At 67.2% G+C, this 56,152-nt stretch carries 55 protein-coding genes and 1 tRNA gene (2 of these 56 running past the window's edge); 27 read left to right on the top strand and 29 right to left on the bottom strand.

Annotated features, from left to right (window positions below):
* Nucleotides 1–807, bottom strand: the 5' portion of a protein-coding gene (locus AB4059_RS01475; protein WP_498975946.1) for a LysR family transcriptional regulator. 201 nt of this gene lie to the left of the window's left edge; the window shows 807 of its 1,008 coding nt (coding positions 1–807); it begins with the start codon at nt 805–807; its stop codon lies beyond the left edge, outside the window.
* Nucleotides 808–934: 127 nt separating this feature from the next.
* Here AB4059_RS01475 and AB4059_RS01470 point away from each other — a divergent pair, with 127 nt between their 5' ends.
* Complete coding sequence (locus AB4059_RS01470) at nt 935–1,516, top strand: FMN-dependent NADH-azoreductase (protein ID WP_498975944.1); 582 nt, start codon at nt 935–937, stop codon at nt 1,514–1,516.
* A 13-nt stretch (nt 1,517–1,529) separates the two neighbouring features.
* Here AB4059_RS01470 and serS read toward each other — a convergent pair whose 3' ends face one another.
* Complete coding sequence (gene serS, locus AB4059_RS01465) at nt 1,530–2,819, bottom strand: serine--tRNA ligase (RefSeq protein ID WP_498975942.1); 1,290 nt, start codon at nt 2,817–2,819, stop codon at nt 1,530–1,532.
* Nucleotides 2,820–2,913: 94 nt separating this feature from the next.
* Between serS and AB4059_RS01460 the strand changes: the two genes are divergently transcribed.
* Nucleotides 2,914–3,540 (top strand): energy transducer TonB, encoded by a 627-nt coding sequence (locus AB4059_RS01460; protein WP_498975940.1) that lies wholly within the window; start codon nt 2,914–2,916, stop codon nt 3,538–3,540.
* Nucleotides 3,541–3,543: 3 nt separating this feature from the next.
* Here AB4059_RS01460 and aroA read toward each other — a convergent pair whose 3' ends face one another.
* The 4 genes from aroA to serC are packed head-to-tail and all read right to left on the bottom strand — an operon-like array spanning nt 3,544 to nt 8,165.
* Complete coding sequence (gene aroA, locus AB4059_RS01455; protein WP_498975938.1) at nt 3,544–4,863, bottom strand: 3-phosphoshikimate 1-carboxyvinyltransferase; 1,320 nt, start codon at nt 4,861–4,863, stop codon at nt 3,544–3,546.
* On the bottom strand, nt 4,860–5,963 hold the full coding sequence (hisC, locus tag AB4059_RS01450) for a histidinol-phosphate transaminase (RefSeq protein WP_498975936.1): 1,104 nt from the start codon (nt 5,961–5,963) through the stop codon (nt 4,860–4,862). Before hisC ends, aroA begins: the two co-directional genes overlap by 4 nt.
* Nucleotides 5,960–7,186: a prephenate dehydratase gene (gene pheA / locus AB4059_RS01445; RefSeq protein ID WP_498977792.1), complete on the bottom strand. Its 1,227-nt coding sequence runs from the start codon at nt 7,184–7,186 to the stop codon at nt 5,960–5,962. The genes hisC and pheA overlap by 4 nt, the downstream gene beginning before the upstream one ends.
* Nucleotides 7,080–8,165, bottom strand: coding sequence for a 3-phosphoserine/phosphohydroxythreonine transaminase (gene serC, locus AB4059_RS01440; protein ID WP_498975934.1), 1,086 nt, complete (start codon nt 8,163–8,165; stop codon nt 7,080–7,082). Before serC ends, pheA begins: the two co-directional genes overlap by 107 nt.
* 124 nt (nt 8,166–8,289) lie before the next feature.
* On the opposite strand from serC, the gene msrP reads away from it, so the two are divergent.
* Both msrP and msrQ read left to right on the top strand, forming a co-directional pair.
* Nucleotides 8,290–9,261 carry a protein-methionine-sulfoxide reductase catalytic subunit MsrP gene (msrP, locus tag AB4059_RS01435; RefSeq protein WP_498975932.1) on the top strand — a complete coding sequence of 324 codons (972 nt, stop codon included), beginning with the start codon at nt 8,290–8,292 and terminating at the stop codon, nt 9,259–9,261.
* Nucleotides 9,252–9,908 carry a protein-methionine-sulfoxide reductase heme-binding subunit MsrQ gene (gene msrQ / locus AB4059_RS01430; protein ID WP_498975930.1) on the top strand — a complete coding sequence of 219 codons (657 nt, stop codon included), beginning with the start codon at nt 9,252–9,254 and terminating at the stop codon, nt 9,906–9,908. Before msrP ends, msrQ begins: the two co-directional genes overlap by 10 nt.
* Here the strand turns inward: msrQ and AB4059_RS01425 are convergent.
* Entirely contained in the window at nt 9,874–10,671 is a 798-nt protein-coding gene (locus tag AB4059_RS01425) for an FHA domain-containing protein (protein ID WP_498975928.1), read from the bottom strand. The two genes, msrQ and AB4059_RS01425, sit on opposite strands and share 35 nt — an antisense overlap.
* Before the next feature lie 71 nt (nt 10,672–10,742).
* Between AB4059_RS01425 and AB4059_RS01420 the strand changes: the two genes are divergently transcribed.
* On the top strand, nt 10,743–11,018 hold the full coding sequence (locus AB4059_RS01420; protein ID WP_498965138.1) for a polyhydroxyalkanoic acid system family protein: 276 nt from the start codon (nt 10,743–10,745) through the stop codon (nt 11,016–11,018).
* Here AB4059_RS01420 and AB4059_RS01415 read toward each other — a convergent pair.
* Nucleotides 11,015–11,752 (bottom strand): DUF8198 family protein, encoded by a 738-nt coding sequence (locus AB4059_RS01415; protein WP_498975926.1) that lies wholly within the window; start codon nt 11,750–11,752, stop codon nt 11,015–11,017. The genes AB4059_RS01420 and AB4059_RS01415 overlap by 4 nt on opposite strands.
* 94 nt (nt 11,753–11,846) lie before the next feature.
* Between AB4059_RS01415 and AB4059_RS01410 the strand changes: the two genes are divergently transcribed.
* The 3 genes from AB4059_RS01410 (at nt 11,847) to AB4059_RS01400 (ending at nt 14,804) form a co-directional block, all read left to right on the top strand.
* The gene (locus AB4059_RS01410) at nt 11,847–13,076 is read left to right on the top strand and encodes a patatin-like phospholipase family protein (RefSeq protein WP_498975924.1); all 1,230 of its coding nucleotides are present in this window, start codon (nt 11,847–11,849) and stop codon (nt 13,074–13,076) included.
* A gap of 73 nt (nt 13,077–13,149) precedes the next feature.
* Complete coding sequence (locus tag AB4059_RS01405; protein ID WP_498975922.1) at nt 13,150–13,683, top strand: phasin family protein; 534 nt, start codon at nt 13,150–13,152, stop codon at nt 13,681–13,683.
* Between the two features lie 149 nt (nt 13,684–13,832).
* The gene (locus AB4059_RS01400) at nt 13,833–14,804 is read left to right on the top strand and encodes a restriction endonuclease (protein WP_498975920.1); all 972 of its coding nucleotides are present in this window, start codon (nt 13,833–13,835) and stop codon (nt 14,802–14,804) included.
* Nucleotides 14,805–14,814: 10 nt separating this feature from the next.
* Here the strand turns inward: AB4059_RS01400 and AB4059_RS01395 are convergent, their stop codons facing one another.
* Nucleotides 14,815–16,806, bottom strand: a complete 1,992-nt coding sequence (locus AB4059_RS01395) for an SDR family oxidoreductase (protein ID WP_498975918.1) — start codon at nt 16,804–16,806, stop codon at nt 14,815–14,817.
* A gap of 130 nt (nt 16,807–16,936) precedes the next feature.
* Here AB4059_RS01395 and AB4059_RS01390 point away from each other — a divergent pair, with 130 nt between their 5' ends.
* Nucleotides 16,937–17,194, top strand: a complete 258-nt coding sequence (locus AB4059_RS01390) for an acyl-CoA-binding protein (protein ID WP_498965148.1) — start codon at nt 16,937–16,939, stop codon at nt 17,192–17,194.
* Nucleotide 17,195: 1 nt separating this feature from the next.
* Nucleotides 17,196–17,822, top strand: a complete 627-nt coding sequence (locus AB4059_RS01385) for a TetR/AcrR family transcriptional regulator (protein WP_498965150.1) — start codon at nt 17,196–17,198, stop codon at nt 17,820–17,822.
* Nucleotides 17,823–17,897: 75 nt separating this feature from the next.
* Here AB4059_RS01385 and AB4059_RS01380 read toward each other — a convergent pair whose 3' ends face one another.
* Entirely contained in the window at nt 17,898–18,131 is a 234-nt protein-coding gene (locus AB4059_RS01380) for a hypothetical protein (RefSeq protein WP_498975916.1), read from the bottom strand.
* Nucleotides 18,132–18,262: 131 nt separating this feature from the next.
* Between AB4059_RS01380 and AB4059_RS01375 the strand changes: the two genes are divergently transcribed.
* The 3 genes from AB4059_RS01375 to AB4059_RS01365 all read left to right on the top strand — a co-directional run bounded on the left by AB4059_RS01375 (nt 18,263) and on the right by AB4059_RS01365 (nt 21,241).
* Complete coding sequence (locus AB4059_RS01375) at nt 18,263–19,111, top strand: hypothetical protein (protein WP_498975914.1); 849 nt, start codon at nt 18,263–18,265, stop codon at nt 19,109–19,111.
* A gap of 71 nt (nt 19,112–19,182) precedes the next feature.
* Nucleotides 19,183–19,257, top strand: a tRNA-Val gene (locus AB4059_RS01370).
* A gap of 76 nt (nt 19,258–19,333) precedes the next feature.
* A complete protein-coding gene (locus AB4059_RS01365) occupies nt 19,334–21,241 on the top strand; it encodes an acyltransferase family protein (protein WP_498975912.1) in 1,908 nt (635 codons plus the stop codon).
* A 60-nt stretch (nt 21,242–21,301) separates the two neighbouring features.
* Here AB4059_RS01365 and AB4059_RS01360 read toward each other — a convergent pair whose 3' ends face one another.
* The 11 genes from AB4059_RS01360 to AB4059_RS01310 all read right to left on the bottom strand — a co-directional run bounded on the left by AB4059_RS01360 (nt 21,302) and on the right by AB4059_RS01310 (nt 36,757).
* Nucleotides 21,302–22,393 carry a TIGR03118 family protein gene (locus AB4059_RS01360; protein WP_498975910.1) on the bottom strand — a complete coding sequence of 364 codons (1,092 nt, stop codon included), beginning with the start codon at nt 22,391–22,393 and terminating at the stop codon, nt 21,302–21,304.
* Between the two features lie 97 nt (nt 22,394–22,490).
* A complete protein-coding gene (locus AB4059_RS01355) occupies nt 22,491–23,039 on the bottom strand; it encodes a dihydrofolate reductase family protein (RefSeq protein WP_498975908.1) in 549 nt (182 codons plus the stop codon).
* A gap of 19 nt (nt 23,040–23,058) precedes the next feature.
* Complete coding sequence (locus AB4059_RS01350; RefSeq protein ID WP_498975906.1) at nt 23,059–25,953, bottom strand: FG-GAP-like repeat-containing protein; 2,895 nt, start codon at nt 25,951–25,953, stop codon at nt 23,059–23,061.
* A gap of 105 nt (nt 25,954–26,058) precedes the next feature.
* Nucleotides 26,059–27,912 carry a carboxypeptidase regulatory-like domain-containing protein gene (locus AB4059_RS01345; RefSeq protein WP_498975904.1) on the bottom strand — a complete coding sequence of 618 codons (1,854 nt, stop codon included), beginning with the start codon at nt 27,910–27,912 and terminating at the stop codon, nt 26,059–26,061.
* Nucleotides 27,909–29,993: a hypothetical protein gene (locus AB4059_RS01340; protein ID WP_498975902.1), complete on the bottom strand. Its 2,085-nt coding sequence runs from the start codon at nt 29,991–29,993 to the stop codon at nt 27,909–27,911. Before AB4059_RS01340 ends, AB4059_RS01345 begins: the two co-directional genes overlap by 4 nt.
* Nucleotides 29,990–31,144, bottom strand: coding sequence for a BatA domain-containing protein (locus AB4059_RS01335; RefSeq protein ID WP_498975900.1), 1,155 nt, complete (start codon nt 31,142–31,144; stop codon nt 29,990–29,992). Before AB4059_RS01335 ends, AB4059_RS01340 begins: the two co-directional genes overlap by 4 nt.
* A complete protein-coding gene (locus tag AB4059_RS01330) occupies nt 31,141–32,052 on the bottom strand; it encodes a DUF58 domain-containing protein (protein WP_498975898.1) in 912 nt (303 codons plus the stop codon). Before AB4059_RS01330 ends, AB4059_RS01335 begins: the two co-directional genes overlap by 4 nt.
* A gap of 12 nt (nt 32,053–32,064) precedes the next feature.
* Entirely contained in the window at nt 32,065–33,060 is a 996-nt protein-coding gene (locus AB4059_RS01325) for an AAA family ATPase (RefSeq protein WP_498975896.1), read from the bottom strand.
* 9 nt (nt 33,061–33,069) lie between these two features.
* A complete protein-coding gene (locus AB4059_RS01320; RefSeq protein WP_498975894.1) occupies nt 33,070–33,771 on the bottom strand; it encodes a DUF4159 domain-containing protein in 702 nt (233 codons plus the stop codon).
* A 4-nt stretch (nt 33,772–33,775) separates the two neighbouring features.
* Nucleotides 33,776–35,110: a TldD/PmbA family protein gene (locus AB4059_RS01315; RefSeq protein ID WP_498975892.1), complete on the bottom strand. Its 1,335-nt coding sequence runs from the start codon at nt 35,108–35,110 to the stop codon at nt 33,776–33,778.
* An 18-nt stretch (nt 35,111–35,128) separates the two neighbouring features.
* The gene (locus AB4059_RS01310; RefSeq protein WP_498975890.1) at nt 35,129–36,757 is read right to left on the bottom strand and encodes a TldD/PmbA family protein; all 1,629 of its coding nucleotides are present in this window, start codon (nt 36,755–36,757) and stop codon (nt 35,129–35,131) included.
* 174 nt (nt 36,758–36,931) lie between these two features.
* Here AB4059_RS01310 and AB4059_RS01305 point away from each other — a divergent pair, with 174 nt between their 5' ends.
* The 4 genes from AB4059_RS01305 (at nt 36,932) to AB4059_RS01290 (ending at nt 39,454) form a co-directional block, all read left to right on the top strand.
* The gene (locus tag AB4059_RS01305) at nt 36,932–37,855 is read left to right on the top strand and encodes a M14 family metallopeptidase (protein ID WP_498975887.1); all 924 of its coding nucleotides are present in this window, start codon (nt 36,932–36,934) and stop codon (nt 37,853–37,855) included.
* A gap of 19 nt (nt 37,856–37,874) precedes the next feature.
* On the top strand, nt 37,875–38,708 hold the full coding sequence (locus AB4059_RS01300) for a helix-turn-helix transcriptional regulator (protein ID WP_498975885.1): 834 nt from the start codon (nt 37,875–37,877) through the stop codon (nt 38,706–38,708).
* Between the two features lie 78 nt (nt 38,709–38,786).
* Nucleotides 38,787–38,936 (top strand): hypothetical protein, encoded by a 150-nt coding sequence (locus AB4059_RS01295; RefSeq protein ID WP_498975883.1) that lies wholly within the window; start codon nt 38,787–38,789, stop codon nt 38,934–38,936.
* A gap of 53 nt (nt 38,937–38,989) precedes the next feature.
* A complete protein-coding gene (locus AB4059_RS01290) occupies nt 38,990–39,454 on the top strand; it encodes a GNAT family N-acetyltransferase (RefSeq protein WP_498975881.1) in 465 nt (154 codons plus the stop codon).
* On the opposite strand, the gene AB4059_RS01285 is transcribed toward AB4059_RS01290, so the two are convergent.
* From AB4059_RS01285 to AB4059_RS01270, 4 genes are all read right to left on the bottom strand, one after another.
* Nucleotides 39,411–40,106, bottom strand: a complete 696-nt coding sequence (locus AB4059_RS01285) for an ATPase (RefSeq protein WP_498975879.1) — start codon at nt 40,104–40,106, stop codon at nt 39,411–39,413. The two genes, AB4059_RS01290 and AB4059_RS01285, sit on opposite strands and share 44 nt — an antisense overlap.
* The gene (locus AB4059_RS01280) at nt 40,106–40,462 is read right to left on the bottom strand and encodes a type II toxin-antitoxin system Phd/YefM family antitoxin (RefSeq protein WP_498975877.1); all 357 of its coding nucleotides are present in this window, start codon (nt 40,460–40,462) and stop codon (nt 40,106–40,108) included. The genes AB4059_RS01285 and AB4059_RS01280 overlap by 1 nt, the downstream gene beginning before the upstream one ends.
* An 86-nt stretch (nt 40,463–40,548) precedes the next feature.
* Nucleotides 40,549–40,884, bottom strand: coding sequence for a zinc ribbon domain-containing protein YjdM (locus tag AB4059_RS01275; protein ID WP_498975875.1), 336 nt, complete (start codon nt 40,882–40,884; stop codon nt 40,549–40,551).
* A 39-nt stretch (nt 40,885–40,923) separates the two neighbouring features.
* Nucleotides 40,924–41,499, bottom strand: a complete 576-nt coding sequence (locus AB4059_RS01270; protein WP_498975873.1) for a hypothetical protein — start codon at nt 41,497–41,499, stop codon at nt 40,924–40,926.
* A 151-nt stretch (nt 41,500–41,650) separates the two neighbouring features.
* Here AB4059_RS01270 and arsC point away from each other — a divergent pair, with 151 nt between their 5' ends.
* The 3 genes from arsC to AB4059_RS01255 are packed head-to-tail and all read left to right on the top strand — an operon-like array spanning nt 41,651 to nt 43,450.
* Nucleotides 41,651–41,995, top strand: coding sequence for an arsenate reductase (glutaredoxin) (gene arsC / locus AB4059_RS01265; protein ID WP_498975871.1), 345 nt, complete (start codon nt 41,651–41,653; stop codon nt 41,993–41,995).
* Between the two features lie 19 nt (nt 41,996–42,014).
* Nucleotides 42,015–42,770 (top strand): bestrophin-like domain, encoded by a 756-nt coding sequence (locus AB4059_RS01260; protein ID WP_498975869.1) that lies wholly within the window; start codon nt 42,015–42,017, stop codon nt 42,768–42,770.
* A 5-nt stretch (nt 42,771–42,775) separates the two neighbouring features.
* Nucleotides 42,776–43,450, top strand: a complete 675-nt coding sequence (locus tag AB4059_RS01255; protein WP_498975867.1) for a GNAT family N-acetyltransferase — start codon at nt 42,776–42,778, stop codon at nt 43,448–43,450.
* A gap of 11 nt (nt 43,451–43,461) precedes the next feature.
* Here AB4059_RS01255 and AB4059_RS01250 read toward each other — a convergent pair whose 3' ends face one another.
* The 4 genes from AB4059_RS01250 to AB4059_RS01235 form a co-directional block, all read right to left on the bottom strand.
* Complete coding sequence (locus AB4059_RS01250; RefSeq protein ID WP_498975865.1) at nt 43,462–45,090, bottom strand: FMN-binding glutamate synthase family protein; 1,629 nt, start codon at nt 45,088–45,090, stop codon at nt 43,462–43,464.
* Between the two features lie 34 nt (nt 45,091–45,124).
* Nucleotides 45,125–46,405 (bottom strand): nucleotide sugar dehydrogenase, encoded by a 1,281-nt coding sequence (locus AB4059_RS01245; protein WP_498975863.1) that lies wholly within the window; start codon nt 46,403–46,405, stop codon nt 45,125–45,127.
* 71 nt (nt 46,406–46,476) lie between these two features.
* On the bottom strand, nt 46,477–47,169 hold the full coding sequence (locus AB4059_RS01240; RefSeq protein WP_498975860.1) for an SOS response-associated peptidase: 693 nt from the start codon (nt 47,167–47,169) through the stop codon (nt 46,477–46,479).
* Nucleotides 47,170–47,199: 30 nt separating this feature from the next.
* On the bottom strand, nt 47,200–47,382 hold the full coding sequence (locus AB4059_RS01235) for a hypothetical protein (protein WP_498975857.1): 183 nt from the start codon (nt 47,380–47,382) through the stop codon (nt 47,200–47,202).
* A gap of 69 nt (nt 47,383–47,451) precedes the next feature.
* On the opposite strand from AB4059_RS01235, the gene ligD reads away from it, so the two are divergent.
* The 7 genes from ligD to AB4059_RS01200 all read left to right on the top strand — a co-directional run.
* Nucleotides 47,452–49,974, top strand: a complete 2,523-nt coding sequence (ligD, locus tag AB4059_RS01230) for a DNA ligase D (protein ID WP_498975855.1) — start codon at nt 47,452–47,454, stop codon at nt 49,972–49,974.
* A gap of 916 nt (nt 49,975–50,890) precedes the next feature.
* On the top strand, nt 50,891–51,511 hold the full coding sequence (locus AB4059_RS01225; protein ID WP_498975853.1) for a Calx-beta domain-containing protein: 621 nt from the start codon (nt 50,891–50,893) through the stop codon (nt 51,509–51,511).
* A gap of 298 nt (nt 51,512–51,809) precedes the next feature.
* On the top strand, nt 51,810–52,331 hold the full coding sequence (locus AB4059_RS01220) for a Csu type fimbrial protein (RefSeq protein ID WP_498964884.1): 522 nt from the start codon (nt 51,810–51,812) through the stop codon (nt 52,329–52,331).
* Nucleotides 52,332–52,377: 46 nt separating this feature from the next.
* The gene (locus tag AB4059_RS01215; protein ID WP_498975851.1) at nt 52,378–53,124 is read left to right on the top strand and encodes a fimbrial biogenesis chaperone; all 747 of its coding nucleotides are present in this window, start codon (nt 52,378–52,380) and stop codon (nt 53,122–53,124) included.
* Nucleotides 53,112–55,424 carry a fimbria/pilus outer membrane usher protein gene (locus AB4059_RS01210; RefSeq protein WP_498975849.1) on the top strand — a complete coding sequence of 771 codons (2,313 nt, stop codon included), beginning with the start codon at nt 53,112–53,114 and terminating at the stop codon, nt 55,422–55,424. The genes AB4059_RS01215 and AB4059_RS01210 overlap by 13 nt, the downstream gene beginning before the upstream one ends.
* Nucleotides 55,421–55,921, top strand: a complete 501-nt coding sequence (locus AB4059_RS01205; protein ID WP_498975846.1) for a spore coat protein U domain-containing protein — start codon at nt 55,421–55,423, stop codon at nt 55,919–55,921. Before AB4059_RS01210 ends, AB4059_RS01205 begins: the two co-directional genes overlap by 4 nt.
* 4 nt (nt 55,922–55,925) lie before the next feature.
* A protein-coding gene (locus AB4059_RS01200) for a spore coat protein U domain-containing protein (RefSeq protein ID WP_498975844.1) crosses the window boundary here: on the top strand, nt 55,926–56,152 show its 5' portion. Its footprint extends 274 nt past the window's final position; only the first 227 of its 501 coding nucleotides appear in the window; it begins with the start codon at nt 55,926–55,928; its stop codon lies beyond the right edge, outside the window.

The following is a 56,152-nucleotide window of genomic DNA, read 5'->3' as shown; positions in this document are numbered from 1 at the left end:
GATGCCCTGCGGCAAACGCCATTGCGGCAGCACGACTTCCAGTTCGCCATTGCGGATGGCTTCGGCGCAGACGGTTTCGGGCAGCATCGTGATGCCGATGCCCTGCCGCGCGAGCGCCATCAGCATCGGGAAATCGAAGCCGGCCAGGCGCGGCTTGAGCTCGACGCGGCGCATCTCGCCGTTGGCGTCCTGCAGGTCCCAGCGCTGGCGCGCTTCGTCTTCGCTCATGCTCAGCGTGACGTGGTCCTTCAACTCATCCGGATCCGTCGGACGGCCCATGCGATCGAGGTAACCGGGGCTGGCGACGAGCAGCTCCTGGATCTGGCCGAAGGAACGCATCACCAGGCTGCCGTCGTCGTCGAGCTTGTTGCGCACGCGCATGGCCAGGTCGAAGCCTTCGTTGATCACGTCGACGCGGCGATTGCTCACGTGCAGCTGCACGCGCACCTGCGGGTACTTGGCGAGGAACTCGGGCATCAGCCGCGGCACCATTTCCTGCGCGAAGCTCACCGGCACGCTGAGGCGGATGGTGCCGCGCGGCTCCGAACTCAGGCGATCGACGACTTCGCGCGCGGCCTTGGCTTCTTCGAGCATCGTCTGCGCGTGGCGGTGCACGGCGCTGCCGACGTCGGTGACCGCGAAGCGGCGCGTGGAACGCTGCAACAGGCGCACGCCCAATTCGTTCTCCAGCGCGCTGATGCGCCGGCTCAGGCGGGACTTGGGGATGCCAAGGGCGCGCTCGGCGGCCGCGAAGCCGCCGTTGTCGACCACGGCGGAGAAGTAATAGAGATCGTTCAGGTCTTGCATGACCGGCTCCGAACCATTGTCGCTAATGCAACGATGCGTGGCATTTCACCATCTTTATCCCACCGATGCAACGGCCTAGAGTCCCCTCCAACGCAGCAGACCCGCTGCCCGAATTCGAGGCTCTGCCATGAAACTCCTGCATCTGGATACCAGCGCCCTGGGCGCAAACTCCGTGACCCGCGAACTGAGTGCGGCGATTGTCGCGCGTTGGCAGGCCGCCGTGCCGGGTTTGACCGTGGAATATCGCGATCTGGACAGCAATCCGCTGCCCCACCTCACCGGCCCGGTGCTGACCGGCGCCGATACGGCCGCCAAGGCCGAAGGCGACGCGATCATGGACCAGTTCCTGGCCAGCGATGTCATCGTGATCGGGGCGCCGATGTACAACTTCGGCGTTCCTTCGACCCTGAAGGCGTGGATCGACCGCGTCGCGGTGGCCGGCAAGACGTTCCGCTACACCGAGAACGGGCCGGAAGGCCTGGCGACGGGCAAGCGCATGATCGTGGCCAGCGGCCGCGGTGGCATCTACGGCGACAGCAGCCCGGCGGATTTCCAGGAAGCGTACTTGCGCCACACCTTCGGTTTCCTCGGCGTCACCGACATCGAGTTCGTTCGCGCCGAAGGCGTGGCGTATTCGGACCAGCATCGCGTGGACGCGCTGGCCGGCGCGCACGCTTCGATTTCCGAGCCGATCGCCGAAGCCGCGTAATCGACACGACGGGTCAGCCGATGGTTTCGGCGCCACCCATGTAAGGGCGCAACACCGACGGCACCGCGATGGTGCCGTCGGCATTTTGATAATTCTCCATCACCGCGATCAACGCGCGCCCGACCGCCACGCCCGAACCGTTGAGCGTGTGCACCGGTTCGGGCTTGCCCGTGGCCGGATTGCGCCAGCGCGCCTGCATGCGACGCGCCTGGAACGCATCGCAGTTGGAGCACGAAGAGATCTCGCGATACGTGTCCTGCGACGGCAACCAGACTTCCAGGTCGTAGGTCTTTGCCGCGCCGAAGCCCATGTCGCCCGTGCACAGCAACACGCGCCGATACGGCAGGCCGAGCTTCTCCAGCACCACTTCCGCGCAGCGCGTCATGCGCTCGTGTTCCTCCGCCGATTCGGCCGGCCGCGCGATCGACACCAACTCCACTTTCTCGAACTGGTGCTGGCGGATCATGCCGCGCGTATCGCGGCCGTGGCTGCCGGCTTCGGCGCGGAAGCACATCGAATGCGCAGTCATGCGCAGCGGCAAACGCGTTTCCTCAACGATGGCATCGCGCACGATGTTGGTCAGCGGCACTTCGGAGGTCGGGATCAGGTAACGCCGGCTGCCCGCCTCGTCGCCGCCGATGGCGGTCGCGAACAGATCGTCCTCGAACTTCGGCAACTGCCCGGTGCCGCGCATCGACTCGGCATTGACCAGCAGCGGCACGTTGGTTTCTTCGTAGCCATGTTCATTGCTGTGCAGATCGACCATGAACTGCGCGAGCGCACGATGCAGGCGCGCGAGTTGCCCGCGCAGCACGGTGAAGCGCGAGCCGCTGAGTTTGGCGGCGGTGTCGCCGTCGAGCCAGCCGTGGCGTTCGCCGAGCTGCACGTGGTCCTTCACTTCGAAATCGAACGCGCGCGGCGTGCCCCAGCGATGTTGTTCGACGTTGTGCGCTTCGTCGTCGCCGTGCGGCACCTCGTCGTAGGGAATGTTGGGAACGCCCAGGGTGATCGCGTCGAGCTCGCCGCGGATGCGTTCGAGTTCGACTTCCGAGGCCTTGAGCTCGTCGCCGAAGGACGCGACTTCGGCCATCAGCGCCGCGACGTCTTCGCCCTTGGCCTTCGCCTGCCCGATCGCCTTGCTGCGCGTGTTGCGCAGGTTCTGCAATTCCTGCGTGCGCACCTGCAGGCGCTTGCGGTCGGCCTCGAGCGATTCGATGGCCGCCACCGGCAGGTCGAAACCGCGGGAACGAAGCTTGGCCGCGAGTTCGGCGGTCTGGGTGCGCAGCAGATGGGGGTCGAGCATGGGGCGCCACGATTCGATACGGGGGCTGAATTATGCGGCCTGTGCGGTCGCTTGCCGACCGGCCGTGACGCGGCGGCGTGACAGAATCGGGCGCATGTCGAGTCATTCCCCCACATTCGCCGCGCGCCTGGCCGCCTGGCGGCCCACGCGGCGCGGCCTTGCGATGATCGCCGCCGCCGTCCTCGCCGGCCTGGTCCTGTTCCTGATCGTGTGGTCGGGCGAGCGCACGCGTGCCCCCGCGCAGGTGCGCGCCACCGCCGACAAGCCTGATTTCGCACCGCTTCCCGCACCGATGCCGGGCCAGGTGGACGGCGCAAGCGGCATGGACGAGCCGGACGCCGACGCGAGCGCCGAACAACCCCGGCTGGAAGAAGCGCCGCGCCGCGAAGCCCCGCCTGCTGCGCCCGCACCGGCCGCGCCGCCGCCGCCCACGGCCGCGCCGACGATGGCGGACCTCGACGTCCCGATTCCGCTTTCACGGCCCCCGCCGCATTACCCCACGCGCGCCCTGCGCATGCGCGAAACCGGCACGGTGCGCGTGCTGGTCGCCGTCGGCGCCGACGGCGTCCCGACCGATGTCAGCGTGGAAACCAGCAGCCAGTCGCGGGAGCTGGATCGCGCCGCACTGGACGCTGTGCGCAAGTGGCGCTTCCGCCCGGCGCAACGCGGCGGCCAGGCGGTCGCAGGCTCGGTGGTCGTGCCGATCGAGTTCCGCCTGTAAGGCTCAGGCCTCGCGCAACGCGAACCCCGTGCTGCGCGCGAGCGCATCGAAGGCGGGGAACGAAGTCGCGACGTTCGCGGTATCGCAGACCTGCACTTCGCCCTCGCACATCTGGCCCGCGATCGCGAAGGCCATGGCCACGCGATGATCGCCGTGCGAGTCGACGTGGCCACCGCGCAGTGGGCCGCCATGGATCGCCGCGCCGTCTTCGGTTTCTTCCACCACGGCACCGAGCGAACGCAATCCGCAGGCCATCGTGGCGATGCGGTCGGATTCCTTGACGCGCAGTTCCGCGGCGCCGCGTACGTGCGTCGTGCCCGTCGCGCAGGCCGCCGCGACGAACAGCGCGGGAAATTCATCGATCATGTCCGGCACCGCGTCCACGGGCACCTCGATGCCATGCAGCGGCGCGTAGCGAACGTGCAAGTCGGCGACCGCTTCGCCGCCCTGCTCGCCCATCGCTTCGATGTCCACGTGCGCGCCCATCGCGCGCAACACGCGCAACAAACCGGTGCGCCGCGGATTCATGCCCACGCGGCGCAGCACGATGTCCGACCCGGGAATCACGCACGCGGCGACGAGGAAGAAGGCCGCCGAGGAGAAATCCGCCGGCACCGACACATCGGTGGCGCGCAGCCGATGGCCACCGGTCAGGCGCGCGAGGCCCGGCGAGAACTCGATCGGCCAACCGAACGCACGCAACATGCGCTCGGTGTAATCGCGCGTGGGATGCGGTTCGCGCACTTCGGTCTCGCCTTTCGCGTACAGGCCCGCCAGCAACACGGCCGACTTCACCTGCGCGCTGGCGATGTCCGATGCATAGGCGATGCCGTGCAAGGGTTTGCCGCCGGCGATCTTGAGCGGCGGGAATCCGTCGTGCGAGGCGATCGACGCGCCCATGCGTGCCAGCGGATCGAGTACGCGCCGCATCGGCCGTCGCGACAAGGAGCCATCGCCGATCAGCACGCTGTCGAAGCGCTGGCCCGCGAGTAGGCCTGCCAACAAGCGCATCCCGGTGCCGGCATTCCCGCAATCCAGCGCACTGGCCGGCGCCTGCAGGCCGTCGATGCCGACGCCATGCACGATGCGCGTGCTCGCACCGGCCTTTTCGATGCGCACGCCCATGCGTTCGAAGATCGCCGCCGTGGCCAGGGTGTCTTCGCCTTCGAGGAAGCCCTCGATGCGCGAGGTGCCGTCGGCGATGGCCGCCAGCATGATCGCGCGGTGCGAAACCGACTTGTCGCCCGGCACGTGCACTTCGCCACGCAAGGGCGCGCCGGGCGATGCGACCCAGGATTCGCGCGGCGGCGTGGCGACGCTCATGCGATGGCGTCCAGTGTGTCAAGGAAGCGGCGATTCTCGTCGCGATCGCCGACGGTGATCCGCAGACAATCGGGCAATCCGTAACCGCCCATGGGGCGCGGGATCACGCCGCGTTCGAGCAGGCCGGCTTCGATCGCCGCGGTGCGCGCGCCGAATTCGACGAGCAGGAAATTGGTCTGCGAGGGATGCACGAACCAGCCGCGCGCGGCCAGGGCTTCGGACAGGCGCGCGCGTTCTTCGGCATTGCGCGCCAGGCCCCATTGCAGGTGTTCGACATCGCCCAGGGCCGCTTCGGCCGCCGCCAAGCCCATGCAATTGACGTTGAAACTCTCGCGGACGCGTTCGACCACGGCGATCAGCCCCGGATGCGCGACCGCGAACCCGACGCGCAATCCGGCGAGTGCATACGCTTTGCTGAACGTGCGCGCGACGATCATGTTGGGATGGTGCGACAGCAGGGTGAGCGCCGATGTGTCGCCCTCCACGAATTCGGCGTAGGCCTCGTCGACGACCACCAACACCTGCGACGGGAGCTTCCGCAGGAAATCCGCGAGGGCATCGACCGGGAAATGCGTGCCGGTCGGATTGTTCGGATTGGCGAGGTAGACCAGCTTCGTGCGCGGGCCGACGAGACCGGCGATCGCCTCAAGGTCGTGGCCGCGCGGCATCGTCGCGTGTTCGCGCGGCAAGGCCGGCGCCGCGCGCAGCGTCGCGCCCGCGGCCTGCGTCGCGATGGCATACACCGCGAATCCATATTGCGAGGCGACCACTTCATCGCCCGCCCCGGCGAACACCTGCGCGAACTGCATCAGCAATTCATGCGAACCATTGCCGAGGATCAGCTGTTCGACAGCGACACCGTGCCTCGCCGCGAGCGCACGCTTGAGATCGCCGCCGAGCGGATCGGGATAACGATGCATCCCGTGCAACTGGTCGAGCACCGCCGCGCGCGCCGCCGGCGATGCGCCCCACGGATTCTCGTTGGATCCCAACTCGACCAGCGACGGCCCGAAGCGCCGACGCCAGGCCACCAGGTCGTGCCCCGGATCGTAGGCGCGCAAGCCTTGCAGCGCCGGCACCGCGAGGCGGTCGAAATTCACGGCACCGCCACCGGATACGAGCCCAGGACGGTCACGTTCTCCGCGAAGTCGGCCAGATCGTCCAGCACGTCGCGTAACGGGGCCTCGTCCACGTGGCCGCCCACGTCGATGAAGAAGGCGTATTGCCACAGGCCGGTGTGCGCGGGGCGCGATTCGATGCGGTTCATGCTCACGCCGCGACGCGAGAGCGGTTCGAGCACCTGGAACAGTGCGCCGGGTTGGTCGCGCACGAACACCATTAGCGAGGTGCGGTCGTTGCCCGAGGGCGGGAACATGCTCCGTCCGATCACGAGGAAGCGCGTCGTGTTGTCCGGACGATCTTCGATGGGGCCGGCGACTTTCTTCAAACCGTACACATGCGCCGCGTTCTCGCCGGCGATCGCCGCGGCGTCGTCGGCATTGCGCGCGCGACGCGCGGCTTCGGCGTTGCTCGCCACCGCCAGCTTCTCGGCCTGCGGCAGGTGTTGGCGCAACCACGCGCGGCACTGTGCCAGCGACAGCCCGTGCGAATACACCCGTTCGATGTCTTCGATGTGGCCCGTGCGCGAGAGCAGGTATTGATGCACGCGCAACTCGACTTCACCGCAGATCTTCAGCGGCGAGGTGAGGAACAGATCGAGCGTGGACTGGATCGTCCCCTGCCCCGAGTTCTCCACCGGCACCACGCCGAAATCGGCGTGGCCCGCGGCGACTTCGTCGAAGACTTCTTCCACGCTCGCCAGCGGCAGGCCTTTGGCCGAATGCCCGAAGTGCTTGTGCACGGCCTGCTGCGAGAACGTGCCTTCCGGCCCGAGGTAGCCGATCTTCAAGGGTTCCTGTTGCGCCAGGCACGCCGACATGATTTCGCGGAACAGGCGCACCAGCACGTCGTCGGCGAGCGGACCGTCGTTGCGATCCACCACGCCACGCAACACCATCGCTTCGCGTTCGGGACGGTAGTAATCCACCGCCGCCGCGAGTTTGCCCTTCGCCTTGCCCACCTGGCGCGCGAACTGCGCGCGTTCGGCGATCAGCGCCTGGATCTGCCGGTCGATGCCGTCGATCTGCGTGCGCACGGCCGCAAGATCGAGCGGCGCTGCATCGCCCGTCGCTTTCGGCGCTGGCGGCTGGGGCTTCCTAGCCATGGCGGCCGGCGAAGTCCCGCATGAAGTCCGCCAACGCTTGCACGCCGGCTTCCGGCATCGCGTTGTAGATCGACGCGCGCATCCCGCCGACGGCGCGATGCCCCTTCAGCGCGAGCAGGCCGGCGTCCTTCGATTCGGAGAGGAAGGCCTTTTCCAGCGCTTCGTCGCGCAGGAAGAAGGGCACGTTCATGCGCGAGCGCACCGCCGGGTCGACTTCGTTGCGATAGAAGCCGCCCGAGCCGTCGATCGCCGCGTACAACACCTGCGCCTTGCGCGCGTTGCGCTGCGCGAATTCGGCGACGCCGCCTTCGTCGAGCATCCACTGCACGTTGAGGCCGAGCATGTACCAGTTCCACGTCGGCGGCGTGTTGAGCATCGACTCGGCCTTGAGCTGCGAGCGATAGTCGAAGATGTCGGCGCGCGGCTGGCCGGCGCGTTCGAGCAGGTCGCGGCGCACGATGACCACGCCGATGCCGACCGGCCCGAGGTTCTTCTGCGCGCCGGCGTAGACGATGCCGAACTTCGCGATCTCCAGCGGCTCGCTGGCGATCGACGAACTGAAGTCGGCGACCAGCGGGATGTCGCCGGTGTCGGGGATGTCGCGGAACTCGACGCCGTGGATGGTCTCGTTCGCCGTGATGTGCACGTAGGCCGAATCGGCGGCGAACTGCCAGGCATCGCGCGCGGGGATCGAGCGGAAGCCGCCGGCTTCGCTGCTCGCCGAGACGTGCGTGGCGACGTAGGGCTGCGCCTGCTTCATCGCCGTCTTGCCCCAATGGCCGGTCAGCACGTAGTCGGCCGGCTGCCCGGGGGCGGCGAAGTTCAGCGGGATCAGCGCCTGTTGCACCGTCGCGCCGCCCTGGGTGAAGAGCACCGCGTAATCCTCGGGAATCGACAGCAGCGTGCGCAGCGCCTGTTCGGCGGCCGCGGCCACTTCCATGAACTCGGGCCCGCGGTGGCTGATCTCGACGATCGACGCCCCGGCATCGCGCCATTCCAGCATTTCCGACTGCGCCTTGCGCAGCACCGGTTCGGGAAGCGTGGCGGGACCGGCACTGAAGTTCCAGGCACGTGGCATGTTGGTCGTCGTCGATGAAGGTAGCCGGCAGTATGCAACACCGAAATTCGAGCCAACACTCGGCCATCGCATCCGCTCGACGCTTTCAGGCGTAACTGTCCCGTCACCCCCGAGGAAGCCGTCCATGTCCCTGCGCGACGCCCTGCGCATCCGATCTTCCGAAATCACCGATGAAGCGGTGTACGCCGATCGCCGTCGCCTGTTGGCCGCGTTCGCCGCGAGCCCGGCGCTGGCGCTGGCCGGTTGCACCGAAGCCGCGCCTCCTCCGCCGGCGTCGAAAGTCGCGATCACGCCCGAGCAGGCGAAGTCCGGTTTCCGCACCGACGAGCCGCTGACGCGTTACGAAGACGTGACTTCGTACAACAACTTCTACGAATTCGGCAGCGGAAAGGCCGATCCCTCGCAGGCGCGCAAGACCCTGCGCACCAAACCCTGGCGCGTCATCGTCGACGGCGCGTGCGAAAAACCCGGCACGCTCGAACTCGGCGATTTGCTCAAGGGCCTCAAGCCCGAGGAGCGCGTGTATCGCCTGCGCTGCGTGGAAGGCTGGTCGATGGTGATCCCGTGGCTCGGCGTGCCGCTGGCCTCGGTGCTCAAGCGATTCCAACCCACGTCGAAGGCGAAGTTCGTCGCCTTCGTCACCCTTGGCGACCCGGCGCAGATGCCCGGCCTGCGTGCACCGATCCTCGACTGGCCGTATCGCGAGGGCCTGCGCATCGATGAAGCGATGCATCCGCTCGCCTTCTTGGCCACGGGCTTGTACGGCAAGGCGCTGCCGCAGCAGAACGGCGCGCCGCTGCGCCTGGTCGTGCCGTGGAAGTACGGGTTCAAGAGCATCAAGTCGATCGTGCGCATCGCATTCGTCGAGACGATGCCGGAAACGGCGTGGCACGCCTTGCAGCCGGAAGAGTACGGATTCTTTTCCAACGTCAATCCCGCGGTCGACCATCCGCGCTGGAGCCAGAAGACCGAACGCAGGATCGCGGGAACGGCGAGCAAGTTGTTCGCCGATCGCATTCCGACTCGGCCGTTCAATGGTTATGCGGCGCAGGTGGCTTCCATGTACTCGGGAATGGATCTGCGGAAATGGTTTTGAACCGTGTCCCCGTCGCCAAGGGCGTCGTGCATGCCCTCGCGCTCCTGCCTGCCCTCTGGATCGGCCTGAAAATCTACGAAGTCGCGCAAACCGGCAACGGCCTGGGCGCCGATCCGGTCGCGGCGATCGAACATTTCCTCGGCCTGTGGGCGCTGCGCTTGTTGATGCTCACGCTGGCGATCACGCCGCTGCGGCAACTGACGAACCAGCCGGTGCTGGTGCGCTTCCGCCGCATGCTCGGGCTGTATGCGTTCTTCTACGCGAGCGTGCACTTCAGCGCCTACCTGGTGCTCGACCTGCGCGGTTACTGGACGACGATCTTCGCCGAGATCGCCAAGCGCCCCTACATCACGGTCGGGTTCACGGCGTGGTTGTTGCTCCTTCCGCTCGCGATCACTTCGACCAAGGGCTGGATCAGGCGCCTGGGCCGCAACTGGGCGCGCTTGCACAAGCTGGTCTACGCGATCGGCGTGCTGGCGGTGCTGCACTTCTGGTGGCTGGTGAAATCCGACATCCGCGAGCCGGCGCTGTACGCGGGTATCCTCGCGGCGCTGTTGGGTTGGCGCGCGTGGAAATGGTGGACGGGCAAGCGGCGCATCGCCGCCCCACCCCTCAACCAGGCGAGCCGGACAGCAGGATCGCGCTGAGGGCGGCGGCCAGCAGGAGCGCGGCGAGCAGCAGCCACGGCAGGCGGCGCGCATTGCGGGCCGGCCGCGGCGAACGGATCGGCGCGTCGGAATGTTCCAGGTCGATGTCGTCGGGCAAGGCCGGCGCCATCGCATCGTGCACGAGCGAAGGACGCCCCGGCGATTCGACGACGAAACGATGGTGCGCATCGAACACGATCTGGTCGCCGGTGCGCAGCACCGCATCGCGCGCTGCCTCGCCGTTGACCAGGCTGGGCTCGGCGCCATTCACCCCGCGCAGGACGACCAGGCCCTGCTGCACGTCGATGCGCGCATGGCGCTCGGGGAACGCCGGATCGTCGATGCGGATGTCGCATTCCACGCCGCGCCCGACCAGGCGCGGGCGGTCCAGCGTGAAGCTGCACCCGTGATACTGGCCGCCGACGCCGCGCAGGAGAACGCGCGGATCGCCGCCCTCGCCACCGGGCGCGGGCAAGGGCTGCGGTTCGCGCGGCGCGCCCAGGAGCACCGCTTGCCCGCCGTCGATGTAGATCGCATCGCCCACGCGCAGCATCGCCATGCGCTGCACCGGGCGCCCGTTCACGTGCACGGTGCGCGCGCCGTCGGTGAGTTTGAGCCACGTGCCGCGGCGATCCACGCACAGCTGCGCGAGCATGCGCCCGCCTTCGGCGACGAGCGCAAGCGCGCCATCGGCCGTGCGGCCGATGCCGTGCAGCCCGGGGCCGATCCCGGCGTCGGGCTGGTTCGAATCAGGGAAGCGCAATCGCAAGGTATCCACCGCGCGGGAATCTAGCAGACAATGCGGTCGGAACCCTACGACGAGTCTCGCGCCCCATGTCGAAAATCGATATCCGCCACCCGCATTCCCAGCCGATGGCCACGGCGCGCAAGTCGCTGGAACAAGTCGCCGCCAAGCTCGACGACCGTTTCGGCATGCAATCGCGCTGGGAAGGCGACACGCTGCACTTCACCCGCTCCGGTGTCGACGGGCACATCGCGCTGCAGCCCGATTCGCTGCATGTCACTGCGCAACTGGGGTTCCTGCTCTCGGCGATGAAGGGTCCGATCGAACAGGAAATCCGCCGCGTGCTCGACGAGAAGTTCGCCTAAGGCCTCTGTCGTGCGGGTGCGTCGCCGAAGGGATCCGGCGCGCCCGTCATCAATCGCGCGGCCACGGCGCGTTCGCCGCGCTGGATGTCCAGCAGGAAGGCATCGGCGTCGCCGAGTTGCTTGAAGGCCGCCACGCCGCGTTCCAGGAATCCCTGCAACTCCGCCAGGCCGGCCGCATGCGCGGGTCCGCGCGAGAGTTTCAGCAAGGTCGTGATGCCCGGCAGGCGCAAGGCGCTGCCCACGCCGTGGCCGACGTCGCGGATCAGGTCGATCTGCCGCGACCGCAGGCGCGGCAGCCCGACACGCCGATAGGCCTGCGCATAGCGTGCGTCGTCCAGTCGCCGCCCGTTGGGCGCGATCGTCCCGAGCGCCTGCGCCATCCGCAGGTCCAGCGCGTGCGTCAACGCCCCCAGGGCGATGCCGTCGGCGACGGCGGCCAGCAGCGAGGCCGGCAGCAGGCGTTGCATCGTCGGCAGCACGCGTGCGATGTCGGCGTCGCGCTTGGTGAAGTCGTGGTCGCCGTAGACGTCGGTCAGGAAGAAGCGCGCAGCCGCGGCGCGATGGGGGTCTTCGAGGAATCGCTGGAAGCTGCGCTGCAGCCGCGCGGCCTGCCAGCGCCGGAGTTCGGGCAGCCAGCGCAGCCCGTTGCGGGGTTCGCACGCCGGATCGTGCAGCGCCTGGTGGCAGGCCAGGGTGCGTTGCAGGCGATGGACGACGTCGGCGTGGCGCGACATGGGGGGAGGATAAGAGCGGGAATGGGGAATGGGGAATGGGGAATGGTTGTGGCGACGCTCCGCTTTTCACCTGCCCCGCCGCTACACTCGCCCGATGCTCTCCCTCCACACCGCGAAAGAACGCAACTCCGCACGCCCGCCCAGGATCGGCCTGGCGGTCGCCGGCGGCGGCCCCATCGGCGGGATGTACGAGCTCGGCGCGCTGCGCGCGATGGACGAGGCGATCGAAGGCCTGGACCTCACGCGCCTGGATTGCTACGTCGGGGTCAGCTCCGGCGCCTTCCTCGCCGCGGGCCTGGCCAACCGCATGGACACCGCGGAGATGTGCCGGATCTTCATCACCGGCGACAGCGACGACGTGCAGTTCCGCCCGGAAACCTTCCTGCGCCCGGCCTTCATCGAATACATGCGCCGCGCCGCCAGCGCCCCGCGCCTGGCGATGGAATGGTGGCGCGACGTCGTGTTCCGCCGCGGCGATTCGCGCTGGTCCGATGCGATCAACCGGTTCGGGGGCCTGGTGCCCACGGGCCTGTTCGACAGTGCGGAGATCGAACGCTTCCTGCGCGAAGTGTTCACGCGCCGCGGCCGCAGCAACGATTTCCGCGAACTGGCCGCGCCCCTGTATGTCGTGGCCGTCGAACTGGACAGCGGCAAGGCCGTGCGCTTCGGCGGCGAAGACTGGGACGACATTCCGATCTCGCTCGCCGTGCAGGCCAGCGCCGCGTTGCCGGGGCTGTATGCGCCGGTCGAAGTGCGCGGACGGCATTTCGTCGACGGTGCGCTGCGCCGCACGATGCACGCCTCGCTCTTGCTCGAACGCGGCGTGGACCTGCTGATCGGCATCAACCCGCTGGTGCCCTTCGACGCGAATGTCGCGCGTCGCACGCCCGATGGCATCGACTCGCGCCTGTCCGAAGGCGGCCTGCCCATGGTGTTGTCGCAAACCTTCCGCACGCTGCTGCAATCGCGCATGCAGGTCGGCTTGCAGCGCTATGCGCAGACCTACCCGAACATCGACCAGCTCGTGTTCGAACCCAACAGCGACGACGGCGAGTTGTTCTTCACCAACGTTTTCTCCTTCGCCGCGCGTCGCCGCGTGTGCGAGATCGCGTATCGCAACACGATGGACGATCTGCGCAAGCGCGCCGCCGAGTTGCGGCCCGTCCTGGAAGCGCACAGCCTGTCCCTGCGCGAAGAGGTCGTCAACGATCAGACGCGCTCGATCATCGACGGCCTCCCGCACCGCCCGCGCGCGACCGAAACCACCGCGCGGCTGCGCCGGGCGCTGGATGAAGTCGACCATCTGATCGCCTCGCGACGCTAGGCACACGCCTTGGTGTGAATGCTCTAGCGGAGCGCCGGATTCTCCGTCGTAATCCTCCGAAGGCATCCACGCCATGGCCAAGCTGAAGAAGACCGCAAAGACCGCGAAGACCGCCCGCAAATCGGCCGCCGACGCCGCAGCGCAGGCGCAGGCCGAACGCCTCTCCAAGTCCCTCAGCGAATCGGCGCAGCAGATCTGGCTCGCCGGCGTCGGCGCCTTCGGGCGCGCGCAGGCCGAAGGCACGCGCCTGTTCGAAGGCCTGGTGAAGGAAGGCCTCAACCTGGAACAGACCGCGCGCAAGCTCGCTGGCAATCGCGCCGATGTCGTGCGCGACGCCGTCGAGAGCCGCGTCGGCCAGGCGCGCGAACGCGCGGTGGACACGTGGGATCGCCTGGAAAAGGTGTTCGAGGAACGCGTGCAGCGCGCGCTGGTCAAGCTCGGCGTTCCCAATCGCGAAGACCTGGCCGCACTGGTCGATCGCGTCGATGCGCTGACCGCTGAGCTTCGCCGCGTTTCGCCGCGCCGCACCACGGCCTCCGCCGCGGCCGCCAAGGCCCCGGCCAAGCAGGCGCGCAAGAAGGCGACGAAGAAGCGCACCGTCGCCTGATCCAAACGCTCCAGCCCGCCAGTCCACGCGGTTCCGTCGCTCCCCTCCCCTGACGGTTTCGGACTGGCGGGCTTTTTTTTCGACCTGCGTTACACGGCATACAGCGGCCGCTGGCGTAAGATGCGCCACCCCGCATCCGCAGACCCCGCATGCCCTCAGCGACATCGCTCCTGGCCGCCCTCCTCGTGGTCGTGCTCATCGGCGCGCTCGGCACGCTCTACTTCTCGACCATCCGCCGCCGTCAGGACGAAGCGCTCAACGGCGTGCGCGCGCTCTCGGCGATGCGCTGGCGCGAGTTCTCGCACTTCGTCATCGATGCGATGCGTCACCGCGGTTACGACGTGCTGACGCCCGACGATGAATCCGAGCGCGGGCACCAGACCGAATTCCTGCTGACGCGCAACGGCGAGCGCGCGTTGCTCGGCTGCAAGCACGGCTCGGCCTACAAGTTGTCGAAGCAATCGGTGGCCGATTTCCTCGGCGCGATGAAGTTCCAGGGCGCGCGCAGCGGCCTGCTGGTCACGCCCGGTTCGATCGATCCCGATGCACGCAAGGCCGCGGAGGAAGCGCGCGTCGAACTCATCGACGGCAACGCGCTCTGGCCCGAAATCGCGCCGCTGCTGCCGCAGAGCCTGTCGGATGACGTGCGCAAGGATGCGAGCCAGCGCGCGCGTCGCGCCGTGTGGATCTCGTGGGCCGTCGCGCTGGTCGTGGGACTGGCCATCGGCGCGATGGTCGGCATGCAGGATGCGCCGCCGACGAACGACATCACGCCCATCGTCAAGCGGCCGATCAAGCCGGCCGCCGAGCTCGCGCAGGACACGCTCGCGGCGGCCGCCTCCACGCAACCGGCGGCGGCCATGCCCATGACGCCCGAAGAAGAAGACCTGCAGCGCGTGGAAGTCGTGCGCCGCGTCTCGTCGCTGCCCGGCGTGTTCCGCGCGGCGTGGTCGACGAAGTCCACCTTGCAGGTGCAGGTCGACGAAACCTCGACCGAACGTTTCGACGCGGTGTGCACGGTGCTGACGCGCTACGCGACCCTGCGGACCGCGCGCGTTTACCTGGAACCGCCGGAAAACAGCGAACAGGCGCCGCGCTTCAAGCAGTGCGCGACGCTGTGACGCGCGTCGCCTACCAATGCACGCCGCGCATCAGTGCGGCGAAGGCGATCTGCTCCCCGCTCGGTTCCATCTCGCCCTTGAGCGCCTTGCGGTCGCCCTTGGCGGCGGCCGAATCCGGGAACAATTCGAACGCGGTGTTCATCACCACTTCGTAGGCCTTCGGCGCGAGCGCGTTGAGGACCGAAGCGAAAATGCCCAGGCGCGTCGCGATGCGGCTCGGGCGTTCGATGATCGCCCGCACGCACAGGTCGGCCGCTTCTTCGGTGGTCAGGGTCGGCACGCTGTCGTACATCTTGGTCGGCGCGATCATCGGCGTCTTCACCAGCGGCATGTTGATCGTCGTGAACGCGATCCCCTTGCCCGACAGCTCGCCCTGCGCGCAGCGCGCCCACGCGTCCAACGCCGCCTTCGATGCGACATACGCCGAGAAGCGCGGCGAATTGGCCAGCACGCCGATCGAACTGATGTTGATGATGTGGCCCTTGCGGCGCTGGGTCATCGTCGGCAGGAAGCCCATGATCAGGCGCAGGCTGCCGAAATAATTCAGCTGCATCGTGCGTTCGAAATCGTGGAAGCGATCGTAGCTCAGCTCGATCGAACGCCGGATCGAACGCCCCGCGTTGTTGATCAGGATGTCGACGTGCCCGTGCTCCTTCAGCACGGTGGCCACGAGGCGGTCGCAGTCGGCCATGTCGGCCAGGTCGGCGGTGTAGGCGAACACCTTGCCGCCCTTGGCCTTCATCTCGTCGCGCGCCTTGAACAGTTCTTCTTCGCCGCGCGCCACGATCACCACGACCGCGCCGGCTTCGGCCACGCGCTGCGCGGTCGACAGGCCGATGCCCGACGAACCGCCGGTGATCACCACGACCTTGTTGCGCACCTTGCCCTTGAGCGAGCGGTCGACGAACAGATCCGGATCCAGGTGGCGTTCCCAGTAATCCCACAGGCGCCAGGCGTAGGCATCCAGGCGCGGCACCGCGATGCCGCTGCCCTTGAGCGCGCGCTCGGCTTCGCGATTGTCGAAACGCGTGGGATAGGTGATGAACTTCAGCACTTCCTTCGGGATGCGGAAGTCGCGCAGCAACATGCCGATGAAACGGCGCACCGGCGGGAGGTTGCCCACCGCCGCGCGCACGCCACCGGGCACGAAGGCGAACATGCGCGCATCGATGCGCATCGTCATTTCCGGCGCATGGCCCGCGCGCGCGAAAGCGTTGAGCACTTCGCCCACGCGCATGGGCTCGGGATCGGTGAGGTGGAAGGTGTGCCCGTCGAGCTTGGGCTTGTGCGCGATGTGGTCCATCGCATCGGCGACGAAATCCACCGGCACGATGTTGATGCGCCCGCCTTCCAGGCCGAGCATCGGCATCCACTGCGGCAGCATTTCGCGCAGCTTCTTGATGAAGGAGAAGAAGTAGTACGGGCCGTCGATCTTGTCCATCTCCCCGGTCTGCGAATGGCCGACCACCATGCCCGGGCGATAGATGCGCCACTTGATGCGCTTCTCGTTGCGGACCAGCCCTTCCGAATCGTGCTTGGTGCGCAGGTAGGGATCGTCGAGGCCTTCGGCTTCGTCGAACATGTCCTCGCGCCACACGCCCGGATACAGGCCGGCGGCGGCGATCGACGAAGTGTGGTGGAAGGTGCCCGCGCCGATGGCGGCGGCCAGGTCCAGCGCGTGCTGCGTGCCGTCGACGTTCGCCGCGCGCTGCACGTCGGCCTTGGCGGTGAGGTCGTAGACCGCGGCCAGGTGGAAGAAGTGCTTGACCTTGCCGTTGAGCGCGCGCACCTGCGCGGCGCTGACGCCGCACTTTGCAGCGGTCATGTCGCCCTCGACGGGCACGATGCGCTTCATGTCCCAGCCCATCTTCGCGCCGATGGCGTCGAGCTTCTTGCGCGAGTCCTTGCGCACGAGCACGTGGACGGGCCCCTTGCGCTTGAGCAGCGCGCTGACCAGGTGGCGGCCGACGAAGCCGGTGGCCCCGGTGACGAAGTAGCTCATGTCCTGCGTGCTCCCCGATGTCCTGCGCCTACGTTGCCACGCCCTGCACGGCGCCACAATTCCCCTGCGTATTGAAAACGTCGACACCGCATGCTGTGATGCCCGCCTGCCGACCGGGAGCCCGCGCACCATGTCCGACCTCAAAGCCCGCTTCGAACAGGCCGCCAAGGATGTCCAGGGGCTGTCCGAGCGCCCCGACAACGAAACGCTGCTGCGCCTGTACGCGCTCTACAAGCAAGGCTCCGAAGGCGACGTCTCCGGCCCCAAGCCGGGCTTCTTCGACTTCGTGGGCACCGCCAAGTACGAAGCCTGGGCCAAGTTGCAGGGCACCGGCCAGGACGAGGCGATGCAGAAGTACATCGACCTGGTGGGCAAGTTGACCGCCTGACGTGGCCCGACAAACCCGACAGCGCATCCTCGATGCGTCGCTCGCGATGTTCAACGCGCAGGGCGAACCCAACGTCACCACCAACCACATCGCCGACGAGCTGGAGATCAGCCCGGGCAACCTGTACTACCACTTCCGCAACAAGGACGACATCATCGAGCACCTCTTCGGGCGTTACGAAGAGCGCATCGATGCCGCGCTGAGCGCGCCCGAAGGCCGACTGCCGGGCCTGGAAGATATCTGGCTGCAGTTGCACCTGGTGTTCGAGTGCATCTGGGACTATCGCTTCCTGTATCGCGACCTGGCGAACATCCTCAGCCGCAACCGCCGCCTGCGCATCCGCTTCGCGCGCATCCTGCGCCGCGCGGACGAACAGGCGCACACGGTGATGCGCGGTCTGTCGCAAGGCGGCGTGATGCGTGCGAGCGCCGACGAACTCGACGCTGCGGCGACGAACGTGCTGGTGATCGCCACCTTCTGGTTGAACTACGCCTCCGCGCGCGGCGACAAGGACGAACAGGCCTCGATCCGCGCGGGCATCGTGCAAGTGATGATGTTGCTCGCGCCGTTCCTGCGCGATGCCGAGCGCGTGCATCTGAACACGCTGACGCGCGCTTACATCGATTGAAAGCGGGAATGGGGAATGGGGAATGGGGAATGAGGTGCGGCTCCATTCCCTATTCCCCATTCCCTATTCCCTGCTTTACCGCCCTTTCCCTGCGATCCGTCGCTGCGACTCCCGCTCGCCCGCCTTGCGCGAACCGGACGAATGCGTGCTGCGCTTGGCCACCTTCTGCGTGGTCGCGAACGGTGGCTCGGCCGGCGGCTCTTCCGCGATCGGAATGCGCCCGGCGATGCGGTCGGCGCTGCGGCGCAAGCGCGCGAGCACGCCCAGGCCGGCGAGCCAGAGATGACGGAGATTGGTTTCGCGTGACATGAGGCCTCCTGCGCAGACGGCACGTTGCCGCCTCATCCATGGAGCAATCACACCACGCCCGGCGCTCAGACCTTGCGAAGACGCGCACACGGCGCAATGCTGCCGCTTCCATCGAATCCAGGAAGGTCCGCATGGCCAAGTCGAAATGGGCGCCGTACCCGCATGACGCCAAAGCCTTCGCCTACGCCGGCGACGCGCTGAAGAAGGCCTGGCCGCAACTGCACGCGGGCGATGTCGAGCCCTTCCCCGACGCCAAACATGCGGCCAAGTTGTTGAAAGCCGCCGGAAAGGCGGCGCCGAAGCTCGACGCCGACGCGCTCGCCGCCGCGCTGCAGGACGCCTGGCGCGCCTTCCATCGCGGGGACTTCCAGGCCGCGTTCGAGGCCGGCGAAAAACTCGGCCCCGTCGGCGCATCGGTCGCCACCAAGGCTATCGGCATCCACGCCACCTATCTGGTCGACGATGATGCGGAAAAGCTCAAGCGCTTCGAACACGCGGCCAAGCTTGCCGAATCGGCCATCAAGGCCCTGCCCGACGAAGCGAACAGCCACTATCGCCATGCCTTCGCGCTGGGCCGCTACAGCCAGGGCCTGTCGATCGCCAAGGCGCTCAAGCAAGGGATCGCCGGCAAGGTGCGCGCCTCGCTCGACACCGCGTTGGCGCTCGCGCCCAAACACGCCGAAGCGCACACCGCGCTCGCCCTCTACCACGCCGAAATCATCGGCAAGATCGGCGCGATGATCGGCGGGCTGACCTACGGCGCGAAAGCCGCCGAGGCCGAATCCCACATCAAAACCGCGCTCAAGCTCACCCCCGACTCGCCCATCGCGCACGTCGAACACGCCAACGTTTTGTTGCTGCTCCACGGCGAGAAACAGGAAGACGCAGCGGCCGCCGCCTTCGAAAAAGCGGCGAAGGCCAAACCGAAGGATGCGATGGAAACGCTGGATGCGGCCCATGCCCGCGACCAGATCGAGTGAAACCCGTTGCCCGAACGGCCGCGCTTCCGTAGAATGCCGCGCCTGCCCCGCCCCGCGGCGGTCAAGCATCCGGGCGGTTAGCTCAGCGGTAGAGCATTGCCTTCACACGGCAAGGGTCGCAGGTTCGAACCCTGCACCGCCCACCATATGTCGACTCAGGCCACCTTCCGCAGGTGGCCTTTTTCGAGGGGCCTTTCGAAGACCCGGGGAAGTGCGCGCGCAATGACGATGCCATCGGGCCGCTCGGCCGCCTCCTACAGTCCGGGTGTCGACGGGCTGCGCGCGGTTGCTGTCCTGGGCGTTCTGCTCTACCACGCCGGGGTCCCGTTCATTTCCGGCGGTTTCGTCGGCGTCGACGTGTTCTTCGTGATCAGCGGTTACCTGATCACGCGCCTGCTCGCCACCGAGCTCCAGGCCAACAACCGCATCGACCTGCTGGCCTTCTATGGCCGCCGCGCCCGCCGCATCCTGCCCGCGCTGGTCGCGACGCTGGCGCTCACCGCCGTCGCCGCGGTTGTGCTGGACATGCCGCAGCGCCTGTCGGAGTTCGGCATCACGCTGCTCCACGCGATCGTCTCCACCAGCAACATCCACTTCTTCTTCCATAGCGGCTATTTCGACGCCGACGCGCACACCAATCCGCTGCTGCATACCTGGTCGCTGGGTGTCGAGGAACAGTTCTATCTCGTGTGGCCGTGGTTGCTGCCCTTGCTGGGCGTGGCGACCAACCGCATCCGCCTGAGCATCCTGGCCACCGGCATCGTGAGCCTGGTCGCGGCCGTACTCGTGATCGGGCGTGCGCCCGACGCGGTGTTCTATCTCACGCCCTTCCGCGCCTTCGAGTTCGCGATCGGCGGCCTGCTCGCGCTGTGGCCGCTGCATCTGTACAAGCGCAAGGCCGATCTCGCATTCGCGGTCGGCGTGGTGCTGATCGGCGTGTCGATGGTGTTGTTCACCGACAAGACCCTGTTCCCGGGCGCCGCGGCGCTGGTTCCCTGCATCGGCGCGGCGCTGTGCATCGGCACGGCCGACCACGCGCGGCTGGGCATCGTCCTGCGCAACCGGCCGATGGTGTACATCGGCCTGATCAGCTACGCGCTGTACCTGGCGCATTGGCCGCTGCTCGTGTTCTACAAGCAGGTCCGGCACATCGACCACCTGGGGGCGCCGGAGATCGTCGGCTTCCTCGTCGTGTCGATCCTGATCGCCGTCGTGCTCAATCGCACCATCGAAGTGCCGATGCGCAAGCCGGCGCTATGGAAGCCCACCGCGATCCGCGCTGCACTGGCGGGCGTGGCGACGGTCGTCGTCGCCGCCGGATGCATGTGGCGGCTCGAAGGCTTGCCGCAGCGCCCGTGGATCAACAACTCGATCAGCACGCAAACCATCGAAGCCGGCAAGCAAGCGCGTTTCGCCACGCGCCAGGCGCAGTGCACGATCAAGGGTTGGGCGCAGTGCGATTCGCTTGTGCCGGGCGTGCGCAACGTGCTGGTCATCGGCGACAGCCATGGCCCCGATGCGCTCAACGCGATGGCGTCCCTGTATCCGAAGGACAACTACGCGCTGTCCACGCTCGGCGGTTGCCCGCCGCATCGGGACATCGCGCAGCTGATGGGACGCGCCAACCCGACCCTGCCCGCGTGCGAGAAACTCAACAGGCAGCGGTTCGACGTCGGCTACCTCAAGCAGTTCGACTACGTCGTCGTCACCGTCCTGTTCGCCTGGTACAAACCCTCGGACCTGCAGCAGTACATCGAATTCCTGAAGCAGGCCGGCGTCAGGCGCGTCATCGTGATCGGCGGCTATCTCACGATGTCCGACGACCTGCCCGAGTTGATCAACCAGTACGGTTTCGACCAGGCCAAGCTGCAGCCCTTCATCCGCGGCCAGACGCACGACGATGCGCAGTTGCGCGCGGCGACCGAAGCCGCCGGCTACCTGTACGTCAGCAAGTTCGACGCGTTGTGCCACAAGGACGGCGCATGCGACTTGTTCGACGACGACCGGGTGCCGTTCACTTACGACAAGCACCATCTTTCGGTGCGGTTCGCGCAGAAGGTCGCCGCGGCCAACGCCGACCGGATCCGCGCCTACCTGGACAGCACGCCGCAGGTCGCGGCGCGCCGCTGAGTCGCAGCCGATGGTTTGCAGGAAAGGCCCGCGATTGCGGGCCCTTCCGTCTGCACCACGTTACGGCGTGAACACGAAATCCAGACGCCCGTACAGGCCGTGCGCCTCGTCGTCGGGCCCTGCCGCGAAGAACAGCGTATCGACCGGCTGGTTCTGCAGGCCATTGCCGAATTGCATGCCCCACAGCCCGTCGATGTGGACCGCCGACCCGTCGTATCGCCGCAAGGCGCCGAGCGGCGTGCCCGATGACGCACCGAACGCATTGATCCTTCCATCGCCGAAATTACCGACGAGCAAGGCGTTGTGGAACGTGCCGAATGCGCTGGGCGCAAGTGCGAGCCCCCACGGTGCGTTGAGCACGCCACGCGTCGCGATCCGCCGCGCGAACTTGCCGTTGGGCTTGAACACGCTCACGAAGCCGCAGCCGGCGCAGCGGACTTCATCGGACATGGCCGCATCCTGCCTGGCGTAGGTGACGTAGATGTCGCCGTTGATGGCCTGGATGCCGAACGGCGCATAGCCCTTGGGAATGCCCGGATCCTTGAACGCGCCCGGCGCGAGCATCACCGGCATGAAGTTGCTGTCGAAGACGTCGACGCGCGCGTGGAAGAAATCGGTCGCGTACAGCAACTGCGTCAAACCGTCGCCGCTGAGCGCGAGCCCCTTGTAGTTCGCGCCGGTGGAGGCGCGATTGATCTTGCGGATGGCGTGCGTGAAATCCACGTTCGGCGCCCAGGCGGCGATCACGCCCTGCTCGGTGGCGAACAGGAATCGCGCCGGCCCCGACGCCGCGCCGCGGGTGACGACGAAGGCATCCGATCCATTGAACACGATGCCGGTGGGGTTGCCGCCGGTGGCCATCGTCGGCGACGGAATCTGGACGACGAGCGATTGCACGACGCCGTTGCCGTCGTAGAGCGTCGAAACCGTGCCGTCGGCCGACGAGACCCAAACGAAGCCGAAGGGATTGAACGCGACGCCCCAGCCATTCACCAGGTTGGGATCGGTATGCGCCGCCGGCACGAAGCCATCGGAAACGAGATTGCGCTGCTTGTAGAAACCGTCTGCCCAAGCGGCCGGCGCCGCGAACGCGAGGGAGAGTGCGACCGCCAGTGCGGCGGGAACGGGGAAACGAAACGAGAACGCATGCATGGTGTGGTCTCCTGCGGATGACGAAGGCGACCAGCGACCGGCGCGGCGCACACCAGCGAAGGTCGCCTGCATGCATGCCGTCGCGGCAAGGAAAGGTTCAATCCACGCGATACTCGCTTTGCACCAACCCGCTCGCGTACTGCCGCGTGGCGACGTGCGTGAGGCGGATGTCGCGCTCCAGCGCGCCGAACAGCGGGATGCCCGTGCCGATGAGGACGGGCACGCGCGTGATGACCAGGCGTTGGATCAAACCGGCGCGCAGGAATTGCTGGATGGTGAGTCCACCATCGACATAAACATGGCGGAATCCCCGGTCCGCAAGCTGCGATGCGATCCGGCTCACCTCACCCGACAAGTGTTCGACCACGGCGCCGGCCGGTGCGTCGCGCAATGGCTTGCTGCTGAGCACGAACACCGGCTTTTCCGCATACGGCCATGCGTCGAACGCCAGCACGGTGTCGTAGGTCTTGCGACCGATCACCAGCGCATCCACCGACGCGATGAATTCGGCGTAGCCGTGCGGCTCGCCACCGCCGGGCGGCAGGAAGTCGAGCGCGCCATCCAGGCGCGCCATGAACCCGTCGACGCTGACGCCGACGAAGACAGACGCGCGGATGGCCGCGCGATCGCGAGCCCGGGAGGCCATGGCCCCCGAGCTTATCGCATCAAGGCTGCGCTTCGTACGGCTGCACGCTCCAGCCGATGCCCGTTGTCGACACCGCCTTCTGCGTCGCGTTGTTGGCGTTGCGCCACATCGTGTTCGCGCCGGTGGTGACATCGCGCCAGATCAGGTCGGCGCTGCCGTCGTTCTCGAAGTCGGCCGCAGCCACGACCTTCCAGTTGAGATTGGTCACACCGACGACGGCCTGGACCTTGGTGTTGTTCGCGGAACGCCAGATCGTGTTCGCACCCGAAGTGGAGTTGCGCCACAGGATGTCGGATGCACCGTCGCCGTTGAAATCCGCGACCGCCGCGATCTTCCACACCGGATTGACCGCGGCGATCGGACGCGGCGCTTGCGAGTTGGCGTTGCGCCAGATCGCATTGCCGCCGGTCACCGAATGGCGCCACAACAGATCGGACTTGCCGTCGCCGTCGAAGTCGCCGACGCCGGCAAAGATCCAGCGCATGTCGGCCAGCGTCGTCACGGCCAGGCGCGTCGTGAAGATGCCCGAGTACCACACCTGCTGCGCGCCGGTGCTCGTGTTGCGCCAGAACAGATCGGACTTGCCGTCGCCGTCGAAATCACCGACGCCCGCGACGGTCCAGGCCTGGTCGGCCAGCGTGGTCACCGCGATGCGCGTGTTGGTATTGCCGGCGCGCCAGATCGTGTTGGTGCCGTTGACCGTGTTGCGCCAGACCAGATCGGACTTGCCGTCGCCGTCGAAATCGCCCTGCCCGACGAGTTTCCATTCCGGCGGATTGGTCGCGATGGTTTGCGTCGTCGCCGAATCGGCGCCCAGCCACATCACGTTCGTGCCGGTGCTCGCACGCCAAATGAGGTCGGACTTGAAATCGCCGTTGAAATCGCTCTGCGTGATGCGCGGGAGTTGCGCGCGCAGGATGCGGCCGCTGTTGCTGGAGACATAAAGGAAGCGACCCTTGACCGCCAGGCCGAGCGCGCAGTTCGGAAACGCCTTCAGCGTTTCGACGATGCCATTCGGCCTGATGCGGCGCACCCCGCATTCGGAAGTGAAATACACGCCGCTGGAATGCGCGGCCAAGCCGGTCACCTTGCCGAGCAGCGCGCTGTAAGCCGACCCGCCTTCTCCCCAGAATCCACCCGGCGGGTTCGGGTCCTGTCCTGAATATTCCAGGACGCCCGCAAGACCATCGATGCGTCCGTCGGTGCCGAGCCTGCGGATGGCGTGCGTGCCTTCTTCGTAGAAGTACACGTTGCCCGCGGTGTCGACGGACACGTGCATGGGATTGACGACGGCGGCGTCGACCGCCGGGCCGCCTTCGCCGAGGTGGGGCGTGTTCGAACCGTTGCCGGCAATGGTGCTGACCACGCCGGTGGGATCGACCTTGCGGATACGCATGCCGATGTAGTCGGCGATGTAGAGATTGTCGTCCGCATCCGTCGCGATCGAACGCGGGTTGATCTTGACCTGCGTTGCGGGAACGGGAGCATCCTGGCTGCTGGACGCTCCACCGCCGGCGAACACCGACACGGTCCCGTTCTTGACGGACAGGACGCGGTTGAGGGTGCGATCGGCGATGAAGACATGGCCTGCCGTCGTGGCGGCGACGCCCGAGAGATTCGGGAGATAGAACGACAACGCGCTGCACGGCGCAGCGCACGTGGTCTTCCATCCATCGGCGCCGTTGCCGGCCAGGTTGTACAGCTTGCCTGCCGACAGCTTCCGCACCGCGTGTCCGCTGTAACGCTCGGAGATGAAGACGTTGCCCGCGTTGTCGACGGCCAGCGCGTTGGTGATCGACAAGGTGCCCGACAGTGCCGCGGTGCCATCGGCCTGTGCCAGCGGAACACCGGCATACGTCGAAATCAGGCCGCTGGCGGCCGTGATCTTCGCAACGCGCGCATTGTCCCCGTCGGCGAAGTAGATATCGCCGTTGGGCGTGACCGCGACGCCGTCGACGTACCCGAAGTCGGCTTGCGTCGCCAGCGTGCCGTCGGGAGACCGCCCGCACTCGCCGGTATTGCCGAACCGGATGCCCGTGGTTCCGACGAATCGGTACAGGTCGCAATCATCGCCGACATAGACCGCGCCGTTCGCATCCACTTCGACGTCATCGGGAATGCCGAACGGGCCCATGAACGTGGTGATCGTGCCGGCGGTCGACACGAATCGCACCGCGCCGTTGCCGGTATCGGCGATATAGAGATTGCCGGCGGCGTCGGTGGCGACGCCGCTCGGGCCCGACAATTGCGCGGCCTTGGCCGAACCGTTATCGCCCGAGTAACCGGCGACACCGGTGCCCGCATAGGTACTGATGACACCCGCCGGCGTGATCTTGCGCACGACATTGGCATAGATGTCGGACACGAACAGATTGCCCGACGCATCCACCGCCACCGAGCCCGGCAGCGCGAAACCGGCGTTGATCGCCTGCCCGCCGTCGCCGCTGCTGACGTAACTGCCGTTGCCGGCGACCGTGCTGATCGTGCCGTTGGTCGCGATGCGGCGCACGCGACGATTGCCCGCATCGGTGAAATAGAGATTGCCCGCTGCGTCGAACGCCAGACTTTGCGGACGGTCGATGAGCGCCTGGCTGGCAGGCCCGCCATCGCCGGCGAACCCCGTGTTGCCACCCGCCACGGTCGTGATGACACCCGCGGGCGTGATCTTGCGGATCCGGTTGCCCGTGAATTGGGCGACGTAAAGATTGCCGGCCTTGTCGAAGGCCACGTCGGCGGCGCCATGCAGGTTCGCCGCCGTCGCCGGGCCGCCGTCGCCGGTCCAACCGCCTGCGATCAACGCGAAGCCCGGTTGCGATTGCGCGAGGGCCGCACCGCTCATTCCCAGCGCAGCCAATGCCGCGCACAGCAGCAGGCGCCCGCGATTGCGCAGGCGCTTGTCTTGATTTCCGGTCACGCGTTTCCCCTGATATGCAGACTGCGTCTTCCCCGACGCGACTATAGCGGTCTCACGCGTCCGCAGACACGACACCGATCCTCACCCCGACAGCGCAAGAGGACATCAGCGTTGCGCGAGGCGTGCGCGTTCGAACCACCACAGCGCCCCGCTCGCCAACAGCCACGCCAACCACCAGGGCCAACGCGCGCCGGGATTACGCGGCGCATCGGCGGTGTTCACCGGCGTGGCCCGTGCATCGGCTGCAAGGCGCAACGTGGCTTCGCGCACGCGTTGGGCGTGCAGTCCCGCCGCCTGCGTCGCGGCACGCACGTTGAAAGACTGCGTGCGGCCTTGCGAAGACAAACGATGCCACCCCGCTTCACGGGGCCACCAGGCGGCGCAGGCGCGCGTCTGTGTCGCGGGATCGATCCATAGCCTCGTTTGCGTGCCACGCGGAGATGTGATGGTCGCGTCCCGCGAAATGCCGCACAGCGCGATGCGTTCGCCCACGCGCGGTTCACCGTCGATCGTGAAAGGCCGGTCGGGCCGCGCGCGCGCGAGTGTCGACACGGCATGGCTCCACAGTTCGGCATGCAGATCGTCGCGGCCGGCAAGCACCAGGCGATAGGTGTCGACCAGGGGCCACACGGCGATGCGGCCGCGGCCTTCCGCACGCCAGGTCGCAAGCGCCGTGTCGTCCTGGCCATCGAGTAACGCGATGCCGTCGATGGCCGCGATGCGCAGCGAGCGTCGTGTCAGCGCAGGTGTCTCGGGCACGGGTGTGATGGTGTTTCGCGCCTGGTCGGGGGTTCCAGGCCCGATGCGCGCACGCAGGGCTTCCTCGTCGCGACGCGGCTCGGGCAAACGCATCTCCGTTGCATCGCGGCCTGCGTCCACGCTGAAGCCGAGCGCGCGCAAGCGCCGCTGTTCCGCGTCCGACAACGGGGCCGTGACGCGCAGGAGCACGCCGAGTCCGCCGCGCAGCGCTTCGACCAGGGCCGCGCGCTGTCCTTCGCCGAGCGTCGACCACGCGCGCTCGTCCAGAATCACAAGGTCGAACCCCTTCAACGTCGCCGCATTCAACGCAACCGGTGCGTCACCCAGTTGCGCGCCACCGCCGACCGCCATCTGCGCTTGCATCGCGAGGCCTGCATCGTGCGCCCAGCGTCGCAGGTATTTGATCTCCGGGCCCGGCGCACCGGCGAGCAGCAGGACGCGCGGCGCCTTCGGCGCTTCGACGTCCAGCGGCAGCGCGACGTCTTCGACGATGCGCTGCCCCGCATCGCGCAGACGCAGGCTGAAGACCGCGGCGCCGGGGATACGTGTCGTCGCGTGCAGGGTGAAGCGCCCTTCTTCGGTCAGCGCAACACGATCGACGCGCACACCCGCGGGATCGCGCAGCTCCGCGCTGCCGCCCCCCAGTAAATGCGCGCGTCCGTGGAGGGCGAATGCACCGCCTGCGACGGCATGCGCGGGGGCTTGAAGTGCGATGAGCCCGCGGCCCGTTTCATTCGGCACGAATGTCACGGCGTATCCGCGCACGGCATCGCGATCGCGTGCTTCGAGCCCGTCGCCGAGGATGCGGAGGCGTTGCATGCCGGGATGGCGACGCAGTGCCGTCGCCAGATCCGGCGCGCGTTCGATACCCGCGCGCGCCGGTGCTTCGGGCAAGGCGACGATTGCGTCGCCACCCTGCTCTGTTCCGAGCACGGAAGCTGGCGTTCCCGCGGTCGCCACCACGAGCGTGCCCGCCTCTCCCGGCGTGGTCGGCGGCAGCAATGCGAAATACAACAACACCGCGCACACCGGCTGCGCAATCACCAGCACCGCAACGCGCCACGTGGCCGCGCGCGTTCCCACCGTGCGCAGGTGCCGAACCAGGAGCCGCGTCATCGCGAAAACCACGACGATCGCCAGCACGCAAGCCACCACGCGGGCCACATCGAAGGTGTGCGTTCCCAGAGTCAGCGCATTCACGGCGCGCGTTCCTCCCGCAATGCGTCGAGGTAGGCCCGTGCTGCAGCGTCGTCGCCTGCGCGCCGCGCCACGTTCGCAGCCGGCCGGCGCAGCAGCGGCCAGAGCAGTGCGCGTAGCTCCCGACGGCAGCGATCGCAAGCCGGTTGCGTCCGCAAGGCTTCGATGGCGGCGACGAACGCCAGGGGATCGGACAACTGCGATTGATGCGCGCCCAACCAGCGTTCCAGTGCGGCGAAGTCGACACGCGAGGCGCGCGGCCCGTCCTCCAGGGCGCGCCAGAGGGCCGCCAGTTCCGGATCCGGCGCTGCGCCCGCCGAAAGCGCGTCGCCGCGCGTGATCGCGCCGCGGTCGCCGCCCATGCGGCGCGATTCGTCGATCGGCGGCAACTCGGTGCCCACGCGCGCCAGGTAGATGCGCGTGGCCTGCTGCACCTGCTTGATGAAACCCAGTGCGCGATACGCGTACGGCAAGGCGTCCTGCGGCGTGCCCTGCCGCAGGTGCAGTTCGGATTGCCACATCTGGTCGAGGGCTTTCTTGAGTGTCGCGCGCGTATCCGGATCCAGCAGCGTCGCGGCTTCGGGTTGATCGTGCGTGTGGCCGAATTCCTCCACCACGGCGGCGTCCTGGCCGAAGGTGGGCGCCGTCGGCGCCGCGTCGTTCGTGGGCGGCGCTTGCGGCTCGCCTTCGGCTTCTTCGCCGAGGAACTGGCCATAGCGCAGCCGCAGGATGCGTTGGTCCACACCGATCTCGTCGCTGCGCTTGAGGAAACGTTCGTTGGCGAGCGTGCGTTTTTCCTTCAACAACGCTTCGGCGTCGATGATGATCTGGCGCTGGCTGCGGAAATACGCGGGCAGCACTTTCTTGACCATGCCGTCCACGCCCGTGGCTTCCGCGCCCAGGTCGGGCGGCCAGCGCAGGATGACGCTCGCGCTGCGCACGGTTTGCGCGCCGGGTGAGCGGTTGTCGTCCACCCGCAGTTGCGCCACCAGGTCGTCGCCCTCCGCGAGGCCCAACGCCCCCAGATCGAGTTGGCGCGCGTAGCGTTTCGTCGTGGCGGTGCCAGTGCCGCCGACGCCGAGCTGTTGTTCGCGGAATTCGATGGCCTCGCCGCTCCCGTGTGCGACGGTGATGTGCAGGCGCGCGTTCGGCGACAGCCCGTAGTCGTCGGTGCCTTCGAACGCGAGCGACCAGGTGCGCTGGCCGGTCTTCATCAGCGTCAATCCGCGATCGGGCGCGACCACGCGAAGTTCCGGCGGGCGATCGGCGATCGCATCGAGGCGATGGAGCGTGGTCTTCTGCAAGGGCGGTGCATCGAGCAGGACGATGCGATAGAGCGCCGAACGCGCGAGTGCATCGGTCGCGCGCCAGTCCTCGCCTTCGCGCGTGAGTGCAAGCGTGCGGCCATCGTGGAAGACCAGTTCGGCACGTTGCGGCTGGGGCGCGAACCGCAGCGTCCATTGCAGGCGAGTTCCCTGTGGGGCCTTCGCATCGAGCGTGGTCGTTTCGCGTGCAGGCAAGCGGGTATACGCCGGCGGCGCGATGGCCAGGGTTTGCGCGACGATGCGCGTGTGCGTCGGCTTCGCGGTGGAAACGCCGATGTTCGCGAGCACGTTGTCGAACGTGACCGGCTGTCGTTCCGGCCACGCGAGGATCGCGGCGATGGCGAGCGCTGCGAACACGCCGCCGAATGCGATGGTGCGCACGGACCAGCGCGGGCGAAGATCGGGCGCGGGCGTCGATTCCAGTCGCGCACCAAGCCGCGCAACCTGCAGGCGCTCGAGCGTCGTCAGCGTTTCGGTCTTTGCGAACAGCAGATCGGTGCTGTCCTCCAGGTCCGGGCGTCGCGCGTCGAGTTCGCGGATCAACCACGCCGTGTCGAGGCGATGCATGCGCCGGCGCGCGAACAGGAAGACCGCGGCGATCGCGAGTACGGCGACGAAGACCGCGCCGAGCGCGCCCCCGAGGCGCCATGACAACACAATCGCCAGCGCGACCCAGGGCAGGCAGGCGAGCGCGAGATCGATGCCGCATCGCACGCGCACGGCGTTCAACCACGTCTGCAGACGCGCGGCGATGCTCATGGCATCACCCCGCGACGCGGCCGCGTCGCCAGCCACCGCTCGAGGGCGAACACGAGCAGGACCAACAGCACCCACCACGGCGTCGCATCGCGCGGCGCGGGCGGGAACGCGGCCGCGCCGGTGGTCGGCGCATGATCGGCGGCGGCGACGCGGGCCGGCATCGCAGGCGCCGGATCGAGCGCCGCACGCAATTGTTGCGGGAAATCGCCTTCGAGCAGCACGGGCATCCGTGCGGGCACGAGCGGCGTGGTGAAACGCAGCACGCGCCCGCGCCCGAACGCCGCGCCTTCCACCAACACCGTGTCCGTGTCGTCGCGCCAAACGGGCACGAGCGGCGGCATGTCGGCGATCGTCGCCTGCGCATCGAGCAAAGCGGTCCCGCCTGCGCGCATCCACTCGATGATCTGCGCGGGAACCGCGCCAGGCACGAGCCAGGCCACGCGCGTGGATTTCGGGGTCAGCGGTTGGGTGGCGTTCGCGATGTCGGGCGACGCGCGCCAGGCGACGCTTGCTGCGCGCAAATAGCGCATCGCATCCTTGCGTTCGGGTGCATAGCGAATCGGGAGGGGGATCGGCGGGCCGGCCTTCTCTCCAACGCTGTTCGCGGCGGGCGCGGGGCTTTCCACGATGCGCCAATCGACGCGGCGACTGAGCTTCGGGATCTGCGCATCCACGCCATCCAGCTGCGCCGGCACCAGCACGGTCAACGCGACATCCGACGGCAAGACCGCATCGAGTTCACGCAACGCGCTGGTGATCGATGCCTCCGATGAAGGCGGCGCCGACGACAACGCCGGAAACCCCGGCGCCAACCAATGCCATCGCGCATCGCCGGGCACTGTCGTTTGTTTCGCGCGCGCCACGTCGATTCCGGGCGCCACCGCCACGTAGGGCGCATGACTCGCGGCGCCGAACAGCACCGGCTTCGCAAGCAACATGCCGACCAACGCCACGAGCAACACGCGCACGACCAACAACGGCCACTCGTCGAAACGGATCCGATGCCGCGGCTTCGGCTTCTGCCGCAGCCACTGCAACGCGGCGAACACCGTCGGGCGTTGTTCGCTGCGACGCGCGAGGTGGATGACCAGCGGCAGCAGCACGGCCGCCAGCGCCGCGAGCCCGGCGGGCAGCAGGAACACCAGGTTCACGTGTACTCCGCGGCATCGCGCGCGCCGAACAGGCGTCGCAGCGGCAGGTCGAGCGGCTGGTCGAGCACATAGTCGGCGTGGCGAATGCCCGCCGTATCCAGGCGCGCCTGCAACGCGCGCCGCGCCGCTGCGAAGCGCGCGAGGAAGTCGCCCTGCATCGCCGGCCCGTCGCCGAGCAGCTCTTCGCCGGTCTCCGGATCGCGGAAGCGATGCCCGCCTTCGAACGGAAAATCGCGCTCTTCGGCCGTCAGGATCTGGATCGCGAGCACTTCGCGCCGCGCCGCCGCCATGCGCGTGGCGACATCGACCGCGCCTTCGTCGAACAGATCGCTGAGCAACACGACGAGGTCGCCCGCACCGATGCGCTCCCACAAGGGCCGCAGTTGTTCGGCATTCGGCCAGCGACCATCGGCCGCCAGTCCGTGCAATTCGAGGAACAAGCGATCGCGTTGCCGCACCGACGAACCCGCCGGCACCAGGCGCACGCCATCGCCGCGCAACACCGCCATGCCGAAACGATCGCCCTGCCGCAACGCGAGTTCGGCGACGCAGGCCGCGAGCCCCTTGGCCGCCGACAAACGCGACCACCCCGGACGCGCGGCATCTTCCTGCGCCATCGAGGCGGTCGCATCGACAAGCAACCACACGGCCAGCGGGCTTTCGCGCTCGGCTTCGCGCACGAAGAAGCGGTCCGAACGCGCGTAGAGTTTCCAATCGACCTGGCGCAACTCATCGCCCGGCTCGTACGCACGATACTGCGCGAACTCCAGCCCCGCCCCGCGGCTGCGGCTGTGATGCAATCCGACGCCCTGCAGACCCACCGCGCGCCGCGACACCAGGCGCAAGTCCTTCAACCGCGCGCGCACTTGCGGCGGTATCAGTTCGGCGATCGTCGGGCCTGCACGCACGGATCGCGCTCGTCAGGCGGTGAACGGAACGCTGCGCAACAGCGCCGCGATCACGTCGTCCGCGCTCTTCTGCTCGGCTTCGGCGGCGAAGGACAGCAGCAGGCGATGGCGCATCACGGGCGCGGCGAGCGCGAGGATGTCCTCGCGCGTCGCCGACAGGCGGCCGTGCAACAAGGCACGCGCCTTCGCCGCCAGCACGAGCGACTGCCCCGCACGCGGGCCGGCGCCCCACTTCACCCATTGGCGGATTTCCGCGGGAGCGTTCTCGCCCGGCCGGCTGGCGCGCACCAGGCGCGTGATCCATGCGAGCAGATCCGGACCCAGGTGCACTTCGCGCACGCGCGCCTGCAAGGCGAGCACTTCTTCGCCGTGCATCACTTCGGGGACCTGCCCCGTCGCCGTGCCGGTCGTCTGGGCGAGGATGTCGTACTCCTCGCGCTCGCTCGGATAATCGACGCGGATGTGCAGCAGGAAGCGATCCAGCTGCGCCTCCGGCAAAGGATACGTACCGGCCTGTTCCAGCGGATTCTGTGTCGCGAGCACGAAGAACGGCGACGGCAACGCATGCGTCACGCCCGCATAGCTCACCGTGCGTTCCTGCATCGCTTCGAGTAAGGCAGCCTGCGTCTTCGGCGGCGTGCGGTTCAATTCATCGGCGAGCAGCAGGTTGGTGAAGATCGGGCCGGGCTGGAAACGGAAATGCCGATGGCCGGTGCCGTGGTCTTCCTCCAGCAACTCGGTGCCGAGGATGTCGCTGGGCATCAGGTCGGGCGTGAACTGCACGCGGCGGAACTGCAACGCGAGCGCTTGCCCGAGCGAACGCACGAGCAGCGTCTTGCCCAAGCCCGGCACGCCTTCGAGCAGGCAGTGCCCGCCGGCGAGCAAGCCGATGAGCAACTGTTCGACCACCGCTTCCTGGCCGACGATCGCCTGCGCGATCGCATTGCGCAGCGTGGCCAGGCGCGCGAGCTGCGCCTTGAGGTCGGCTTCGGAGAAATTGTCGTTCATGGGCATCCGTCAGCTGTTCAATGCATACATCACGATGTTGACCGCGAACTTGGTGTTGTCCTCGGCCAGGAAGCGCTTGTTGCGCCAGTCGTAGTCCCACTCGCAACCATAATCCTTGTTGCTGTAAAGCACGCCCAGGCGCCCGTCGATCTCGATCCCGCGCAGGTAATCGTGCACCAGGTCATCGCCCCACCCGTTCAGTTCGAAGCCGGTGGCCGGCGGGCCGTCGGGGAACTTGAAGAAGCTGCGATAGATCGGATGGTTGTTCGGCAACTTGCGCAGGGCCTTCGGCCCGAAAATCGACGCCATCTGCGCTTCGAAGGACTTGGCGAACAAGCCGTCGATGTCGTGGTTGCAATCGTCGACGAACACGAAGCCGCCGTTGCGCACGTAACGCTCGAAATTGCGCCGCTCCTGCGGGTTGAACTCCACCAGCTTGTGCCCGGCGAGGTAGCAGAACGGCGCGGTGAGCATCTTCGGATCGGCCAGCGCCAGCACGTGTTCGGTCGGGTCCACGCGCAGGTTGGTGTAGTCGATCAGGGACGTCACCAGGTTCGACGGCATGCGCTGGTCGACGTCCCAGTCGCCGGAGTCGTACTTCAGGCGCGTGAGCCAGAAGTCGTACGCCACGCGCGCCGCGTGCGCGCGCGGCGGCAATGCAGCTCCGACTGCCCCGAGCAGGAGCAGCCGGAGGAACTGCGCACGCGTCACACGCTTACACCGCGTCCGAAAGCGAGGTGAAGGTGAAGTCGCGCAACTTCATCGGCGGGATCATCATCAGCAGCGAGGATTCGTCGCCGGCGGTGCGCACCGGCTTGCCGAGTTCCTCGATGTTGTTGAGCATGATCACCGGCGATTCGTTGAAGCGGAAATTCTTCACCGGATACTTGATCTGCCCGTTCTCGATGTAGAAGGTGCCATCGCGCGTCAGGCCGGTGAGCAGCACCGTCTGCGGATCGACCATGCGGATGTACCAGGTGCGCGTGACGAGGATGCCCTTCTGCGTACCGGCCACCAGCTGCGCGGTGCTCTTGTCGCCACCGGACATGATGAGGTTGCCCGGGTCGCCGACGGCGCGCTTGCCCTGCTTCTTCGCCCAGTAGCGCGAGTACTGCAACGCCACCACCTTGCCGTCCTTCACGATCGGCATCGTCTCGCGCGGCAGGCCTTCGCCATCCCACGGCAGCACCGGTGCATTGGCATCCCACGGATCGGCGCTGAAGTTCACGCGCGGGTCGAACACCTGGTCGCCGAGCTTGTTGCCGCCGCCCTTCTTCGACAGGAAGCTGCGGCCTTCGTCGGCCTCGCGCGCACCGAAGAAATTGAACATGAAGGAGATCAGGCCCGCGGCCGCGGCCGGCTCCAGGATCACGGTGTACTTGCCCGGTTCCAGTGCCTTGGCTTCGGAGGATTCGGTGGCCTTGCGCATCGCCACGCGGATGTCGTCGTCGGCCTTGAACTCGCCGGCTTCCTTGACGTTGCGCCCCACCCAGCCCGAACCGCGGCCGTCTTCGGTGCGCACGGTGCAGGTGTAGTCGAAGCTGGTCGCGCGCTGGTAACCGAAGTTGCCCTTGCTGTTGGCGAAGGCCACGAAGCTCTGGCCGTCTTCCAGGAAGCCGGCGGCGATGAGCTTCTGGTTCTTGCACGGCGCGATCGAATCGGCGGCGACCTGGGCGCGATATTCCGGCGTGATCGCGGCGATCGATTCGCTGAAGGTCGGGCTCGGCTTGTAGGTCTGCTTCTCGATGGCCGGCATGAACTCCGGGTTTTCGGGCGCCAGGCGCGCGAGCTCTTCGGCACGGCGCACCACGCGTTCGAGCGAGGCGTCGTCGAACTCGTTGATCGTCGCCACGCCCACGCGCTTGCCGAAGGCGACTTCCACCGCCAATTCGGTGTCTTCGACGATGCCGCTGGTGGAAATGTTGTTGAGCGCGAACCGGATGTTGCCGTCGACGTTGCCGGTCAGTTGCGCGGTGCACTGGTCGGCCTTCGACAGTTTGACGACCTTGTCGAGGATGGCCTTGGCCTGCTCTTCGCTGAGGATGCTCATTTGATAGGTCTCCGAAGATCAGCCGAGGTTGCGGGCGGTGTTGATGACGTTGATGCCGTTGAAGCGCGCCGTGCTCGACCCGTGCGAGACCGCCGAAACCTGGCCCGGCTGGCCCTTGCCGTCGAAGAACGAACCGCCGAGGCGATAGTCGCTTTCGTCGCAGACGCCGACGCACGCGTTCCAGAATTCCGGCGTGCGGATCTGGTAGGCGACGTCTTCGATCTGCCTGGTGATCTGGCCGTTCTTGATTTCGAAGAACAGCTGGCCGCCGAACTGCGCGTTGTAGCGCTGCTGGTCGATGGAGAACGAGCCGTCGCCGATGATGTAGATGCCGTTCTCGACGTCCTTGATCATCTGCGCGACACCGAGCTTCTCCTTGCCCGGCTGCATCGACACGTTGGCCATGCGCTGGAACTGCACGCTCGACCAGGAATCGGCGTAGCAGCAACCGTCGGATTCGGTCTTGCCCAGGATGTGGGCCTGGTCGCGGATGGTCTGGTAATCGACCAGCACGCCGTCCTTGATCAGGTCCCAGCGCTTGGTCTTGACGCCTTCGTCGTCGTAACCCACCGCGCCCAGGCTGCCCTTCTGCAGCTTGTCGGCGACGATGTTCACCTTGTCGCTGCCGTACTGGAACTTGTTGGCGCGCTTGTCGAGCGTGGCGAAGCTGGTGCCGGCGTAGTTGGCTTCGTAGCCGAGCACGCGGTCCAGTTCGGTCGGGTGGCCGACCGATTCGTGGATCGTGAGCCAGGTGTGCGAGGGATCGAGCACCAGGTCGTACTTGCCCGGCTTGACCGACGGCGCGGTGAGCTTGGCGCGCGCGTGCTTCGCCGCGGCGATCGCGTCCTCCTTCATGTCGTAGGACAGGCCGTAGTTGGTCACGCCGTTGGGCGAGACGAACTTGCCCGACTGCGCGCCATCCAGGTATTCGAAGCCCATGCCCATCGGCGCGGACAAACCGTCGCGCTCGCGGAACTTGCCGCTGGCCTTGTCGATGGCGGTGACCGTCATCGGCGCCCAGATGCGGTGCACGTCCTGGTCGATGTAGCTGCCATCGGTGGACGCGAAGTACTTCTGCTCGTTGACCAGGAACAGCATCGAGTTGACGAAGTCGCCGCCGGCGGCCAGCGCCGCGGCGTTGACGCCGAGCAGCAGGTCCACCTTGTCCTTGATCGGCACTTCCATCGAGTTCTTGACGATGGGCGTCTTCCACGCAACCTCACCCACGCCCGGCGCCTTGGCCAGCTGCACGGGGGCGGTCTGCATCTTCGCGTTGGCCCTGGCGATGGCCGCCGCCTGCTGCGCGGCCTTCACCACGCCCTGCGTGTTCAGCGCGTTGGTGGCCGAGAAGCCCCAGGCGCCGTTGACCAGCACGCGCACGCCGATGCCGGTGGACTCGGTGTTGACCACGTTCTGGACCTTGTCCTCGCGCGTGATCACGAACTGGCGCAGGTAGCGCCCGATGCGCACGTCGCAATAGGTCGCGCCCGCGGAGGTCGCGGCCTGCAGCGCGGCATCGGCCAGCGCCTTCTTCTTGCCCACATCCATGATGTCCACCAGCGCTTCGGCGGCGATGACGCGGCCGAAAGGCACCATCAGGCCGGCCACGCCCAGGCCCGACATCGTGAGGAACGTGCGTCTGTCCATCTGTGACTCCCCGAGGCAATAGGATCCCGTAAACCCCGCCGACTGTGCGGAGCGGCGCGGGGAAAGACAAGATGACCAACGGGCTAGTCGGGGGTCGGTGCGGCGGACGGTCGAGCTGGGGGCGCGACGGGTGGTGCGTGTAAAGTTGTTTTCTCCCACTGCACCCGCTTTCCCATGACCGCATCGTCCTACCCCATCGGCACCCCCGGCCAAGCCTGGGGTGCCGCCGAAAAGCAGGCGTGGCTCGCCGGGCAGGTCCGCCATCGCAGCTATGCCGACGATGTCGTCGCGCGCGTGGATCGTTTGCGCGCGCGCTTCGACGTCAGTGAATACGGCCGTCTGGTCTACGGCGATGAAACCTTCCCGCAGCTGGCCATCCGTTCGCGCGACTGGAACCACGCGCTGCCGACGATCCTCGTCACCGGCGGCGTGCACGGGTACGAAACCAGCGGCGTGCATGGCGCGCTGCAATTCCTCGAACAGCATGGGCAGGAATACGCCGGGCGCGCGAACCTGCTCGTCGTTCCGTGCGTGAGCCCATGGGCGTACGAACGCATCCATCGCTGGAACCCGAACGCGATCGACCCCAATCGTTCGTTCCGCGAGAACAGCCCGTCGGAAGAATCGGCCGCGTTGCTGCGCCTGGTCGCGCCCATTCGCGACAAGGTGCTGGTGCACATCGACCTGCACGAAACCACGGACAGCGACGAATCCGAGTTCCGCCCCGCCCTCGCCGCGCGCGATGGCAAACCCTTCGAAGCCGAGGGCATCCCAGATGGGTTCTATCTCGTCGGCGATACCGAAGACCCGCAGCCCGAATTCCAGCAGGCGATCATCGCGGCGGTCGAGCAGGTCACGCACATCGCGCCGCCGGATGCGCACAACGAAATCATCGCTTCTCCCGTCGTCGCGCACGGGGTGATCAACTACCCGCTGCGCGCGTTGGGGCTGTGCCCGTCGATCACCAATGCGCGTTATCGCACGACGACCGAGGTGTATCCCGACAGCCCGCGCGCGACGCCCGAGCAGTGCAACGATGCGCAGGTGGCGGCGGTGCGGGCGGCGATTGCGTTTGCGTTGGAGCAGGTTGCGCGCTGAAGGTCCACGCGACGCGCCCATGTCCGAATTCGCCATCCACCTGCTGTTGCGAACGCCCACTGTCGCAGTGCGGGATGTCGTTTGCGCAGGAACCCATCGTCACTTGGGCGATGAAGAACGCTCGAGTACCACCGAGCTCGTCTTTCCGTATCGCGGCACGTACGTCGTGCATGTCGGCGAAGAAGAGGCCGTGGCCGATGCGAGCCAGGTCCTGATCTTCAATCGCGGGGAAAGCTATCGCGTGCGTCATCCGAACCCGGGTGGCGATGCCAGCCTGGCGATCGCAGTGGACGAAGCGCTGTTGCAGGAAATCGCGCCGAAGCACCTGTTGCGCGAGGGAGATGCGTTCGCGTTCCGCCTGCATCGGCTGCGCATCGACGCGCGCGCGCAGGTTCTCGTCGCCCTGCTCCGCCACAGCCTGCGCGAAGGGATCGCCGAACCGCTCGAAGGCGAAAGCCTCGCCCTGACGCTGGTGCAACGCGCGATCGGGCCGCGCACGACGCATGCCGCCGCCTCGAGTGTCGGCCGGCAACGCCTGGTCGATCGCGCCAAGCTCGTGTTGATGCGCGACCTCGCGCGACGCTGGACGCTGGCGGGGGTCGCCGCCGAAGTCGGCGTTTCGCCGGTGTATCTCACGCAGAGTTTCCAGCTGGTCGAGGGCATGCCCCTGTATCGCTATCAACTGCGGCTGCGCCTTGCGCGTGCGCTGGATCTGCTGAGTGAAGTCGAGGACCTGACGACGCTGGGCCTGACGCTCGGTTTCTCCAGCCACAGTCATTTCAGCGCGGCCTTCCAGCAGGTGTATGGACGCTCGCCGTCGGAGTTCCGGCAGACCGCGTTGCGTCGTCGCTAAAGATTCCGAAAGCGCGCCGATGCGCCCTGGCGGTTCAATGCACCTACCCGCTACGGGTACGCCCCCTGGAGAACCACCATGTCCCAGAAGACTTGCGCCGCCTGCGATTACCCGCTCGACGAGAACGCCATCGAGGTGAAAGTCGGCGGCCAGACCGTCGAAGTGTGTTGCGAAGAGTGCGCGACGAGATTGAAGGAAGCGCACGTTTCGGCCAGGCAGGAAGGCTGATCGTCGATTCGGGCGCGCTCCGCACGACGCGGGGCCGCCCTTACACTCCGGACATGATCGCGATCCTCGACGCCGCCTTCCCCGAAGACCTCGACACCGTGCGTGCTCTGTTTCGCGAATACGCAGCTGGCCTGGACGTGGACCTGGACTTCCAGGACTTCGACGCCGAACTTGCGGCGCTGCCCGGCAAATACGCGCGGCCCGAAGGCCGGCTGCTGCTCGCGAAGGAGAACGATCGGGTGCTTGCCTGCATCTGCATGCGCCCCTTGTCCGGGGCCGATTGTGAAATGAAACGCCTGTATGTCCGGCCGGACGCCAGAGGCCATCAATTGGGCCGCCGCCTCGTGCAACGCCTGTGCGACGAAGCGAAAAGCGCCGGCTACACGCGCATGTTCCTCGACACGCTGCCGACGATGGCGACCGCGCAACAGTTGTATGCGGACCTTGGCTTCGTACCGACCGAAGCCTACGTGTTCAACCCCGTGCCCGGGACGAAGTTCCTGGTGCGCGCTTTGTAACGCGTTGCGCGTGTCCCGCGGTTTCCGACAGCGAGAGCGCGGCTTCGATCAGCGGCTTTGCCCACGCGGGCGTGCGGATCAGATCGTCCAGGTCCATCGGCCATGCGATCTTGCCGTGTTCCATTTCGAGCACGCGCACCGGATCGGGAACCGCCTTGCCACGCGCGACATCGACGCTGTTGTCGAAGACGTGCAGCGCCGCGATATGGGGCATGAGCGCGATGAGGTTGGCGCGTGCGGCCGGCCAGCGTTCGCGGATCTTGCTTTCGGGAATCGGATGGCCGCCCGCCGACACGCGCAGTGCGACGCGCGCGATGTGTTGCTCCGGGGAGGCGAGCCCGACGAACCAGACGATGACATCGTGCGTCGCCGTGGCGAGCCGGATTTTCGCCGGCACGGTGTTGCCGCCCAGCGTGGTTTCGAACGCGAAGGAAGCGTTGCCTTCCAGGGCAAGATCGAAGCGACGCATGCCTTCTTCCCACGCTTGCGCGTTGGCATCGACCTGGTCGCACCCGGTGGCTTCGCGCAAGGCGCGCGCGAATGCATCGGGGTTGTACCAGTCCAGCCCTTGCGCCTTCAGCAGGTGGCCACCGATCGAACTCTTGCCTGCCCCGTTCACGCCTGCCAGGACGAACAAGACCGGCCGCGGCATCAGTCGGTCGCCCCCGACTTCACCTTGCCCGACAGCTTCGCGCCGCCGCGCGCCACCTTGCGCAGGCGATCGCCGGCGTCGGGCGCCTGCAGCGCGGCAAGGCGCGCATCGAATCGCGTGCGCAATGCATCGAGCGCGGCCTGGTCGCTTTGCGCGGCGGCGCGGAAGGCTTCGAGGATCGCGTCGTAGGCTTCCATCGAAAGGATCACCGCCTGCGGCTGGTTGTGGTTGGTCACCACCACCTTGCCCTTGCTGGCGATCGCCTGCATCAGCGCGCGCCAGCCGAACTTCTTGACGTCCGAGGCGGGCGTATGCGGCAGGTCTTCGATCGCATCGAGCTTCAGCGTCAGCGCCATGTCCGGCTCCTGGGGCGGGAATGGGCCGAATCTACCCCTTTTTGGACACAAAGGCCATTTTGGCCTTTTTCACCCCCGCCCGCGCCTCACGCCTTGCGCAGGAAGCAGGTCTTCAGCACCAGGCCCTTGATCTTGTCGGAGTGGCCTTCGATATGTTCGGCATCGTCGGGCACCAGGCGGATGTGCTTGATCACCGTGCCCTGCTTGAGCGGGATCGAACTGCCCTTGACCTTCAGGTCCTTGATCACGACGACCGTGTCGCCGTCGGCGAGCGTGTTGCCGTTGCTGTCGCGTACCACCAGCGCGGCGACCGCCGCGTCCTCACCCGCCACCGGCCATTCGAATCCGCAGTCGGCGCAGACGTGGTTGGCCCCGTCGACGTAGGTGTTCTGAAGCGTGCATTGCGGGCAAGGCGTGGACATCGGGCGGGCTCGTGCGCGGGCCCGCCATGATCGCATGGCTCACTCGGTGCGCTGGGCGTCCCGCCAGGCCTGCATGTCGCCTTCCAGCCGGCCCAGGACCGTGCCGTATTCCTCGCTGCGGCCGATGTCGCGCGTGCCGGCGAAGTATTCGTCGACGACCTTGTCGCAGGTCGCGCCGTCCTGCTTGCCTTCCGGGAACCAGCTTTCCATGGTGGCGATCGCATCGGCCTTGGCCTGCGCCATGACGCCGTCGCGATACTGCGTGGCCGCCGCTTCGCCCTGCTTGACCTGGACGATGGCGCGCTGCAACTGCACGTAGCCCTTGGCCGCGCCGACCGTGGTTTCGTTGTGCTGCCACCAGCGATTGCGGGCTTCGTCGGCGCGCAGCGCGTGGGCGACGTCGATTTCGCTGCAGTGTTTGGCGACCACGTTGGTCAGCATCGCGCGCGAAAGCGCGAAGCCGGCCGCGGCGTCGCGCGCGGCGTTGACCGCGGGCAGGAAGCCGGCGTCGCTGGAATAGCGGCTGTCGACCACGACCTGCGGCTCGGCCGCGTCGACGACCAGCGCCGTGCCGCATGCGCACAGCGCGATGGCAAGAATCAAACCCCGTTTCATTGCGTACATCCCCGACAGTCGGCTTCCCCAAGCCACGGACCGACGTTATCGCGGGAAGTTCATGCATTCAACGCGTTTTTGGTGCGTTGTGCGCATTCAGTGTGCAAGCGGCCGCAATTATTTTTTCGCGGGCCGGACCTACAATGCCGGCATGGACAAGTTCTTCCACAATCCGCGTTGTTCCAAGTCGCGCGGCGCGCTCGCGCTGCTGGCCGAACACGGGGTCGAACCGGACGTCGTCGCCTATCTGGACACGCCCCCCAGCAAAGCCGAGCTGCGCGCGATCGTCCGCAAGCTCGGCCTGCCGGCCCGCGCCCTCCTGCGCACCGGCGAGGACGCCTACAAGGACCTCGGGCTGGCCGACCCGTCGCTGGACGAGGCGGCGCTGATCGACGCCATGCACGCCCATCCCATCCTCATCGAGCGCCCGATCTTCGTCCGCGGCGACCGCGCGGTCATCGGCCGCCCCATCGAGAACGTCCTGCAACTGCTCTGACCGGGAGTACATTGCGGCCATGTGGACGAGCCTGATCATCGCCGTGGGCTTCGTGCTGGTCGCCTTCTTCGCCGCCGTCCTGCCCGCGGCGTGGATGCGCCGGCACCACGGGCACGAGCACCCCGGCGAAACCCGCGATCTCGCGCGCGACATCACCATGCGCCTGGGCGTATTGCACGGCCTGATCCTCGGCCTGGTGTTCGGCCATGTCGTCTCGCAGGCCGGCGAGTTGCGCGCGGACCTGCGGACCGAGGCCGCGGCCGTCGAACACGCCTACTTCCTCGCCCGCGATTACCGCGCGCCCGCCGTGCAGGCCGCTGCCGCGCGCTACATCGATGCGGTCATCGACCAGGATTGGCCGGCGCAGGAAGCCACGGGCCAGGTCAGCGCCGCGGGCTGGGTCGCCGCCCGCGCGTTGCAAGGCAGCGTGCTCGCCCTTGCGCCGACCAGCCGCCGGGAGCAACTGCTCGCGCAGGCGCTCGAAACCGATCTGTGGACCATCCAGCGCCAGCGGCAGATCCGCGGTTACGAATCGGCGATGCACGTGCCCTTCGAATTCTGGTTCGCGGCCATCGTGGGGCTCGCGCTGATCGGCGCCCTGATGTTCATCTATTCGCCGTCGCGCAAACACCTGTTGATCGTCGGCACCTACGCGCTGTATTCGGGCCTGGTGCTGTACATGATCCACGACCTCTCGCGCCCCTTCGGTGGCTTGGTGCGCGTGGAACCGGACGCTTTCGAACAAGCGCGCGGCGCGATCGCCTCCGGACTCTGATCGCCATGGACGACCTCGACAACCCCATCCACGCCGCCTTGCGCACCTTGCACCACGGCATCGCGATGCAAGCGGGCGTGGCGCTGCGGTATCCGTCTGCGTATGCGCCGTTCTTCGCGGTGCCCGACGAATCCAGCGACGTCGACGATGCGCTGGACGCGTTGATCGCCCCGGTGGAAACCGTCTACCTGCTGGGCGTGGCCCCGAAGCAGATGCGCGACACGAAGATGCACGCCTACCCGCCGCTCGCGCAGATGGTGTGCGATGCGCCGCTGCCGGGCGTCGACGGACCGCCGATCATCCCGCTGGGCTTCGACCATCGCGATGATGTCCTCGCACTCACCGCATCGGTGTACCCGCACTACTTCCGCCCGCGCACGATGGAAATGGGCCGCTACTTCGGCATCTACGAAGGCGGCCAGCTCGCGGCGATGATCGGCGAACGCCTGGGTTCGACGACCACGCGCGAAGTCAGCGCCGTCTGCACGCACCCGGACTGCAACGGACGCGGTTATGCGCGGCGATTGATGGCCTTCCTGACCAACGACCTGATCGCGTCGAACGTCCAGCCCTTCCTCCACGTCAGCCACGAAAACGAGCGCGCGAAGGAAATGTACGAGCGCATCGGTTTCCGCCTGCGGCGCGACATCGGGTTCTGGTCGCTGCGCCACGAGCGCTAGACCCGCTTGGACTAGACCGATTTGCCGATCCGCATCGCGCTGACCTTCGCCGGCGCATCGAAAGTGTCGCTGCGCGCGTCGGCCCAGAACTGCTGGAATACGGCGTGGTCGGGCACCGTCGTCAACAATTCGCCCGGCGTGAGGAAGTTGTAGATCGCCGCGAGCGAGCGCACTTCGATCGGCGACACGCGACGCAGGATGTGTTCGGGCCCGAGTTGCCCCGGATGATCCAGCCCCGCTGCGCACAATAGATCGCGCAAGGCATGCACGGTGTTCTGGTGGAAGTTGTGGACGCGCGTGGCCTTGTCTTGCAGGTCGAGTTGTTTGAAGCGGCGCGGGTCCTGCGTCGCCACGCCCGTCGGGCATTTGTCGGTGTGGCACGAGAGCGACTGGATGCACCCCAGCGCGAACATGAAACCACGCCCGGCGTTGCACCAGTCCGCGCCCATCGCCATGGTCTTGGCCATGTCGAACGCGCTCACGATGCGCCCCGCCGCGCCGATGCGGATCTTGTCGCGCAGGTCCAGGCCCACCAGCGTGTTGTGCACGAGCATCAGCGCTTCGTGCATCGGCACGCCGACGTGGTCGATGAACTCCGAGGGCGCCGCGCCCGTGCCGCCTTCGGCCCCATCCACGACGATGAAGTCTGGCAGCAGGCCGGTTTCATGCATCGCCTTGGCGATGCCGAACCATTCCCACGGATGGCCGATCGCGAGTTTGAAACCGGTCGGCTTGCCGCCGGAGAGTTCGCGCAGTTTCGCGACGAATTGCAGCAAGCCCACGGGCGTGGAGAACGCCGAATGCTTGGCCGGCGACACGCAATCCACGCCGGGTGCGACGCCGCGCGTATCGGCGACTTCCTGCGTGACCTTCGCACCGGGCAACACGCCGCCATGGCCGGGCTTGGCGCCCTGCGAAAGTTTCACTTCGATCATGCGCACCGATTCGCGCTGCGCGGCGATCGCGAACTTGTCGGGATCGAACCCGCCCTTCGCATCGCGGCAACCGAAGTAACCCGAGCCGATCTCCCAGACCAGGTCGCCGCCATTTTCCAGGTGATACGGCGAGATCGAACCCTCGCCGGTGTCGTGGTAGAACTTGCCGCGCCGCGCGCCTTCGTTCAACGCGCGGATCGCGGCGGCCGACAACGCGCCCCAGCTCATCGCGGAAATGTTGAACACGCTGGCCGAATACGGCTTCGCGCAATTGGGGCCGATGTCGATGCGGAAATCGTCGGTGGGAATCGCCGCCGGCGAGAGCGAATGGTTGATCCATTCGTAGTCGACGCTGTAGACATCGTGCAGCGTGCCGAAGGGGCGGGTGTCGCGCACCGACTTGGAGCGTTGGTAGATCAACGCGCGCTGCTGGCGCGAGAACGGCGTTTCGGCGATGTCCGATTCGATGAAGTACTGCCGCATTTCCGGGCCGATGGATTCCAGGCCATAACGGAAGTGCGCGAGCACGGGGTAGTTGCGGCGCAGCGTGCTCTTCTTCTGGAACAGGTCGACCGTGCCGATGGCGGCCACGCCCGCGGCGACGACCAGGGCCCAGGCCCACGTGGGATCGCGAAACGCGACCCAGGCGAAGACGACGGTGAGGACCAGGCTCGCGATGTACAGGAAGTAGCGACTGAGGGACATGCGACCTTCTTCGTGGGGTCCACTGCGCGTAGGTCTAGAGCCGCGCGTCCACCGCATCCTTCGGGAACACGCCCTTGATGTCGTAGTACACGGTGCGTTCGTGGCCCAGGCGGCGCAGGCCCGCCACGCCCATCGCCTTGAAGTCATCATGCCCCACGGCGATCACGACCGCGTCATAGGCACCCGCAATGGGGTCCTCGACCAGGCGGATGCCGTATTCCTGCAGCGCCTCGCGCGGATCGGCCCACGGGTCATGGATATCCACGACCGCGCGGTACTCCTCGAGTTCCCCGGCCAGCTCCACCACGCGCGTGTTGCGCAGGTCGGGGCAGTTTTCCTTGAACGTCAGGCCCAGCAACAGGATGCGCGCGCCGGCCACCGTGAGCCCGCGCTGCACCATCAGCTTCACCACCTCGGCGGCGACCTGGTGGCCCATCGCATCGTTGATGCGGCGGCACGCCAGGAGGATGTCGGGGTAGTAGCCGTGCGCCTGCGCCTTCTGGATCAGGTAGTACGGGTCCACGCCGATGCAATGCCCGCCGACCAGGCCGGGCCGGAACGGCAGGAAGTTCCACTTGGTGGAGGCGGCCGCCAGCACTTCGGTCGTGTCGATCCCGAGGCGATGGAAGATCAGCGCGAACTCGTTCATCAACGCGATGTTGACGTCGCGCTGCGTGTTCTCGATCACCTTGGAGGCCTCGGCCACCTGGATGCTTGAAGCCTTGTGCGTGCCGGCGGTGATGATCGTCGCGTACAACGCGTCGACGAAATCCGCCGCCTCGGGCGTGGAGCCGGAGGTGACCTTCGGGATGTTGGTCAGGCGGCGCTCGCGGTCGCCCGGGTTGATGCGCTCGGGGCTGTAGCCCACGGTGAAGTCGTGGTTGAAGCGCAGGCCCGAGGCGCGTTCGAGCTCGGGGACGCAGATCTCTTCGGTCGCGCCCGGATACACCGTGGATTCGTAAACCACCACGTCGCCGCGCTTGAGCACCGCGCCGATCGTCCGGCTGGCGCTGATCAGCGGGCTGAAGTCGGGGCGCTTGTGTTCGTCGATCGGCGTCGGGACGGTGACGATGAAGACGTCGCAGTCGCGCAGGTCCGCCGGCGATGCGCTGAAGCGCAATCGCGCGGCGTGCGCGAGTTCGTCCGGCGTCACCTCGCGGTTGCGGTCGCCCTCCCCGCCCTGCAGCGAGGCCACGCGCGTGGCGTCGATGTCGAAGCCCAGGGTTTCATGCGCGCGCCCGAAGGCGACGGCGAGCGGCAAGCCGACGTAGCCCAGGCCGATGACGGCAATGCGTGCCGATGCGACGTCCCGCATTGGATCTCCCCCCAGCTCTGGCATTCGTGGCCGGCGGGAGTTTGGCACGCAGTCACTTTTCAGGGAAATGCTCAGGGAAACAGGCCGTCGGCGGCGCACGGCATGGGAGCGACCAAGTGCGGACCCTGGTTGCGTACGTTGCCGACCGCCGGGTCGACTTCATGGAACACCAGCGCAGGCTCGGGCACGGCATGCGCGATGGCCATCGCCTCGTCGGCGTCGCCGTGCAACCAGTCGTGCAGCACCTCGGGCGGGAGGATCAGCGGCATGCGGTCGTGCACGGGGCGGATCACCGGATCGGCCGCGCGCGTCACGATGCTGTAGGTCAGCAACGCGCCGCCGGCGCCATCGGGCCGCGTTTCCCAAACGCCACCGAACAACATCACCGGTGCGTCATCGAGGTGGACCCAGTGCGGGCGCTTCTTGCCGTCGATCACAGGCCACTCGTAGTACCCCGATGCGGGGACGAGTGCGCGACGTTGTTTCCATGCGCCGCGGAAGGCGGGTTTCTCGGCGATCGATTCCAGGCGCGCGTTGATCGTACTGAAGGCCAGCTTGGTGTCCCGCTGCCACGGCGGGAGCAGGCCCCAACGCATTTCCTGCACCAGCCCGCCATCGCCGTGCGCGACGATGACCGGATGCGGATCGGTGGGAGCGATGTTCCAGGCCGGCGTCGGGTCTTCGTCGGGCACGACCAAGTCCAGCATGTGCGAAAACGCGCGCACCTGCTGCCACGTGAAGTCACGGGTGAATCGGCCGCACATGCGGGGATGCTAGCGCAGGCGGCGGAGGAACTAGTGCTTGCGGTCGCCCCGGTCGCCCTGCCCCGGCTCGGCGTCGTGCTTGGCGTCCTGATGCTGGTCCTTCGCGAGCGAGCGCCCCAGGTCGTCGGATTCGGCGAACCGCCCCTTGTTGTCGCGCCGCTGCAGGCGCTTGTCGCCGGGGTTGGGTTGATTGAGTTCGCGTTTGTCCGCCATCACGATCTCCTTCGCATGCCTTGGATAGCGTCCTGATACCCCGCTTCGGCGTGCAGGATTCGTGACGAAATGAGCCTCACCGAATACCGCCGCAAGCGGCATTTCGAGAAGACGCGCGAACCGTCGCCCGAAGCGCGCGCACCGGCGAAGAAGGCCGCCAAACGCGCGACGCCCGTCGTCCACCGCCCGATCTTCGTCGTGCAACTGCACCACGCCTCGCGCCGGCATTACGACTTCCGCCTGCAGGTGGGCGACGCGCTCAAGAGCTGGGCCGTGCCCAAGGGCCCGAGTTACGACCCGAAGGTCAAGCGCATGGCCGTGGAAGTGGAGGATCACCCGCTGTCCTACGCGACCTTCGAAGGCGACATCCCGCAGGGCGAATACGGCGGCGGCCATGTCGCGCAATTCGACCACGGCGTGTGGACCACGCCCTTCGATCCCGAAGCGCAACTGGCCAAGGGCCACCTGCGGTTCGAATTGTTCGGCGACAAGCTCAAGGGCGAATGGCACCTGGTGCGTTCGGGCAAGCCCGCGCGCCAGCCGCAGTGGCTGTTGTTCAAGGAGGACGATGCGTATGCGGGCAAGGTGGAAGCCGATGACTTGCTGGGCGACGTGACGCCGCCGAAGGGCAAAAAGGTCGCGAAGAAAGCGGCGAAGAAGGTCACTCCGAAAACACGCCGCAAGGTCGACTGGGCCGCCAAAGCCGCGAAGCTGCCCGGCGCGAAAAAGGCCACGTTGCGCAACGAAGCCTTCGAACCGCAACTGGCGAAACTCGGCGAGACCGCGCCCAACGGCGCGCAATGGATCCACGAAGTGAAGTGGGATGGTTATCGCCTGGTCTCCACCATCGTCGACGGCAAGGTCCGCATCTGGTCGCGCAACGCGATCGAATGGACGGACAAGGTGCCCGAGTTGCGGGGTGCGCTCGAGCAACTGGGCTTGAAAAGCGCCGCACTCGACGGCGAGCTCATTGCCGGCCGCGGTACACAGGCCGATTTCAACCTGCTGCAGTCCACGCTGTCGGGCGACGAACAGGGCGGCCTGGCCTACGTGTTGTTCGATCTGTTGCACATCGATGGCATCGACATCCGCAAGGCGCCGCTGACCGAACGCAAGGCGCTGCTCGAAACCCTGCTCGCCACACCGATCCCGCACCTGTCGTACAGCTCGCACGTGCCCGGCGATCAAGGCGCGGAGGCGTTCGCGCTCGCATCGGAACAACAGTTCGAAGGCATCATTTCCAAGCGCGCCGATCGACCCTATACCGCCGGCCGCAGCGACGACTGGCGCAAGACCAAGCACCTGGATTCGGACGAGTTCGCGGTGGTCGGTACGACGAAAGGCCAGGGATCGCGCACGGGTTTCGGGTCGCTGCTCCTCGCGCGGCCCGACCCGACGCACGGCTGGGTGTATGCGGGCCGCGTGGGCACGGGGTTTTCGAGCACGCAGTTGCGCGAGTTGTCCAAACACATCGGGGACATCGGATCTTCGAAGCCGAGCGTGCACGTGCCGATTCCACTGGACGCCGAGCTCAAGCGCGCGACTTGGTTTCCGCCGCTGTTCGTCGTGGAGGTGTTCATTCGCGGGCTGGGCAACTCCGGCATCCTGCGGCAGCCCTCGTTGAAGACCGTGCGCCTGGACAAGGACGTCGGCGACCTGCTCGACTCCGATCGCGGGAAGCCGGCGAAGAAAGCCGCGAAGAAAACCGCCGCGCGCGAACGCGCCCCGGCCCCCGACGTGCGCCTGAGCAGCCCGACCAAGATCATCTTCCCCGATCGCAACATCACCAAGCAGCAGGTGGCCGATTACTACAAGGCCGTCGCGCCGCGGCTGTTGAAGGAAATCGCCGGCCGCCCGTTGTCGGTCATCCGCTGCCCCGATGGCGTGGGCAAGGCGTGCTTTTTCCAGAAGCACCATACGGCGGGGCTGGAGATCGTGCGCTTCGTGCGCCTGAAGGAAGAAGCCGGCATCAACGCGAATTACCTGGTCGTCGACGATGTCGCGGGCCTGATGGAACTGGTGCAGTTCAATTCGCTCGAGTTCCATCCGTGGGGCGCGCACGCCGATGATCCCGACCGCGCCGATCGCGTGATCTTCGATCTCGACCCCGGGCCGAACGTCCCCTTCGCCGAAGTCAAACGCGCCGCGACGCACGTGCGCGACTTGCTCGCACAGCTGAACCTCGAATCCTTCCTGCGCGCGACCGGCGGCAAGGGCTTGCACGTCGTCGTGCCGTTGCAGCCGGCGAACGATTGGAAGCTGGTCAAGAAGTTCGCGAAAGGTTTCGCCGAAGCGCTCGCAGGTTCCGATCCGGAGCGTTACCTCGCGACGGCGACCCTGAAATTGCGCCCCGGCAAGATCTTCGTCGACTACCTGCGCAACGGGCGCGGCGCGACGGCCGTGGCCTCGTATTCCTTGCGCGCGCGTCCCGGCGCGCCCGTCGCGGTGCCGCTGGCGTGGTCCGAACTCAAGGCGCTCAAGCGCGGCGATGCGTTCGACATCGACAAGACGCTCGCGCGCATCAAGCGGCAGCGCAAGGATCCGTGGGCAGGCATCGACACGTTGCGTCAGGATCTGTCGGCCTGGGGCTGAAGGCTGAACGCCGCGTTTGCGCGGATTGTGACGGCGGCTGCGGAGTCAGTTTCCGGGCGTTGACCTGTGGGGACGGCAGGCGGAAGGTCGGTCCGATTCGTCGCCCGAGTGATCGCCATGGCTGCCCGCGCCCTGCCCTTGTCCCTCATTCCGCTCGCACTGTGCCTGGCGGGCCTGGCGCACGCGCAATCCTGCCCCGCGGTCAACGCCCCCGTGCAGGGCGCGCCCATCGCTGCACCGCTGCCCGTGTTCTCCGCCGACAACTGGTGGAACACCGACATCTCGCAGGCGCCGGTGGATGCGAACTCCGCCAACTTCATCAACTTCATCGGCGCCACGCGCAGCCTGCATCCGGATTTCGGCGGCGAGGAATCGCCGGGAAGCCAGGCGGTGTACGGATTCCCGTACGTCGTGGTGAATGGCGCGACGGCGAAGTCGGCGGTGACTTTCGATTACTGGGACGAAAGCGACGGCGTCAACCTCTCGACCGGCCAGGGCGTTCCGTTCTATCCGATTCCCGCGAATGTCGTTTCGCAGGCGCACTGGATGGAAGGCGGCGCGCCGGGCAGCGTCGACCAGCGCAACGACAACGATCGCCACATCCTGATCGTCGATTGCACCAATCGCACCTTGTACGAGTTGTACAACGCCTGGTATTCGACGGCGCAGCAGCGCTGGTACGCAGGTTCCGGCGCATTCTTCGACCTCAAGCGCAGCGACCGCCGCCCGGAAGGCTGGACCTCGGCCGACGCCGCGGGGCTCGCGATCTTCCCCGGCCTGGTGCGCTACGACGAAGCGGCGAATGCGAACGTGCCGGACATCCGGCACGCCTTCCGCGTCACCGTACGTACCAGCAACGGCCACGTCTTTCCCGCGTCGCACACCGCGGGCAGCACGAGCGGCGCCTTGCCGATGGGTGCGCCTGCGCCTGAAGCGCAGCGTCAACGGCGCCGACCCCGCGTTGCGTACCACCGACCCCATCGCACGCAAGATCTTCCGCGCGATGCAGACCTACGGCCTGATCGTCGCCGACAACGGCTCGGACATGTACATCTCCGGCACCTTCGACGTGCGCTGGAACAACGGCACGCTCAATCCGGCCTTCGGGGGATTGAAGGCGAGCGATTTCGAAGTGGTCAAGCTGGGTTGGAAGCCGAGCGTGCCGGCACTGTCGATCGCCGATGCGGCGATCACCGAAGGCGATGTGGGCACGAAGGTGTTGCGATTCACCGTGCGCCTGTCGGCGGCCGCGACGTCGAATGTCACCGTCTCGCTGGCCACGCGCAACGGCACGGCGCTGTCCGGCAGCGATTACGTCGCCGCGACCGGTTCGCTGACCTTCGCGCCCGGGCAGACGGTGCGCACCTTCGACGTGCTCCTCAATGGCGATCGCACCCGCGAGGCGAACGAGACCTTCCAGGTCGTGCTTTCCAACGCGGTCGGCGCGTCGATCGCCGATGCGAGCGCGACGGGCACCGTTTCCAACGACGACGGGCTTCGCACGGGTGGGCCGGGGCAAATGACGCCGGCTGGATGAGCATTGATGAGGTGAGCATCGGTCACCTCGCCACCCATGGCGCGCTTCACCTAGTGACTTCTTGTCACCCTGACACCGCGCGTCATGTGTACTGACGCGCATTGACACCCCTTTCACAGCCATGAATAGGGTGTCTTGCTGAACAGAATGGGTACTTTTCTGTGACGTACGTCACAGTTTCGTGCACCAAGTGAGTACCAGTCGTGGTTTTCGTTGCGACCCAATTCGTCCTTCACTAGGTTTTAACCCCGGCGGCACCCCCTCGGTGACCGCAACGCCACAACCTTGGGGACTTCCAATGCGTACCGCTCTGCTTGCCTGCGCCGTCACCGGCGCGCTGTTTGCTTCCGCCTCCGCCCAGGCCGCTTCGTCGACCGGCAACCTCAACGTCTCGGCCACCGTGAACGCTTCGTGCGTCGTGGTCGGCGCGGGCACCATGGACTTCGGCAACTACGATCCGGCCGGCGCGAACAACGCCACGGCCAAGGACGTCGACGGTACCTTCAACGTGCGCTGCACCAAGGGCACCTCGGCCAAGATCTGGCTGCTCGAGGGCAACAACAAGACCGGCACCTCGAGCTGCACCACGCCCGAGCGCCAGATGGCCTCCGGCGCCAACCGCCTGGCCTACTTCCTGTACCAGAACACCGGCCGCACCACGCCGTGGGGCTGCCTGGACGCGTCCTCGCCGACCGCCTACGTCTCCGCCAGCTCGAACACCTCGGCGGCGCAGACGGTCTATGGCCGCATCCCGGCCGGCCAGGACGTCGCGGTTGCGGCGAACTACGCCGACGTCGTGACCATCCAGCTGAACTTCTGATCCACCCCGCCCCGCCGCAAGGCGGGGCTTTCGGTTGCACATCCGCATGATCAAGCTCCGCACGCGCGCACGCGCGGCCGCGTTGGCCGCGCTCGTTCCACTGGCCTGCTTCGGTGGCGTCGCCTCCGCGGCGCAATTCCGCATCAGCAACGTTCGCCTCCACCTGGACGCCGCCACGCCGGTGGACACGATCGTGCTCACCAGCGAAGACGCCAACGACGTCACCTTCGAGGTGCACGTCATGCGTTGGACGCAGGGCGCGGATGGCAAGTGGGACCAGTCGCCCTCGCAGGACCTGGTCGTGCATCCGCTGATCCTGAAGATGCCGTCGAAAGGCGAAGCCCGCCTGCGCGTGGGCAGCATCTCGCCCACCGTCACCGCCGAGCACGCCTATCGCGTGGAGCTGCAGGAACTTCCGGGCCCGCGCGCCCAGACCGCGAACGGCCAGGTGCGCATGCTGACGAAGATCAGCCTGCCGGTGTTCGTCGAACCGCCGGGCGCGAAGGCCAACCCGACGATCCAGGTCAAGGGATCTTCGCTCGTGCTGGGCAACACCGGCACCGCCTACCTGGCGCCCACCGACGGCATGCTGACCCTGCGCGATGCGAAGGGCCGCACGCTGCACACGCTCAAGATGGACACGAACTACGTGCTGCCCGGTGCGAGCCTGCCGTTCAAGGCCGAGCTTCCGGCGTCGGCCTGCGCGCATGCGGCCAGCGTCGAACTGGCGCTGCCCGACACCAAGCCGATCACGGCCGTGGTTTCCCCCGGTAGCTGGCGATGCGCGCCCTGAAGGCCTCCGCGCTGCGTCGCGGTCTGCTCGCGACCGCGCTCGGCTTCGCCATCGTCGGTCCCGTGCACGCGTTGCCGGGCGACGAGATCCTCCTGCTCGACCTTTGCATCAACGGCCGCTGCGTCGGCGTCGCGCCGGTCATCGCGCGCGGCGACGACATGCTGGTCGACATCGCCGCGCTGCAAGCCGGCGCGATCGACACCACGGGCGTCACGCCCGAAACCGTCGGCGAGCGCACCTTCGTCTCGCTGCACCAACTCAACCACGGCAGCACCTTCAAGGTCGACCGCACGCTGCTGCGCCTGGACCTGAAGCTGCGCGCCGATCGCCTGCCGCGCCAGCGCGTGTCGATGGCCACGCGCGCGCAGTCCGAAGGCGGCGCGCAACCGTGGAGCGCCTATCTGAATTACGCCGCGTCGGTGAACGACGACGGCGACGGCCTGCTGTTCGTCGACGGCGCCGTCGGCCGCGGCAATGCCGCGCTGCGCAGCACCGCGCAGTGGGATCCGCAGTTCTCGTGGCGCCGCGGACTCACGCGTTTCGAACTCGACCAACCCGACGCGTTGCGCCGCTGGACGGTGGGCGACCAATACGCGGTTCCGCGCGATGCCTTGGGCGGCGGGCGCCTGATCGGCGGCGTCGGTGTCGAACGCGCGTTCGATACCGACCCTTACCTGGTGACCTTCCCGCAGCCGTATTACACCGGCGTGCTCGAAAGCCCGGGCACGGTCGAGGTCTACGCCAACGGCGTGCTGGTCGGCAAACACGACGTCAATGCGGGCCCCTTCACGCTCGAACAGCTCGGCGTGCAACCCGGGCGCAACGACGTGCGCGTGATCGTGCGCGATCCATTCGGCAATCGCAGCGAACTGGCGACGCAAACCTATTACGGCGGCAGCCCGAGCCTGTTGGCCAAGGGCCTGGACGAATACCAGCTGCGCATCGGCGCGCCGCGCAACGGTGGCGGCCTGGGCGGTGGCTACGACGACGCGGCCGCGTGGCAGGGTTGGTATCGCCGCGGTCTGTCGGATTGGTTCACGCTCGGCGGCCGTGCCGAAGGCGACGAGAACGTGCGCAACGCCGGCGTCGACGCCGCGATCCGCACGCCGATCGGCGAGTTCGCGCTCGCGTGGGCCGGCAGCGATGCCGACGGCCAGGGCCGCGGCAGCGCGCACGCCATCAACTATTCGCTCGGCATGCGCAGCTGGTCTTTCGGCCTGGGTTCGCGCCGCGCCGATGCCGATTACCGCACGATCGCCGATCCGACCGCGTTCCTCCTGGGCGCGTTGCGCGAAGACGACTACGCCTCCCTCGCCTTTTCGCCGACCAACCGGATGTCGGTGCAATTCAACGCCGGCCGCCAGCGTCGCGACGTGCTGCCGGTGGAACGCACCGTCGGCGGCACCCTTTCCTACACCTTGTGGGATCGCGGCCAGTTGTTCCTCACCGCGCAGCGCCGAGAGTCCGACCTGTTCCGCGACACCTCCGTGCAGTTGAGCCTGAACATCGCCTTCGACCGCACCAGCGTCAACGTCACCGCGCGCCAGCGCGACGATGGCGATACCACGCGCCACGGGTACGGCCTCAACGTGCAGCGCTCGCGCCCGACCGGCACGGGCTTCGGCTACTACGCGAGCGTGAACCGCGATGGCGACATCGACTCCGCGTTCGGCCACGCCGAATACCAGAACCCCTACGGGCGCTTCGCGGTCGATGCGCAGTCCTTCGACGGCAAGACCAGCGGCAGCCTGCTCGCGACCGGTGCGCTGGTCGGCATCGGTGGCCGCATGTTCCTGACTCCGCCGGTGGAAAACGGCTTCGCGCTCGTGCGCGTGCCCGGCCTGGCCAACGCGCCGATCCTGCGCGAAAACCAGTACGTCGGGCGCACCGACGCGCACGGCGACCTGCTCGTGCGCGAACTGCTTCCCTTCCACGCCAACAGCGTGTCGATCGACGAAACCGGCGTGGATGCGGCCTGGTCGATGGATGCGCCCGCACGCGAATTGAGCGTGGCGCGCAACACCGGCACGGTGCTCGTGTTGCAGGCCGCTGCCGTGCACGCGGTCACCGGCCACTTCGCCTATGCAGGCGGCGCGCCGGGCGATGAAGTGCAGGTCGGCGGCGTGGCCTCGGTGATCGGCACCGACGGCATGTTCTACGTCGACAACGTGGGCGCCGGCGCGCAGCCCGTTCGCATCGACACCGCGTCGGGCACGATCCAGTGCACGCTCGACGTGCCCGCGGCCAAGAACCCGGGCGTCGTCGAACTGGGCACCATCGCGTGCGGGGATGCCCGATGACGGCGCGGATCGTGATGGTCGTGTTGCTCGGTGCGCTGGCGTGGTGCGCGCCGACGATCGCGCGCGCGCAGGCGTGCCTGGTCGTCGACACGTCGATCGCCTTCGGCGCGTTCGACCCGACCGCCGGCGCCGCGAAGACCGGCCAGGGCACCGTGCGCGTGGGCTGCCTGCTCCAGCGCGTGCCCGTGACCATTCGCCTGGGCACCGGCCAATCGCTTTCCTACGCAAGCCGCGTGATGAAATCGCCGGCCGGCGGTTCGATGACCTACAACCTGTACACCACCGCCACGCTCGGCACGATCTGGGGCGATGGGATCACCGGCGGCACCGGCACCGTCCAGTGCACCACCGGCGACGACAGCGCCAACGGTTGCGATGGCCAAACGGGTTTCATTTTCTACGTCACCTATCCCGTGTACGGGAAGATCGACGCCGCGCAGCCCAACGCCAGCGTCGGGTCGTACACCGACGATGTCGTCGTCACCATGATCTACTAGACCGATGCCGGCGCGAATCCTCCTTGTCCTGCTGCTGGGTGCGTTGGCGTGGTTCGCGCCTTCGATCGCGCGGGCGCAGACATGCGTGGTCTTCGATACGGCGATCGCCTTCGGCGCCTTCGATCCGACCGCGGGCGCGGCCAAGACGAGCCAGGGCACCGTACAAGTGGGCTGCCGCAGCACGCGCGTCGCGGTGACCATCACCCTGGGCACCGGGCAGTCGCTGTCGTA

The sequence above is a fragment of the Lysobacter sp. 2RAF19 genome (genome assembly GCF_052115395.1).
Classification (GTDB): domain Bacteria; phylum Pseudomonadota; class Gammaproteobacteria; order Xanthomonadales; family Xanthomonadaceae; genus Noviluteimonas.
The sequence above is the reverse complement of the archived record's forward strand: the minus strand, read 5'-3'. Positions and strand labels throughout refer to the sequence as shown.

Coding starts and splice junctions, on each gene's coding strand:
- AB4059_RS01210 (WP_498975849.1), top strand. CDS start 53,112: ATGCGCGCCCTGAAGGCCTCCGCGCTGCGTCGCGGTCTGCTCGCGACC.
- AB4059_RS01235 (WP_498975857.1), bottom strand. CDS start 47,382: ATGGCGGACAAACGCGAACTCAATCAACCCAACCCCGGCGACAAGCGC.
- AB4059_RS01400 (WP_498975920.1), top strand. CDS start 13,833: ATGCCCTCAGCGACATCGCTCCTGGCCGCCCTCCTCGTGGTCGTGCTC.
- AB4059_RS01380 (WP_498975916.1), bottom strand. CDS start 18,131: ATGTCACGCGAAACCAATCTCCGTCATCTCTGGCTCGCCGGCCTGGGC.
- AB4059_RS01390 (WP_498965148.1), top strand. CDS start 16,937: ATGTCCGACCTCAAAGCCCGCTTCGAACAGGCCGCCAAGGATGTCCAG.
- AB4059_RS01300 (WP_498975885.1), top strand. CDS start 37,875: ATGTCCGAATTCGCCATCCACCTGCTGTTGCGAACGCCCACTGTCGCA.
- AB4059_RS01215 (WP_498975851.1), top strand. CDS start 52,378: ATGATCAAGCTCCGCACGCGCGCACGCGCGGCCGCGTTGGCCGCGCTC.
- AB4059_RS01310 (WP_498975890.1), bottom strand. CDS start 36,757: ATGGACAGACGCACGTTCCTCACGATGTCGGGCCTGGGCGTGGCCGGC.
- AB4059_RS01340 (WP_498975902.1), bottom strand. CDS start 29,993: ATGAGCATCGCCGCGCGTCTGCAGACGTGGTTGAACGCCGTGCGCGTG.
- msrP (WP_498975932.1), top strand. CDS start 8,290: ATGTCCCTGCGCGACGCCCTGCGCATCCGATCTTCCGAAATCACCGAT.
- AB4059_RS01460 (WP_498975940.1), top strand. CDS start 2,914: ATGTCGAGTCATTCCCCCACATTCGCCGCGCGCCTGGCCGCCTGGCGG.
- AB4059_RS01255 (WP_498975867.1), top strand. CDS start 42,776: ATGGACGACCTCGACAACCCCATCCACGCCGCCTTGCGCACCTTGCAC.
- AB4059_RS01290 (WP_498975881.1), top strand. CDS start 38,990: ATGATCGCGATCCTCGACGCCGCCTTCCCCGAAGACCTCGACACCGTG.
- AB4059_RS01395 (WP_498975918.1), bottom strand. CDS start 16,806: ATGAGCTACTTCGTCACCGGGGCCACCGGCTTCGTCGGCCGCCACCTG.
- AB4059_RS01240 (WP_498975860.1), bottom strand. CDS start 47,169: ATGTGCGGCCGATTCACCCGTGACTTCACGTGGCAGCAGGTGCGCGCG.
- AB4059_RS01365 (WP_498975912.1), top strand. CDS start 19,334: ATGACGATGCCATCGGGCCGCTCGGCCGCCTCCTACAGTCCGGGTGTC.
- AB4059_RS01315 (WP_498975892.1), bottom strand. CDS start 35,110: ATGAGCATCCTCAGCGAAGAGCAGGCCAAGGCCATCCTCGACAAGGTC.
- AB4059_RS01220 (WP_498964884.1), top strand. CDS start 51,810: ATGCGTACCGCTCTGCTTGCCTGCGCCGTCACCGGCGCGCTGTTTGCT.
- serS (WP_498975942.1), bottom strand. CDS start 2,819: ATGCTCGACCCCCATCTGCTGCGCACCCAGACCGCCGAACTCGCGGCC.
- AB4059_RS01250 (WP_498975865.1), bottom strand. CDS start 45,090: ATGTCCCTCAGTCGCTACTTCCTGTACATCGCGAGCCTGGTCCTCACC.
- AB4059_RS01295 (WP_498975883.1), top strand. CDS start 38,787: ATGTCCCAGAAGACTTGCGCCGCCTGCGATTACCCGCTCGACGAGAAC.
- serC (WP_498975934.1), bottom strand. CDS start 8,165: ATGCCACGTGCCTGGAACTTCAGTGCCGGTCCCGCCACGCTTCCCGAA.
- msrQ (WP_498975930.1), top strand. CDS start 9,252: ATGGTTTTGAACCGTGTCCCCGTCGCCAAGGGCGTCGTGCATGCCCTC.
- AB4059_RS01260 (WP_498975869.1), top strand. CDS start 42,015: ATGTGGACGAGCCTGATCATCGCCGTGGGCTTCGTGCTGGTCGCCTTC.
- AB4059_RS01355 (WP_498975908.1), bottom strand. CDS start 23,039: ATGGCCTCCCGGGCTCGCGATCGCGCGGCCATCCGCGCGTCTGTCTTC.
- AB4059_RS01420 (WP_498965138.1), top strand. CDS start 10,743: ATGTCGAAAATCGATATCCGCCACCCGCATTCCCAGCCGATGGCCACG.
- AB4059_RS01275 (WP_498975875.1), bottom strand. CDS start 40,884: ATGTCCACGCCTTGCCCGCAATGCACGCTTCAGAACACCTACGTCGAC.
- ligD (WP_498975855.1), top strand. CDS start 47,452: ATGAGCCTCACCGAATACCGCCGCAAGCGGCATTTCGAGAAGACGCGC.
- AB4059_RS01405 (WP_498975922.1), top strand. CDS start 13,150: ATGGCCAAGCTGAAGAAGACCGCAAAGACCGCGAAGACCGCCCGCAAA.
- arsC (WP_498975871.1), top strand. CDS start 41,651: ATGGACAAGTTCTTCCACAATCCGCGTTGTTCCAAGTCGCGCGGCGCG.
- AB4059_RS01375 (WP_498975914.1), top strand. CDS start 18,263: ATGGCCAAGTCGAAATGGGCGCCGTACCCGCATGACGCCAAAGCCTTC.
- AB4059_RS01470 (WP_498975944.1), top strand. CDS start 935: ATGAAACTCCTGCATCTGGATACCAGCGCCCTGGGCGCAAACTCCGTG.
- aroA (WP_498975938.1), bottom strand. CDS start 4,863: ATGAGCGTCGCCACGCCGCCGCGCGAATCCTGGGTCGCATCGCCCGGC.
- AB4059_RS01285 (WP_498975879.1), bottom strand. CDS start 40,106: ATGCCGCGGCCGGTCTTGTTCGTCCTGGCAGGCGTGAACGGGGCAGGC.
- AB4059_RS01270 (WP_498975873.1), bottom strand. CDS start 41,499: ATGAAACGGGGTTTGATTCTTGCCATCGCGCTGTGCGCATGCGGCACG.
- AB4059_RS01410 (WP_498975924.1), top strand. CDS start 11,847: ATGCTCTCCCTCCACACCGCGAAAGAACGCAACTCCGCACGCCCGCCC.
- AB4059_RS01415 (WP_498975926.1), bottom strand. CDS start 11,752: ATGTCGCGCCACGCCGACGTCGTCCATCGCCTGCAACGCACCCTGGCC.
- AB4059_RS01245 (WP_498975863.1), bottom strand. CDS start 46,405: ATGCGGGACGTCGCATCGGCACGCATTGCCGTCATCGGCCTGGGCTAC.
- AB4059_RS01360 (WP_498975910.1), bottom strand. CDS start 22,393: ATGCATGCGTTCTCGTTTCGTTTCCCCGTTCCCGCCGCACTGGCGGTC.
- AB4059_RS01305 (WP_498975887.1), top strand. CDS start 36,932: ATGACCGCATCGTCCTACCCCATCGGCACCCCCGGCCAAGCCTGGGGT.
- AB4059_RS01280 (WP_498975877.1), bottom strand. CDS start 40,462: ATGGCGCTGACGCTGAAGCTCGATGCGATCGAAGACCTGCCGCATACG.
- AB4059_RS01205 (WP_498975846.1), top strand. CDS start 55,421: ATGACGGCGCGGATCGTGATGGTCGTGTTGCTCGGTGCGCTGGCGTGG.
- AB4059_RS01325 (WP_498975896.1), bottom strand. CDS start 33,060: ATGAACGACAATTTCTCCGAAGCCGACCTCAAGGCGCAGCTCGCGCGC.